This is a genomic window from Pseudomonas sp. CFII68, from assembly GCF_000416195.1.
Lineage (GTDB): Bacteria > Pseudomonadota > Gammaproteobacteria > Pseudomonadales > Pseudomonadaceae > Aquipseudomonas > Aquipseudomonas kilonensis.
Genome location: NZ_ATLN01000036.1, coordinates 1 through 47,564, shown reverse-complemented (window position 1 = coordinate 47,564; position 47,564 = coordinate 1). Strand labels below are relative to the sequence as shown.

Annotated in this window: 47 protein-coding genes; 22 read left to right on the top strand and 25 right to left on the bottom strand. The window is 62.8% G+C overall.

Features of this window, described 5'->3' with window-relative positions:
• The 17 genes from CFII68_RS0125825 to gspM form a co-directional block, all read left to right on the top strand.
• Nucleotides 1-369: SPOR domain-containing protein (locus tag CFII68_RS0125825; RefSeq protein ID WP_018603500.1), on the top strand; the 369-nt coding region annotated here is incomplete at its 5' end.
• Between the two features lie 350 nt (nucleotides 370-719).
• The gene (gene gltB, locus CFII68_RS20115) at nucleotides 720-5,168 is read left to right on the top strand and encodes a glutamate synthase large subunit (RefSeq protein ID WP_018603498.1); all 4,449 of its coding nucleotides are present in this window, start codon (nucleotides 720-722) and stop codon (nucleotides 5,166-5,168) included.
• Between the two features lie 33 nt (nucleotides 5,169-5,201).
• Entirely contained in the window at nucleotides 5,202-6,620 is a 1,419-nt protein-coding gene (locus tag CFII68_RS20120) for an FAD-dependent oxidoreductase (protein WP_003196992.1), read from the top strand.
• 265 nt (nucleotides 6,621-6,885) lie between these two features.
• Nucleotides 6,886-7,953 carry a uroporphyrinogen decarboxylase gene (gene hemE / locus CFII68_RS20125; protein WP_018603491.1) on the top strand — a complete coding sequence of 356 codons (1,068 nt, stop codon included), beginning with the start codon at nucleotides 6,886-6,888 and terminating at the stop codon, nucleotides 7,951-7,953.
• A 341-nt stretch (nucleotides 7,954-8,294) separates the two neighbouring features.
• On the top strand, nucleotides 8,295-9,761 hold the full coding sequence (gbpA, locus tag CFII68_RS20130; protein ID WP_033062493.1) for an N-acetylglucosamine-binding protein GbpA: 1,467 nt from the start codon (nucleotides 8,295-8,297) through the stop codon (nucleotides 9,759-9,761).
• Nucleotides 9,762-9,828: 67 nt separating this feature from the next.
• On the top strand, nucleotides 9,829-10,371 hold the full coding sequence (locus CFII68_RS20135; RefSeq protein WP_018603486.1) for a cytochrome b: 543 nt from the start codon (nucleotides 9,829-9,831) through the stop codon (nucleotides 10,369-10,371).
• A complete protein-coding gene (locus CFII68_RS20140; protein ID WP_018603484.1) occupies nucleotides 10,368-10,895 on the top strand; it encodes a type II secretion system protein N in 528 nt (175 codons plus the stop codon). The genes CFII68_RS20135 and CFII68_RS20140 overlap by 4 nt, the downstream gene beginning before the upstream one ends.
• Nucleotides 10,896-10,903: 8 nt before the next feature.
• Nucleotides 10,904-12,832 carry a type II secretion system secretin GspD gene (gspD, locus tag CFII68_RS20145; RefSeq protein WP_033062496.1) on the top strand — a complete coding sequence of 643 codons (1,929 nt, stop codon included), beginning with the start codon at nucleotides 10,904-10,906 and terminating at the stop codon, nucleotides 12,830-12,832.
• Complete coding sequence (gspE, locus tag CFII68_RS20150; RefSeq protein ID WP_018603480.1) at nucleotides 12,829-14,292, top strand: type II secretion system ATPase GspE; 1,464 nt, start codon at nucleotides 12,829-12,831, stop codon at nucleotides 14,290-14,292. Before gspD ends, gspE begins: the two co-directional genes overlap by 4 nt.
• Nucleotides 14,293-14,296: 4 nt before the next feature.
• Nucleotides 14,297-15,505: a type II secretion system inner membrane protein GspF gene (gene gspF / locus CFII68_RS20155; protein WP_018603478.1), complete on the top strand. Its 1,209-nt coding sequence runs from the start codon at nucleotides 14,297-14,299 to the stop codon at nucleotides 15,503-15,505.
• 3 nt (nucleotides 15,506-15,508) lie between these two features.
• A complete protein-coding gene (gene gspG / locus CFII68_RS20160) occupies nucleotides 15,509-15,964 on the top strand; it encodes a type II secretion system major pseudopilin GspG (RefSeq protein WP_018603477.1) in 456 nt (151 codons plus the stop codon).
• Nucleotides 15,965-15,966: 2 nt separating this feature from the next.
• Nucleotides 15,967-16,434: a type II secretion system minor pseudopilin GspH gene (gspH, locus tag CFII68_RS20165; RefSeq protein ID WP_018603475.1), complete on the top strand. Its 468-nt coding sequence runs from the start codon at nucleotides 15,967-15,969 to the stop codon at nucleotides 16,432-16,434.
• Nucleotides 16,427-16,813, top strand: a complete 387-nt coding sequence (gspI, locus tag CFII68_RS20170; RefSeq protein WP_018603473.1) for a type II secretion system minor pseudopilin GspI — start codon at nucleotides 16,427-16,429, stop codon at nucleotides 16,811-16,813. Before gspH ends, gspI begins: the two co-directional genes overlap by 8 nt.
• Complete coding sequence (locus CFII68_RS20175) at nucleotides 16,806-17,339, top strand: type II secretion system protein GspJ (RefSeq protein WP_018603471.1); 534 nt, start codon at nucleotides 16,806-16,808, stop codon at nucleotides 17,337-17,339. Before gspI ends, CFII68_RS20175 begins: the two co-directional genes overlap by 8 nt.
• The gene (locus CFII68_RS20180; protein WP_018603468.1) at nucleotides 17,336-18,181 is read left to right on the top strand and encodes a type II secretion system protein GspK; all 846 of its coding nucleotides are present in this window, start codon (nucleotides 17,336-17,338) and stop codon (nucleotides 18,179-18,181) included. Before CFII68_RS20175 ends, CFII68_RS20180 begins: the two co-directional genes overlap by 4 nt.
• Nucleotides 18,181-19,284: a type II secretion system protein GspL gene (gene gspL / locus CFII68_RS20185; RefSeq protein ID WP_018603466.1), complete on the top strand. Its 1,104-nt coding sequence runs from the start codon at nucleotides 18,181-18,183 to the stop codon at nucleotides 19,282-19,284. Before CFII68_RS20180 ends, gspL begins: the two co-directional genes overlap by 1 nt.
• On the top strand, nucleotides 19,284-19,739 hold the full coding sequence (gene gspM, locus CFII68_RS20190; RefSeq protein ID WP_018603464.1) for a type II secretion system protein GspM: 456 nt from the start codon (nucleotides 19,284-19,286) through the stop codon (nucleotides 19,737-19,739). Before gspL ends, gspM begins: the two co-directional genes overlap by 1 nt.
• Nucleotides 19,740-19,988: 249 nt before the next feature.
• On the opposite strand, the gene CFII68_RS20195 is transcribed toward gspM, so the two are convergent.
• Nucleotides 19,989-21,164 carry an MFS transporter gene (locus CFII68_RS20195; RefSeq protein ID WP_258691200.1) on the bottom strand — a complete coding sequence of 392 codons (1,176 nt, stop codon included), beginning with the start codon at nucleotides 21,162-21,164 and terminating at the stop codon, nucleotides 19,989-19,991.
• A gap of 221 nt (nucleotides 21,165-21,385) precedes the next feature.
• On the opposite strand from CFII68_RS20195, the gene CFII68_RS20200 reads away from it, so the two are divergent.
• Nucleotides 21,386-22,285: a LysR family transcriptional regulator gene (locus CFII68_RS20200; RefSeq protein WP_018603460.1), complete on the top strand. Its 900-nt coding sequence runs from the start codon at nucleotides 21,386-21,388 to the stop codon at nucleotides 22,283-22,285.
• 287 nt (nucleotides 22,286-22,572) lie between these two features.
• Here the strand turns inward: CFII68_RS20200 and CFII68_RS20205 are convergent, their stop codons facing one another.
• Nucleotides 22,573-23,559: an alpha/beta fold hydrolase gene (locus CFII68_RS20205; RefSeq protein ID WP_256211708.1), complete on the bottom strand. Its 987-nt coding sequence runs from the start codon at nucleotides 23,557-23,559 to the stop codon at nucleotides 22,573-22,575.
• Between the two features lie 394 nt (nucleotides 23,560-23,953).
• Between CFII68_RS20205 and CFII68_RS20210 the strand changes: the two genes are divergently transcribed.
• Together CFII68_RS20210 and CFII68_RS20215 are read left to right on the top strand one after the other, a co-directional pair.
• Nucleotides 23,954-24,490: a PAAR domain-containing protein gene (locus CFII68_RS20210; protein WP_018603457.1), complete on the top strand. Its 537-nt coding sequence runs from the start codon at nucleotides 23,954-23,956 to the stop codon at nucleotides 24,488-24,490.
• A complete protein-coding gene (locus CFII68_RS20215) occupies nucleotides 24,487-24,807 on the top strand; it encodes a PAAR domain-containing protein (RefSeq protein ID WP_018603455.1) in 321 nt (106 codons plus the stop codon). The genes CFII68_RS20210 and CFII68_RS20215 overlap by 4 nt, the downstream gene beginning before the upstream one ends.
• A 441-nt stretch (nucleotides 24,808-25,248) precedes the next feature.
• Here CFII68_RS20215 and CFII68_RS20220 read toward each other — a convergent pair whose 3' ends face one another.
• From CFII68_RS20220 to CFII68_RS20320, 21 genes are all read right to left on the bottom strand, one after another.
• Nucleotides 25,249-25,695, bottom strand: coding sequence for a hypothetical protein (locus CFII68_RS20220; RefSeq protein ID WP_018603453.1), 447 nt, complete (start codon nucleotides 25,693-25,695; stop codon nucleotides 25,249-25,251).
• Nucleotides 25,696-25,737: 42 nt separating this feature from the next.
• Nucleotides 25,738-26,964: a beta-ketoacyl-ACP synthase gene (locus CFII68_RS20225; RefSeq protein ID WP_018603452.1), complete on the bottom strand. Its 1,227-nt coding sequence runs from the start codon at nucleotides 26,962-26,964 to the stop codon at nucleotides 25,738-25,740.
• On the bottom strand, nucleotides 26,964-27,692 hold the full coding sequence (gene fabG / locus CFII68_RS20230; RefSeq protein WP_018603450.1) for a 3-oxoacyl-ACP reductase FabG: 729 nt from the start codon (nucleotides 27,690-27,692) through the stop codon (nucleotides 26,964-26,966). Before fabG ends, CFII68_RS20225 begins: the two co-directional genes overlap by 1 nt.
• Nucleotides 27,689-28,156, bottom strand: coding sequence for a hotdog family protein (locus tag CFII68_RS20235; protein ID WP_014336202.1), 468 nt, complete (start codon nucleotides 28,154-28,156; stop codon nucleotides 27,689-27,691). Before CFII68_RS20235 ends, fabG begins: the two co-directional genes overlap by 4 nt.
• A complete protein-coding gene (locus CFII68_RS20240) occupies nucleotides 28,153-29,349 on the bottom strand; it encodes a beta-ketoacyl-[acyl-carrier-protein] synthase family protein (protein WP_018603447.1) in 1,197 nt (398 codons plus the stop codon). Before CFII68_RS20240 ends, CFII68_RS20235 begins: the two co-directional genes overlap by 4 nt.
• Nucleotides 29,346-29,828, bottom strand: coding sequence for a DUF3261 domain-containing protein (locus CFII68_RS20245; RefSeq protein WP_018603445.1), 483 nt, complete (start codon nucleotides 29,826-29,828; stop codon nucleotides 29,346-29,348). Before CFII68_RS20245 ends, CFII68_RS20240 begins: the two co-directional genes overlap by 4 nt.
• Nucleotides 29,825-30,553, bottom strand: coding sequence for a class I SAM-dependent methyltransferase (locus CFII68_RS20250; RefSeq protein WP_018603443.1), 729 nt, complete (start codon nucleotides 30,551-30,553; stop codon nucleotides 29,825-29,827). Before CFII68_RS20250 ends, CFII68_RS20245 begins: the two co-directional genes overlap by 4 nt.
• Nucleotides 30,554-30,563: 10 nt before the next feature.
• Nucleotides 30,564-31,811, bottom strand: coding sequence for an NAD(P)/FAD-dependent oxidoreductase (locus tag CFII68_RS20255; protein ID WP_018603441.1), 1,248 nt, complete (start codon nucleotides 31,809-31,811; stop codon nucleotides 30,564-30,566).
• Nucleotides 31,798-32,955 (bottom strand): hypothetical protein, encoded by a 1,158-nt coding sequence (locus CFII68_RS20260; RefSeq protein WP_018603439.1) that lies wholly within the window; start codon nucleotides 32,953-32,955, stop codon nucleotides 31,798-31,800. The genes CFII68_RS20255 and CFII68_RS20260 overlap by 14 nt, the downstream gene beginning before the upstream one ends.
• Entirely contained in the window at nucleotides 32,952-35,291 is a 2,340-nt protein-coding gene (locus CFII68_RS20265) for an MMPL family transporter (RefSeq protein WP_018603437.1), read from the bottom strand. Before CFII68_RS20265 ends, CFII68_RS20260 begins: the two co-directional genes overlap by 4 nt.
• Complete coding sequence (locus CFII68_RS20270) at nucleotides 35,275-35,868, bottom strand: outer membrane lipoprotein carrier protein LolA (RefSeq protein ID WP_018603435.1); 594 nt, start codon at nucleotides 35,866-35,868, stop codon at nucleotides 35,275-35,277. Before CFII68_RS20270 ends, CFII68_RS20265 begins: the two co-directional genes overlap by 17 nt.
• Complete coding sequence (locus tag CFII68_RS20275; protein WP_018603433.1) at nucleotides 35,865-36,290, bottom strand: thioesterase family protein; 426 nt, start codon at nucleotides 36,288-36,290, stop codon at nucleotides 35,865-35,867. Before CFII68_RS20275 ends, CFII68_RS20270 begins: the two co-directional genes overlap by 4 nt.
• Nucleotides 36,283-37,827: a histidine ammonia-lyase gene (hutH, locus tag CFII68_RS20280; RefSeq protein WP_033062489.1), complete on the bottom strand. Its 1,545-nt coding sequence runs from the start codon at nucleotides 37,825-37,827 to the stop codon at nucleotides 36,283-36,285. Before hutH ends, CFII68_RS20275 begins: the two co-directional genes overlap by 8 nt.
• A complete protein-coding gene (locus CFII68_RS20285) occupies nucleotides 37,808-38,752 on the bottom strand; it encodes a hypothetical protein (protein ID WP_018603429.1) in 945 nt (314 codons plus the stop codon). Before CFII68_RS20285 ends, hutH begins: the two co-directional genes overlap by 20 nt.
• Complete coding sequence (locus CFII68_RS20290) at nucleotides 38,749-39,483, bottom strand: glycosyltransferase family 2 protein (protein WP_018603427.1); 735 nt, start codon at nucleotides 39,481-39,483, stop codon at nucleotides 38,749-38,751. The genes CFII68_RS20285 and CFII68_RS20290 overlap by 4 nt, the downstream gene beginning before the upstream one ends.
• A 185-nt stretch (nucleotides 39,484-39,668) precedes the next feature.
• The gene (locus CFII68_RS20295) at nucleotides 39,669-41,348 is read right to left on the bottom strand and encodes an AMP-binding protein (protein ID WP_033062488.1); all 1,680 of its coding nucleotides are present in this window, start codon (nucleotides 41,346-41,348) and stop codon (nucleotides 39,669-39,671) included.
• Entirely contained in the window at nucleotides 41,345-41,890 is a 546-nt protein-coding gene (locus tag CFII68_RS20300; protein WP_018603423.1) for a hypothetical protein, read from the bottom strand. The genes CFII68_RS20295 and CFII68_RS20300 overlap by 4 nt, the downstream gene beginning before the upstream one ends.
• Nucleotides 41,887-42,141: an acyl carrier protein gene (locus CFII68_RS20305; RefSeq protein WP_003197040.1), complete on the bottom strand. Its 255-nt coding sequence runs from the start codon at nucleotides 42,139-42,141 to the stop codon at nucleotides 41,887-41,889. The genes CFII68_RS20300 and CFII68_RS20305 overlap by 4 nt, the downstream gene beginning before the upstream one ends.
• 9 nt (nucleotides 42,142-42,150) lie before the next feature.
• Entirely contained in the window at nucleotides 42,151-42,408 is a 258-nt protein-coding gene (locus CFII68_RS20310) for a phosphopantetheine-binding protein (RefSeq protein ID WP_018603399.1), read from the bottom strand.
• Entirely contained in the window at nucleotides 42,389-43,198 is an 810-nt protein-coding gene (locus CFII68_RS20315) for a 1-acyl-sn-glycerol-3-phosphate acyltransferase (RefSeq protein ID WP_018603396.1), read from the bottom strand. Before CFII68_RS20315 ends, CFII68_RS20310 begins: the two co-directional genes overlap by 20 nt.
• Nucleotides 43,174-43,902 (bottom strand): beta-ketoacyl synthase chain length factor, encoded by a 729-nt coding sequence (locus CFII68_RS20320; RefSeq protein ID WP_033062487.1) that lies wholly within the window; start codon nucleotides 43,900-43,902, stop codon nucleotides 43,174-43,176. Before CFII68_RS20320 ends, CFII68_RS20315 begins: the two co-directional genes overlap by 25 nt.
• 350 nt (nucleotides 43,903-44,252) lie before the next feature.
• Between CFII68_RS20320 and CFII68_RS20325 the strand changes: the two genes are divergently transcribed.
• The gene (locus CFII68_RS20325; RefSeq protein ID WP_014336219.1) at nucleotides 44,253-45,023 is read left to right on the top strand and encodes a ParA family protein; all 771 of its coding nucleotides are present in this window, start codon (nucleotides 44,253-44,255) and stop codon (nucleotides 45,021-45,023) included.
• A 151-nt stretch (nucleotides 45,024-45,174) separates the two neighbouring features.
• On the opposite strand, the gene trxC is transcribed toward CFII68_RS20325, so the two are convergent.
• Nucleotides 45,175-45,597 (bottom strand): thioredoxin TrxC, encoded by a 423-nt coding sequence (trxC, locus tag CFII68_RS20330; RefSeq protein ID WP_018603388.1) that lies wholly within the window; start codon nucleotides 45,595-45,597, stop codon nucleotides 45,175-45,177.
• A 106-nt stretch (nucleotides 45,598-45,703) separates the two neighbouring features.
• Nucleotides 45,704-46,330, bottom strand: a complete 627-nt coding sequence (ycaC, locus tag CFII68_RS20335) for an isochorismate family cysteine hydrolase YcaC (RefSeq protein ID WP_018603387.1) — start codon at nucleotides 46,328-46,330, stop codon at nucleotides 45,704-45,706.
• Between the two features lie 207 nt (nucleotides 46,331-46,537).
• Between ycaC and CFII68_RS20340 the strand changes: the two genes are divergently transcribed.
• The gene (locus CFII68_RS20340; protein WP_216598570.1) at nucleotides 46,538-47,443 is read left to right on the top strand and encodes a LysR family transcriptional regulator; all 906 of its coding nucleotides are present in this window, start codon (nucleotides 46,538-46,540) and stop codon (nucleotides 47,441-47,443) included.
• Nucleotides 47,444-47,564: the final 121 nt, after the last annotated feature.

Here is a 47,564-nt window from a genome sequence, read left to right as displayed (position 1 = left end):
CCAGCCCCGGTTCCAGCGCCTGCCGCCAAGCCCGCGGCGCCAGCACCTGCCGCCAAGCCTGCTGCTCCGGCCAAGTCCGCGGGCGGTAGCTGGTACGCTGGCCAGGCACCGGGCAACTACGTAGTGCAGATCCTCGGCACCAGCTCCGAAGCCGCGGCACAGAGCTTCGTCAAGGAGCAGGGCGGCGAGTACCGCTATTTCAAGAAAGTCCTCAATGGCAAGCCGCTGTATGTCATCACCTACGGCAGCTTTGCCAACCGTGATGCAGCCGTTTCCGCCATCAAGGCCTTGCCAGCGAAGGTTCAGGCTGGTAAACCTTGGCCTCGCACTGTCGCCAGCGTCCAACAGGAACTGGCAGCAACTCGCTGAAGATTCGGCGGCCTTACCCAGGCCGCCTCTCCCGGCAACCTCAAAATTTCCGCAGGGGCGGGCGACCTTTCAGGCCGCGCGCCTTGTGGTGTCTGCGTCACAGTAGCGTTTGAGTCGTAGCGGTCGAACCCAAAAAAGTTTTGACTAGCACAGCATATAGCTTTAAACCTTTCACAAATGCGACATGGATTTACGACAGTTCGTCGTCAAATTTGTGAGCCTCTGTGTCGGTGTGTACAATGACCTCCCTTTTGCCCCCGCAAAGCTGGCGTACGTTCGGCGCGGTATGCAACTGGTTGAATTGAAAAGAAATTTGCCTCGATTAGAGGCAGCCTGGTGAGAAAGTGTCTATGAAAGCAGGTCTGTACCAACCAGATGAATTCAAGGATAACTGCGGTTTCGGCCTGATAGCTCATATGCAGGGCGAGCCCAGCCACACCCTTTTGCAAACGGCCATTGAGGCCCTGACCTGCATGACCCACCGTGGTGGGATCAACGCCGACGGCAAGACCGGCGACGGTTGTGGCTTGCTGATTCAAAAGCCCGACGAGTTCCTGCGTGCCGTAGCCCAGGAAACGTTTGGCGTGACCCTGCCCAAGCAGTACGCCGTGGGCATGGTGTTCTTCAATCAGGACCCGGTGAAGGCGCAAGCGGCTCGCGAAAACATGAATCGCGAAATCCTGGCTGCCGGCCTGCAACTGGTCGGCTGGCGCAAAGTGCCGATCGACACCAGTGTCCTCGGCCGCCTGGCGCTTGAGCGCCTGCCGCAGATCGAACAGGTGTTCATCGCCGGCGAAGGCTTGAGCGACCAGGACATGTCGATCAAGCTGTTCAGCTCCCGTCGTCGTTCGTCCGTGGCCAATGCCGCCGACACCGATCACTACATCTGCAGCTTTTCCCACAAGACCATTATCTACAAAGGCCTGATGATGCCGGCGGACCTCACCGCCTTCTATCCAGACCTGAGCGACGAGCGCCTGAAAACCGCGATCTGCGTGTTCCACCAGCGCTTCTCCACCAACACCCTGCCGAAATGGCCGCTGGCCCAGCCATTCCGCTTCCTCGCCCACAACGGCGAGATCAACACCATCACCGGCAACCGCAACTGGGCCGTGGCCCGACGCACCAAGTTCGCCAACGACCTGATGCCGGACCTCGAAGAGCTCGGCCCACTGGTCAACCGCGTGGGCTCGGACTCCTCGAGCATGGACAACATGCTGGAACTGATGGTGACCGGTGGCATCGACCTGTTCCGTGGCGTGCGCATGCTCGTGCCGCCGGCGTGGCAGAACGTCGAGACCATGGACCCGGACCTGCGCGCTTTCTACGAATACAACTCCATGCACATGGAGCCGTGGGACGGCCCGGCCGGTATCGTCATGACCGACGGTCGCTACGCTGTGTGCCTGCTGGACCGTAACGGTCTGCGTCCGGCGCGCTGGGTCACCACCACCAACGGGTTCATCACCCTGGCGTCGGAAATCGGCGTCTGGAACTATCAGCCCGAAGACGTCATCGCCAAGGGCCGCGTAGGCCCGGGCCAGATCTTTGCCGTGGACACCGAGACCGGCCAGATCCTCGACACCGACGCCATCGACAACCGCCTCAAGTCCCGTCATCCGTACAAGCAATGGCTGCGCAAGAATGCCCTGCGCATCCAGGCGACCATGGAAGACAACGACCATGGCTCGGCTTTCTATGATGTCGACCAGCTCAAGCAGTACATGAAGATGTACCAGGTGACGTTCGAAGAGCGTGACCAGGTGCTGCGTCCGCTGGGCGAGCAGGGCTACGAAGCGGTCGGCTCCATGGGTGACGACACGCCGATGGCCGTGCTGTCGCAGCGCGTGCGTACGCCGTACGACTATTTCCGCCAGCAGTTCGCCCAGGTGACCAACCCACCGATCGACCCGCTGCGCGAAGCGATCGTGATGTCCCTGGAAATCTGCCTCGGTGCCGAGCGCAACATTTTCCAGGAGTCGCCGGAACACGCCTCGCGGGTGATCCTCAGCTCGCCGGTCATTTCCCCGGCCAAGTGGCGCTCGTTGACCAACCTCGACCGCCCGGGCTTTGCGCGCCAGGTCATCGACCTGAACTACGACGAAAGCGTCGGCCTGGAAGCGGCGATCCGCAACGTTGCCGATCAGGCTGAAGAAGCCGCGCGCGCCGGTCGTACCCAGATCGTGCTCAGCGACCGTCATATCGCGCCGGGCAAGCTGCCGATCCATGCCTCGCTGGCCACCGGTGCGGTGCACCATCGCCTGACCGAAAAAGGCCTGCGCTGCGACTCCAACATCCTGGTAGAGACCGCCACCGCCCGCGATCCGCATCACTTCGCGGTGCTGATCGGTTTCGGTGCCTCGGCGGTGTATCCGTTCCTGGCCTATGAAGTGCTGGGCGACCTGATCCGTACCGGTGAAGTGCTGGGCGACCTCTATGAGGTGTTCAAGAACTACCGCAAGGGCATCACCAAGGGCCTGCTCAAGATCCTGTCGAAGATGGGTATCTCGACCATCGCCTCGTACCGCGGCGCGCAACTGTTCGAGGCCATCGGCCTGTCCGAAGAAGTCTGCGAGCTGAGCTTCCGTGGTGTGCCGAGCCGCATCAAAGGTGCGCGTTTCGTCGACATCGAAGCCGAACAGAAAGCCCTGGCCGCCGAAGCCTGGAGCCCGCGCAAGCCGATCCAGCAGGGCGGTTTGCTGAAGTTCGTCCATGGTGGCGAATACCACGCCTACAACCCGGACGTGGTCAGCACCTTGCAAGCCGCCGTGCAGCAGGGCGACTACAGCAAGTTCAAGGAATACACCTCGTTGGTGGACAACCGTCCGGTGTCGATGATTCGCGACCTGCTCAAGGTCAAGACCCTCGACACGCCGCTGGACATCAGTGAAATAGAGCCGCTGGAATCGGTGCTCAAGCGCTTCGATTCGGCCGGTATTTCCCTGGGCGCCTTGTCCCCGGAAGCCCACGAAGCCCTGGCCGAAGCCATGAACCGCCTCGGTGCGCGTTCCAACTCCGGTGAAGGCGGCGAAGACCCGGCGCGCTACGGCACCATCAAGAGTTCGAAAATCAAGCAGGTGGCGACCGGCCGCTTCGGTGTGACGCCGGAATACCTGGTCAACGCTGAAGTGCTGCAGATCAAGGTTGCCCAGGGCGCCAAGCCCGGCGAAGGCGGCCAGCTGCCCGGCGGCAAGGTCAACGGCCTGATCGCCAAGCTGCGCTACGCGGTACCCGGCGTGACCCTGATCTCGCCGCCGCCGCATCACGACATCTACTCGATCGAAGACTTGTCGCAACTGATCTTCGACCTCAAGCAGGTGAACCCGAAGGCGCTGGTCTCGGTGAAACTGGTGGCGGAAGCCGGCGTTGGCACCATCGCGGCCGGCGTGGCCAAGGCTTATGCCGACCTGATCACCATCTCCGGCTACGACGGCGGCACCGGCGCATCGCCGCTGACTTCGATCAAGTACGCTGGCGCACCGTGGGAACTGGGCCTGGCCGAAACTCACCAGACCCTGCGCGGCAACGATTTGCGCGGCAAGGTCCGGGTGCAGACCGACGGTGGCCTGAAAACCGGCCTGGACGTGATCAAGGCCGCCATCCTCGGCGCCGAGAGCTTCGGCTTCGGCACCGCGCCGATGATCGCCCTGGGCTGCAAATACCTGCGCATCTGCCATCTGAACAACTGCGCCACTGGCGTGGCGACCCAGAACGACAAGCTGCGCAAGGACCACTACATTGGTACCGTCGACATGGTGGTGAATTTCTTCACCTACGTGGCCGAAGAGACCCGTGAGTGGCTGGCGAAGCTGGGCGTGCGCTCGCTTGAAGAGCTGATCGGCCGTACCGATCTGCTGGAAGTGATCGAAGGCCAGACCGCCAAGCAGCATCACCTGGACCTGACCCCATTGCTGGGCAGCGATTACATTCCGGCAGACAAGCCACAGTTCTGCCAGGTTGATCGCAACCCGCCATTCGACAAGGGTGAGCTGGCCGAGAAGATGGTCGACATGGCCGCTGCGGCGATCAACGACCTGAGCGGTGCCGAGTTCGACCTGGATATCTGCAACTGCGACCGTTCCATCGGCGCACGGATCTCCGGCGAAATCGCGCGCAAGCACGGCAACCAGGGCATGGCCAAGGCGCCGGTGACCTTCCGCTTCAAGGGCACCGCAGGCCAGAGCTTCGGCGTCTGGAACGCCGGTGGCCTGAACATGTACCTGGAAGGCGATGCCAACGACTACGTGGGCAAGGGCATGACCGGCGGCAAGCTGGTCATCGTTCCGCCCAAGGGCAGCGTCTACAAGACTCAGGACAGTGCCATCATCGGCAACACCTGCCTCTACGGCGCCACGGGCGGCAAGCTGTTCGCCGCCGGCACCGCAGGCGAGCGTTTTGCCGTGCGTAACTCCGGGGCCCACACTGTGGTGGAAGGCACCGGCGATCACTGCTGCGAGTACATGACCGGTGGTTTTGTCTGCGTGCTGGGCAAGACCGGTTATAACTTCGGCTCAGGCATGACCGGCGGTTTCGCCTACGTGCTCGACCAGGACAACACCTTCGTTGACCGGGTCAACCACGAACTGGTGGAAATCCAGCGGATCAGCGGCGAGGCGATGGAAGCCTATCGCAGCCACCTGCAAAACGTGCTGAACGAGTACGTCACGGAAACCGACAGCGAGTGGGGTCGTGAACTCGCCGAGAACCTCGATGACTACTTGCGCCGTTTCTGGCTGGTCAAGCCCAAGGCTGCCAACCTGAAGTCGTTGCTTTCCAGCACTCGTGCCAACCCGCAGTGATATGCGCCTGAAGAGTTTGATGAGGTTTTAACAATGGCTGAACGTCTGAATAACGACTTCCAGTTCATCGATGTCGGGCGCAAGGATCCGAAGAAGAAACTGTTGCGTCAACGCAAGAAAGAGTTCGTGGAAATCTACGAGCCTTTCAAACCCCAGCAGTCGGCCGACCAGGCCCACCGCTGCCTGGGTTGTGGTAACCCGTATTGCGAATGGAAGTGCCCGGTGCACAACTTCATTCCCAACTGGTTGAAACTGGTGGCCGAGGGCAACATCCTCCAGGCCGCCGAGCTGTCCCACCAGACCAACACCCTGCCGGAAGTCTGTGGCCGGGTGTGCCCGCAGGATCGCCTGTGCGAAGGTGCGTGCACCCTCAACGACGGTTTTGGCGCGGTGACCATTGGTTCGGTGGAGAAGTACATCACCGACACCGCGTTCGCCATGGGCTGGCGTCCGGACATGTCCAAGGTCAAGCCGACCGGCAAGCGCGTGGCGATCATCGGTGCCGGCCCGGCGGGCCTGGGCTGTGCCGATGTGCTGGTGCGTGGTGGCGTGACCCCGGTGGTGTTCGACAAGAACCCGGAAATCGGCGGTCTGCTGACCTTCGGCATCCCCGAGTTCAAGCTGGAAAAGACCGTGCTGAGCAATCGTCGCGAAGTCTTCACCGGCATGGGCATCGAGTTCCGCCTGAACACCGAGGTGGGCAAGGACGTGACCATGGAGCAACTGCTCGAAGAATACGATGCGGTATTCATGGGCATGGGCACCTACACCTACATGAAGGGCGGCTTTGCCGGTGAGGATCTGCCAGGCGTCTACGACGCACTCGACTTCCTGATCGCCAACGTCAACCGCAACCTGGGCTTTGAAAAGTCGCCGGAAGATTTCGTCGACATGAAAGGCAAGAAGGTCGTGGTGCTCGGCGGTGGCGACACGGCGATGGACTGCAACCGTACGTCGATTCGCCAGGGCGCCAAGTCGGTGACCTGTGCCTACCGTCGTGACGAAGCCAACATGCCCGGCTCGCGCAAAGAGGTGAAGAACGCCAAGGAAGAAGGCGTGAAGTTCCTCTATAACCGCCAGCCGATCGCCATTGTCGGTGAAGACAAGGTCGAAGGCGTGAAAGTGGTCGAGACCCGTCTCGGCGAACCGGACGCCCGTGGCCGCCGCAGCCCCGAGCCGATTCCCGGTTCCGAAGAGATCATCCCGGCCGACGCCGTGGTCATCGCCTTCGGTTTCCGTCCAAGCCCGGCGCCGTGGTTCGAGCAGTTCAGCATCCAGACCGACAGCCAGGGCCGCGTCGTGGCGCCGGAGCAGGGTCAGTACAAGCACCAGACCAGCAACCCGAAGATCTTCGCCGGTGGCGACATGGTCCGCGGTTCCGACCTGGTGGTGACGGCGATCTTCGAAGGCCGCAATGCGGCGGAAGGGATCCTGGATTACCTGCAAGTCTGACCGAACGACACCAAACCCTGTGTGTGAGCTTTGTGGGAGCAAAGCTTGCTCGCGATCCAGGCGCCTCGGTACTCAAGAGACCGCGGTGTTTTCATCGCGGGCAAGCCTTGCTCCCACAAAAAAAGCTCCCACAGGTGTTTTGTGGGGTTGCGCAAGTTGTGCTGCCCCGCGACAAATTGCCCCGATAGATAAAAGGCACGGCTCTTGCCGTGCCTTTTGCGTCGCGCTCTGAGAAAATGCCCGCACTTTTTTTCCGGATGCCGACATGACTGCCCTGAAGAACGACCGTTTCCTTCGCGCCCTGCTCAAGCAACCCGTAGACGTCACCCCGGTGTGGATGATGCGCCAGGCCGGTCGCTACCTGCCGGAATACCGCGCCAGCCGCGCCAAGGCCGGTGACTTCATGAGCCTGTGCATGAACCCCCAGTTCGCTTGCGAAGTGACGATGCAGCCGCTGGATCGGTATCCGCAGCTGGACGCGGCCATCCTGTTCTCCGACATCCTGACCATTCCCGATGCCATGGGCCAAGGCCTGTACTTCGAGACCGGCGAAGGTCCGCGCTTCAAGAAAGTCATCAGCACCCTGGCCGACATCGAGGCCCTGCCGATTCCCGATCCACAGAAAGACCTGGGCTACGTCATGGACGCGGTCAGCACCATCCGCCGCGAGCTCAATGGTCGTGTGCCGCTGATCGGTTTCTCTGGCAGCCCATGGACCCTGGCCACCTACATGGTCGAAGGCGGCTCGTCGAAGGACTTCCGCAAGACCAAGGCAATGCTCTACGACAACCCGCAAGCCATGCACCTGTTGCTGGACAAGCTGGCCCAGTCGGTCACGTCCTACCTCAACGGCCAGATCCTGGCCGGTGCGCAAGCGGTACAGATCTTCGACACCTGGGGCGGCAACCTGTCGGCGGCGGCGTACCAGGAATTCTCCCTGGCCTACATGCGCAAGATCGTCAGCGGCCTGATCCGCGAGCACGAGGGTCGCAAAGTCCCGGTGATCCTGTTCACCAAGAACGGCGGCCTGTGGCTGGAAAGCATCGCCGATGTCGGCGCCGACGCCCTGGGCCTGGATTGGACCTGCGACATTGGCAACGCTCGTGAGCGCGTCGGTCACAAGGTCGCCCTGCAAGGCAACATGGACCCGACCGTGCTCTACGCCAAGCCTGAAGCCATTCGTGCTGAAGTCGGGCGCATCCTGGCCAGCTACGGCAGTGGCAGCGGCCATGTGTTCAACCTCGGCCATGGCATCACCCCGGAAGTCGACCCCGAACACGCTGGCGCCTTCCTACGGGCGGTGCATGAATTGTCGGCGCAATATCACGTCTGATTGCGGTCCCTGTCACCCAGCCTGTCCGGACCTGCGCCGGACAGGCTTTTTTATGCGCGCTTGTTTAACGATCCGACCTAAAGCAGCCAATGGCTTCTTTTGGGTGTGTTTGTTTGTCTTTGGTTGAGAGTTATTTCTGTTCGTAAGATGTTTCTCTAGTTATGTAGGGGAAATCGATTCAGAGATCATTCCTTCTATGTTGAGAGATTTTTCCTACATAGGGAGTGTTCGACTTTCTATAAGGTTCCGGTCACTTGCAAGGGTGTGCGCTGAGCGGTCTGGCGCACCTTTCAAGAGGACGGTGATCCGTCTTTCATTTTGATGACTAGTCTGGAACTTATATGAAGAATAACTTCAACAAGAGCAATCTATTAACGGGGTGTGCGTCCTCATTAGTTCTGTTGTCGGCCATGGCGGCATCCCAAAGTGTACTGGCCCATGGTTACCTCGACGTGCCACCTTCGCGTGCATTGCTGTGCCAGAAAGGCGAAAACAAAAATTGCGGGCAAGCGCAATACGAGCCACAAAGTACCGGTGAAACCTTTAAAGGTTTCCCCAATGGAGTGGGCGGTGCCCCGCTGCAAGGTCCCATTGACGGTAAAATCGCCAGCGGCGGCCACGCCATGTTTTCCGCCCTCGATGCCCAGTCGGCCACGCGCTGGCACCTGACTGAAATCAATGACCGCAATATTGCCTTTAAATGGCACTACACCGCGGCGCACCCAGCGACCAAGCACGAATACTTCATCACTCGCGACGGTTGGAATCCCAACGAAGCGCTCAAACGAGCCTCGTTCGACAGCACGCCGTTCTGTACGGTGGATGGCGGTAATCAACTCCCGGTAGCAGGTGCCCCGCATAACTGCGTCATTCCCGACAGCAAGACGGGTCATCACGTCATCCTGGCGGTCTGGACGGTTGGTGACACCGCCAATGCGTTCTATGATCCGGCGGATGTGAACATTCTCGCCGAAGCCGCATTGCCGGGCGGCTGGCAGCCGGTGGGCAGCATTGCGCCATCGACCTCATTGCTGGTGGGTGACAAGGTCAAGGCCCGGGCGTTCTCCGCGACCGGCGAAAGTGCCGAATACAGCGTAGAAATCAGCATCGACAACGCCGAGGAAGGCAAGCCTGAGAACTGGTCGTTCAAACTGGCCGAAGCCATCAACAACGCTCACCCCCTGATTCGTGCCGGTATTCGTGACGAAGACGGCAACATCACGCCGATCAAGGGCGCCAACAGCCTGTACGCCCAGGACGAAAGTGGCGTTAAGCGCTATGAAGTGCAACTGGACATGAAGGAAGACGCTGGCGCCAGCATGGAAATTTCTTCCCTGCAGCCAGAGTACGTACTCGACAAAGGTCGGGTCAGCATGGCCTTCACCGCGCAGACGAACCGCAGGATGAACCTTGAAGCCACGCTGTTCGATGAGAAGAACAAGCAGGTCGGTGTCGTTAGTCAGACCGTGGGTGAAGGCAGCACCGGCCTGAACCTGGACGTGCGCAGCGCGCCTGGCGCTCACACCCTGACACTGGTGGGGACCACCGAAGACGGGCGCACCAATCGCCAGGACACCCAGGCGGTCACCTTGACCGGCGAGGGCGCAGGCATCGAGTACGACTTCGTGTTCCCTGAAGGCCTCAGCGACTACACCGCCGGCACGAAAGTGCTGCAGCCCAAGACTGACGAAGTCTTCGAGTGCAAGCCGTTCCCGGCGTCCGGCTACTGCAAGCAGTACAGCCCGACGTCGAACGGTTTCGAGCCGGGAGTCGGTGCGTCCTGGCAGAGCGCCTGGGACAAGCTGTAAGTCCTGACAGGCATGGCCCCAGGCGATCCGCACGGGTTGCCTGGGGCCTTCATACGAGCGCGCAGTGATGTCTATCAATTACTCCAGGCGACGGGTGCTGCTGCACTGGGTGTCGGCGGCCATTATCTTATGGGCGTTGGTGTCCGGTTTTTATGTGGCGTTCAACCCGGTGTCAGCTTCGACCGAACAGTGGATCGGCTCACTCAATGTGTCGCTGACCACGCTGTTCATTCCATTTTTCGTGTGGCGGGCCTGCCTGTTTTTCGGCGCGCTGGAAGCCCGTGGAACCGCGTCTTCATTTACACAGTGGCTAGCCCTGGCGGTACACACGCTGATCTACCTGGTCATTGGCATCGTGCTGGTGACTGGTGTGCTGATGATGAAAAGCGCCATCAGTGTCTTCGGCATTGTTCACATCCCCCAGCCACTGGGCGATCCGGCACTGATCGAACTGGCCAACACCGTCCACACCCTGTCTTGCGTGGTGCTTGCGATGCTGGTCGCGCTGCATCTGTGCGCTGTGCTCTGGCATGAGTTTTCCGGACGCCGGGTGGTGCGGCGAATGTCCTTCGCCAAGCCCGCGGGCACGATCCAGAGCGCACAACGGTGAGCCTGTCTTTTCGGGTCGGCAGCCGTCTGCCGAAGCTGCTGCTGGTGCTCCTGCCGCTGCTGTACGGGATCTTCCTGGCCGGGCAAGAGTGGCGCTTTCGCCAGGTATTGGGCCGTGATGTACCGGTGCTGACCAACCCGCCGGTGGCTCCTGTCCGCGACCTGCCCAACGTCCAGGCCGTGGCCACGGTGCTTGGCCTGGCGCCTGAAGGTGCCCACGCCCCGAGCGCCGAACCGATTACGTTGCAAGCCAGTTTTGTCACCGACCAAGGCTTGTCCCGGGCATTGCTCGCGGACGCTGCCGGCCCGCGCATTTATCAGGTGGGTGAGCGCTTGCCCGGTGGCAGCGTGCTGCGCCGGGTCGAGGCCAGCCATGTGACGTTGTGGCGCAACGGACGTGAAGAACGGTTGGCCCTGCAACACGCGGTCAAGCCCTTGCTACGCCGGTTGGAGCTCGAAGACGGGCGCCATGCCGCGCTGCATTCCTCGCAATACCTACGCCCGGTGGCCGGGCAATCAGAGTGATCGAATTCATGAACAGCTTTATCCGGGGCCGTGTTTCGCGGGTCCTGCTCTGCCTCGCCACGTCGTGCCTACTGACGCCCGCCGGTTTGCTACAGGCCGAAGAGACCCAGTGGCAACTGGCGATGAACAACGCGGAACTGCGCGATGTGGTCGAGGAGTTCTCCGCGATCCTGGGCAAGACCGTGGTGCTCGATCCCCGGGTGTCGGGGCGCATCACCGTCATGTCCCGTGAGGCGCTGGACCGCGAAGGCGTGCGGCGGTTGTTCTATTCGGTACTCGATGCGCATAACTTCACCGTGATCGACGAAGGCGAGCGGATCCTGATCACCCCGGTCAGCGAGGCCAAGACGCGCGCCGGAATCACTGATGCGAAAAGCGCCACGCCGTCGCAGTTCGTCACCCGGGTCATCGACCTGCAATCGAGCATTGCCGCCGACGTCGCCGGGCTGGTTCGGCCCTTGGTGTCGGCCAATGGTTACGTCGGCCCTTCGGTATCGTCCAACGCGCTGGTGGTCACCGATACGGCTGCCAATGCCCAGCGCATTGCCGACGTGGTTCGGCAGTTGGACTCAGGGCGCAACCGCAATCATGTGGTGGTGCGGTTGCGGCATGCCCAGGCCGGCGATATCGCACCGCTGATGGAAGCCGCCGGTGGCAAGCGCGAGGGCGATATGGCGGGCCTGGTGATCGCCGATGCCCGCAGCAATCGTCTGGTGATCATCGGCGCACCGGCGGTGCGTCAGCGCTTGGTCGACCTGGCTCGGACCCTCGATGTCCCTGCCGTCGTCTCCCAGGACAACGCCCGGGTCATCCGTCTGCGCCATAGCGATGCCAAGCAATTGGCCGAGGTGCTGGAAGGCGTCGGGCAGGATAAAAAAACCACGCCGACCCTGGCCGGCCAGCGGGACATTGCCGCCACCCGCCCGTTCATGATCAAGGCCGATGAAAGCCAGAATGCCCTGGTGCTGATCGCCGATCCGGCCCAGGTCCGCATCATCGAAAACATCGTCCGTGAACTGGATCAACCTCGGGCCCAGGTGCTTATCCACGCGGCCATCGTGGAGGTTTCCGGGGACATTACCGAAGCCTTGGGCGTGCAGTGGGGCCTCGACAGAGGCAGCGCGACCGGATTCATCAACTTCCCGGGAACCGACATCCCGATCATCGGCAACCTGAACCTCAGCGAACTGGATAAAGGACCGGAAGGCGCGATCCTGCGGCTGGGCGGCGACCGCTTCAGTGCGCTGATCTCGGCGCTGGCGAGCAATACCCACAGCAACCTGCTGTCCACACCCAGCCTGCTGACCCTGGATAATCAGGAAGCGGAAATCATCGTGGGCCAGAACGTCCCGTTCAAGACCGGCTCCTACGCCACCAGCGGTAACGGTGCGGACAATCCGTTCACCACCGTCGAACGCAAGGACGTCGGCATCAGCCTCAAGGTCAAGCCGTACATCAACGAAGGCTCGACCTTGCGCCTTGAGGTCGAGCAGGAAGTCTCGGACATCGCGCCGTCGGTCTCCGGTGTGGACTCCTCGGACCTGATCACCAACAAGCGGGCCTTGAAGAGCACGATCCTGGCGGACGATGGCGAGATCATCGTGATCGGCGGCTTGATCCGCGACAGTGTTCGCACCCAGCAAAGCGGTGTGCCGTTGCTGCGCAGTATTCCGTACCTGGGCGCGCTGTTTCGCTGGAACCGCGACACCCAGACCAAAAGCAACCTGATGGTATTCCTGCGCCCGACCATCGTGCGCAGCAACGAAGACCTCGCCGAGGTGAGCCGCCAGCGCTATGACGCGCTCCGGGACCTGAGCAAGCCGGGCTCGCGGAAAAACAATTCGCTGTTGCTGCCGCGGGACGCTCGCCAGTTGTTCGAATCCTCCCCGCAAGCGCCGTCGGCCGACCCGCGCCCACAGCGCTCCGGTGACCTGTGAGCGAGCCGTTGCCCTTTGGTTTCGCCAGGCGCCTGGGCGTGTTGCTGGAAGGCGAGGGGCCGACCTTGAGCTTGGTCATGCGCCGCGATACGCCCTTGACCGCCGTGGCCGAAGTGCAACGTCTGTGCGGTCGAGATTTGCCTATCCTGGTGCTGGAGCCGGCGCCGTTCGCCGCGCGCCTGGCCAGCGTCTATCGCCAGGGCCAGAGCGCCGCCGAACAGGTCGCCCAAGGTCTGGACGAGGAACTGGACCTGCTCAGCCTGGCCGACCAGATGCCGCAGACCACCGACCTGCTGGAGCAGCAGGGCGATGCGCCGATCATCCGGTTGATCAATGCCTTGCTCAGCGAGGCCGTCCGCGAACACGCGTCGGACGTGCACCTGGAAACGTTCGAACAGTACCTGTCGGTGCGCATGCGCATCGACGGTCAGTTGCAGGAAATGCTCCGTCCGCGTCGGGAACTGGCGAGTCTGCTGGTGTCGCGAATCAAGGTCATGGCGCGCCTGGACATCGCCGAGAAACGCGTGCCCCAGGACGGTCGAATGGCCTTGCGCCTGGCCGGGCACGAAGTCGATGTGCGGGTCTCGACGCTGCCTTCGGCCCATGGCGAGCGCGTGGTGCTGCGCCTGCTCGACAAGCAGGCCGGGCGCCTGGAGCTGCAGCGCCTGGGCCTGCCCGACGACACCCTGGCGAGTTTGCGTCAGTTGCTCGGCAAGCCCCACGGCATCGTGTTGGTCACCGGACCCACGGGGTCGGGGAAAACCACCAGCCTGTACGCGGCGCTGAGCAGCATCAACGACCAGAGCCGCAACATCCTCACCGTCGAAGACCCGATCGAATATCACCTGCCGGGCATCGGCCAGATGCCGGTCAACCCGAAAGTCGACATGACCTTCGCCCGTGGTTTGCGGGCCATTTTGCGCCAGGACCCGGACGTGGTGATGGTCGGCGAAATACGCGACCGCGAAACCGCCGAAATCGCCGTCCAGGCGTCGCTGACCGGGCACCTGGTGCTCTCGACCCTGCACACCAACACCGCCGTCGGCGCGGTCACGCGGCTGGTGGACATGGGCGTGGATGCCTATCTGCTGGCGTCGTCCCTGGCCGGCATCGTCGCCCAGCGCTTGTTGCGCAGCTTGTGCCCGTCCTGCAAGACGCCTTATGTGGCCGACGCCGCTACGAGTCGGCGTCTGGGCCTCGACGCCGATGCCGCGCCCCGATTGTTCAAGGCCCAGGGCTGCGAGCACTGCCAGAAGGGTTATCGCGGGCGCTTCGGTATTTATGAACTGGTGAATGTCAGCGCCGCCCTGTCGCAACTGATTCATCAGGGCGCCACCGAGCAGGCGCTGGCCGTCGAGGCGCGCAAGACCTCCCGCAGCCTGTTTCAGGACGGTCGCCAGCGGGTGCTGGAAGGCCTGACCAGCGTCGACGAACTGCTGCGCATCACCCAGGAGGATTAGCACCGTGCCGACCTTCGACTATCGGGCCGAAGACGCCCAGGGCCGCCGCTGCAAGGGCCGTGTGGAAGCCGACAGCCCGCGCCATGCTCGCCAGTTGCTGCGCGAGCGCGGCTTGCTGCCCAGCGAACTGGCTGAAGCCAAGGAACCGCGAACCCTGGGCGGGCGACATGCCGGGGCGCGTTTGAGCCCGGCAGATCTGGCGTTGCTGACATTGCAGCTGTCCACCTTGATCCAGGCCGGCCTGCCCCTCGAAGAGTCCCTGGGAGCGGTGGCGCAACAGAGCCAGAAGCGCCGCGTCGCCCACCTGCTGGCGGCGGTGCGCAGCCGGGTGATGGAAGGCCATGCGTTGGCGACGGCACTGAGGGCCTTTCCCCAGGCGTTCCCCGAGCTGTTCTGCGCCACGGTCGCGGCGGGCGAGCAATCCGGGCACCTGGGGCAAGTCTTGGAGCAACTGGCGAGCTACACCCAGGCGCGCCAGGCGTCACGCCAGCGCATTCAACTGGCGTTGGTGTACCCGCTGATCCTGATGCTGGCCTGTGTCGCGATTGTTGGTTTCCTGCTGGGTTACGTGGTGCCGGATGTGGTGAAGATTTTCATCGACAGCGGCCAGCCGTTGCCCTGGCTGACCCAGGCGCTGATCGCCGTGAGCGATGGCTTGCGCCGCTATGGCCTGCTGCTGCTCGGTGCGCTGGCCGGGCTGCTCGGGTTGTGGCGTTGGAGCCTGCGCCAACCGGCGTGGCGCCTGCGCTGGCACCGTGTGTTGCTGCGGCTGCCGGTGTTGAGCGAAGTGCTGCGGGCGATGGAGGCGGCCCGATTCGCCAGCACCCTGGCGATCCTGAGCAAAAGCGCCGTGCCTCTAGTGGATGCCTTGCACATCGCCGCGCAGGTGATCGGCAACCTGACGATTCGCGCCCGCATGGCCGACGTCGCTCGTTCGGTCCGCGAAGGCGGGACCCTGACCCGTGGCCTGGAGCAGGGCGGTGATATCCCGCCGCTGATGTTGCACATGATCGCCAGCGGCGAACGGGCCGGCGAGCTCGACAACATGCTCGCTCGGGCCGCCGAACAACAGGAGGCCAGCCTTGCGGCGCGTATCGCGCTGGTGGTGAGCCTTTTTGAACCGGCCATGTTGGTGTTGATGGGCGGCGTCGTGCTGCTGATCGTCATGGCCATCCTCCTACCGATCCTGAGCCTCAACCAATTGGTGAATTGACCGATGAAATTTCAAAGCAAGCGACCTGCACGCCCTCAACGCGGCTTCACCCTGATCGAAATCATGGTGGTGGTGGTCATCATTGGCGTGCTGGGCGCCATCGTGGTGCCGCAGTTCATGAGCCGACCCGACCAGGCCAAGGTCACGGCCGCCCGCACCGACATCCAGGCGATCACCACGGCCCTGGAAATGTACCGCCTCGACAACCTCCAGTACCCCTCGACCCAACAAGGTCTGGAGGCCTTGAGCAAACGCCCGTCCGGCACGCCCGCGGCCAGGAACTGGAACCCCCAGGGCTATCTGAAAAGCCTGCCGATCGACCCTTGGGGCACGCCCTACCAGTACCTCAATCCGGGGCACAAATCCGTCGATGGCAGCTATGACCTGTACTCGCTGGGCGCCGATGGCGTGTCGGGCGGCGAAGGCATGGCGGCTGACATCGGCAATTGGGTCGAGTGAATATGGGGCGTCATTGTCGGGGCTTCACCTTGCTGGAACTGATGGTCGTCATCGTGCTGATCGGGGTACTGGCGGGCATGGTCAGCTTCGCCACGGGATCGAGCCCGGCACGTGAGGCCCGGCAACAAGCCCAAGACTTCGTCCGTGTGGTCCAGCAGTTGCGCGAGCGGGCGGTACTGGACGGGCAGGAATACGGTGTGCGCGTGCAGCCTCTTAGTTACCAGGCGTTGCGCCTTGAAGCCCAGGGCTGGACGGCGGTGTCGGCGTTGCATCGATTGCCTGAGGGGCTGACGCTCGGGTTGGAGCAGGACGGTCATGTCCTCAGGCTCGATGATGTTCAAGGTCCACCGCAGTTGTTGATGCTCAGCAGTGACGAGATCAGCCCCTTCAGGCTGCTCATCAAAGTCGCCGGGCAGACGATTTCCCGGGTGTCGAGCGATGGATTGGCGGAGCCGCTGATCGATGACTGACCCTCGCAGGCCGGCTGCCGGTTGCCGCGGCTTCACGCTGTTGGAAGTCGTGATCGCCCTGGCGATTTTCGCGACGCTGGCGGCTGCCGTGCTCTCGGCCAGTCAGTTCGTGCTCAAGCAAAGCGCTGGCCTGGAGGACCGTCTGTTCGGCGCCTGGCTGGCGGACAATCAGTTGAGCGAACTGCGCCTGCAAGCCGATACGCCACCGGGGCAACAGCGGCTGAGCCGGCACCTGGATCGTCGCGACTGGGTCTTGCAACAACGTATCGCCCCAGCCGCTGATGCGCGCCTGCTGCTGGTCGAGATTCAGGTCAGCCGTGTCGACAGCGCGACGGTCGTGCACCGCACCACCGGATGGATCCGCAGCCGTGATGAATAAGCAGTCGGGCTTCACCTTGTTGGAACTGGTCATCGCCATCGGCATTTTTGCCCTGCTCGGCCTGGCCAGTTGGCGGCTGTTCGACGGCGTTGTGCGCACCCAGCAGGGGACCGGTCAGCATGAGCGCGACATCCGGGCCTTGCAGCGTGCCGTCGGCGTGATCGAGCGGGATGTGTGGCAGGCGGTTGCCGGCTCGGTCGTGCTCGCGCCGGGGCGTTTGCAACTGCAGCGCAGCCATTGGCGCAATCCACTGGACCAGCCACGCAGCGAACGGCAGACGGTGAGCTATCGGCTCGAGGGTGCCGCGTTGTGGCGCGACGGTGTCGGCGAAGGCACGTCCCTTGTGCAGCAGCAGAAGCTGCTCGACGACGTACACGGCCTGAGCTGGCGTGTGTTCGACCCACAACGGGGCTGGCACAGCGAAACCGCGGGCGACATTGCGCCGCTGGCGTTGGAGTTGATCGTGTCGGCGGGGCGTTTCGAACAGGTCCGTCGGGTGTTGCTGTTGCCGGGGGCGTTGCCATGAGCCGACAACGCGGTGTGGCGCTGATCAGCGTGCTGCTGGTGCTGAGCCTGGCCTTGCTGCTGGTCGGTGGCCTGTTGCGCAGTCATCGCCTGTTGTTGCACAGCAGTGCGCAGCAGCTGCAGCAGGTCCAGTTACGGCAATTGGGATTGGCAGGGGAAGACTGGGCGCGGGTGGTGTTGGAAAACAGTGGGATAACGCCGTCCGGGCCCGTTGACCTGAGCCAGGATTGGGCTCGGCTTGAGTCTGTCTTCGAAATGGAAGACGCCAAGCTTCACATCGATATCGAGGATTTGTCCGGGCGCCTGAATCTCAACGCGCTGCTGGCCCTGGGGCAAATCGATCAGGTCACCCTCGGCCGCTGGACTCGCTTGCTGGCCTTGCTGGATTTACCGCCGCTGTCGTTGCCCCAGGTCGGGCCGGTGCAGGAGCTGAGTCAACTGCGCCTGCTGCCGGGCATCGACGGCCAGACACTGCGGCGCCTGGAGCCTTGGGTGGTGTTGCTGCCCAAAGACGCGCGGCTGAATATCAATACCGCACCGTGGCAATTACTGATGACCCTGGACGGCATGGAGGACGGGCCGGCCAACGCGTTGGTCAACCAGCGTCGCCACGCGCCCTACGCCAGCGTGCAGGCGTTTACCAACGACCCGGTGTTGTCCGGGCTGGGCCTCAACAGCCACGGTCTGGGGGTGGGCAGTCGCTGGTTCCGGATCACCGTGAGTGTGACCCACGCCGGCAGCCGTCTGCGCCTGGCCTCGGATGTTGAGCGCGATTCCGTTAGCGGGCGCTGGACTGTTCGTCAGCGTCGTTTCCTACCCTTGAGCACCAGCGAGCTTCCCTGATGAAAACCTGGCTTTACCTGACGGCCGAAGGCCTGGGCGCGCCTTGCGCCAACTGGCCATGCTGCGTGTGGTCGCCCACCGGCGAGCGTCGTCGCCTGCCTCTGCATGAGGCGGCCGGCGAGTTGAACGGACGGCTCGTCGATGTGCTGTTGCCGATGGAAATGTGCAGCTGGTTGCGCAGCGATCCGTGGCCCTCTCGACGCCAGCCCCGGCCTCAGGCCCTGGCATTCGCCGTCGAAGAGCAACTGAGTGAAAACCTGGAGGCGCTGCACATCAGCATCGGCCCGCGCGACCGTCAGCACCGCTATCCGCTGATGGTGACGGAGCGGACCCGGTTCCGGGCGCTGCTGGCGTTGCTGACGGCACAAGGCATTGAGGTGCGTGCGGTGCATGTCGATGCCGATCTGCTTGCCGATGAGCGGGCGTTTGGCGTGCGCTGGTTCGGGCGTTGGCTCTTGGGCGCAGGACTGTCGGCGCGGCTGTCGTTGTCGGCCCGAGGCTTGGCGACGCTCAAGCCTGGCCTGCCTGAAGACATCCACTGGCTGGACGAGGAACGTGATCGCCAGGGCATCGATGAGTGGTTGTTGAGCGCTGGCGGACAGCCCATCGACCTGTTGCAGGGCGAGTTTCGTCGGCGCCGCCAACCGCTGCCATGGCGCGGCGCTTCGGCGGCTGTGCTGGGCGCGTTGGTGCTCACCTGGGCCTTCAGTGAAGCCCGCCTACGTTTTCTTGAAAGCGAAACCCGGCTTCTCTATGCCCAAAGCGAACAGCGCTTCAGGTCGTTGTATCCCGGGCAGGAGCGGATCGTCGACCTGGCGGCGCAGTTCCAGGCATTGCAGAGTCGTCGCGGACAGAGTCAGGACACCCAGGTCGCGCGTCTGGCGCGTCTGACCGAGCAGGTCATTGGCGCCAGCAGCGTCGAGGTGCAGCGCATTGATTTTCGTGAAGGCGAGGGTTGGAAGATCCAACTGACGGCCAACAGCTTCGTCGAACTTGAACAACTGCGTGAACGCGGGCAGCAGAACGGATTGCCCGTCACCCTGGGCAGCGCGAGCAAACAGAACAATCGCGTGCAGGCCATTCTCACGCTGGAGAACCGTTGATGAACGTCAAGGGATGGCTGGCTTTGAAACAGGCCTGGGAGAGAACATCGCGCCGTGAGCAAGGACTGTTGCTGGGACTTGCCGGGCTGGTGCTGGTGGCGCTGGCCTATACCGCGATCTGGCAACCGACCCGGCAACGGCTGGAGGTTGCCGAACGACAGCATCGCCAACAGGCCGAACTGATGGCCCGGATCCAGCGCGCCGAGCCCACCCGGGATGCGACTGCTGCCACGCGGCCCTTGTCGGTGCGCGTCAACGAGGATGCGACAGCGGCGGGCTTGGACATAGCGGAAATGGAGGTCGACGGCGATTCGTTGCGACTCGCCGTCAGTGGCGAGGCCAATTCGTTGCTTCGTTGGCTGGATCAACAAGAGCGGGAGGGGGCGGTGCTGCAATCGCTGACTCTGGAAGCTGAGAATGGTGTGCTGGGTGCGCGGGTGGTGTTGCGTCAATGACCGACTGCAACAATCTTGACCAGGAGTATGGGCTCTTGCTCCCGCTCGGCTGCGCCCTGTAGGAGCTGCCGAAGGCTGCGATCTTTTGATTTTGACCCTTTCGCTCCAGACTCAATTGTCTGGGACAAGATCGCAGCCTCGTTGCACTCGACAGCTCCTACACCGCTCCTACACCACCCAGCGGGAGCAAGCTCCCTCGCCACAAAGTGTCCACACTGTCCCTGGTTTGGGTCGTGAAGTCGTGAGGGCTTAAACCTGCACATTCCCCGGCAGCAACGGCAATTTCGCGAGCTTCACCGCCACCCACAATGCGACCACCAGCAAGCCACCGATGAACAAGCCGACACCATTCCACCCGCCCAGGTGCCAGGCCACGCCGCCGGCCGTACCCGCAACGCTGGATCCGGCGTAATAGCTGAACAGATAAAGTGACGAAGCCTGGCCCTTGGCCTTGAGGGCGCGGCGGCCGATCCAGCTGCTGGCGACCGAGTGGGCGCCGAAGAAACCGAAGGTGAACACCAGCATGCCCAGCACGACCAGCCACAGCGGCGTGGCCATGGTCAACGCGAGGCCGGCCAGCATCAGCGCAATGGTTGCCCAGAGCATTTTGCGCCGGCCGAGTCTGTCCGCCAGTGCACCGATTTTTGCCGAGCTGTAGATGCCCGACAGGTACACCACCGACAGCAACCCGACAAAGGCCTGGTCCAAGTGATAAGGCTCGGCCAGCAGGCGGTAGCCGATGTAGTTGAACAGCGTCACGAACGCGCCCATCAACACGAAGGCTTCGAGAAACAGCAGCGGCAACCCGGCGTCGCGAAAGTGCATGGTAAAGCCGTCCAGCAAACTGCGCGGGTGCAGCGAACGGGGACGGAAGTTGCGTGACTCGGGGAGGATTCTCCAGAACACCGCCGCCGCGATCAGCGCCAGACCGCCAATCACCAGCATCGCGGTGTGCCAGCTGACAAAATCGATCAAGACCCCGGTGATCAGGCGTCCGCACATGCCGCCGATAGCGTTGCCGGCGATGTACAGCCCCATCGCCAGGCCGATGTGTTTGGGATGAATTTCCTCGCTCAAATACGTCATCGCGACCGCTGCCAACCCGCTCAACGACAGCCCCACCAAGGCGCGCAGCAGCAATACACCCTGCCAGGTCGGCATCATGGCGCTGGCAATCGTGCACACCGAGGCGGCGAACAGCGCCGCGACCATCACCGGCTTGCGGCCGATGCGGTCGGAAATCGGGCCGGTGATCAACAGGCCGATGGCGAGCAGGCCGGTCGCCACCGACAGGATCAGGCTGCTCTGCGCCGCGTTGATGGAAAATTCCTTGGACAACAGCGGCATCATCGGTTGCACGCAATACAGCAGGGCAAAGGTCGCAAAGCCACCACTGAACAGCGCCAGCACCGTGCGCATGAACATCGGCGTGCCTTTCTCGATGTAGATGTCCTTGAGTTCGGCGACGACATCATCCTGCACACGCGGTGGGATTTCATGGGCCAGTGGAGCGACAGCAGTTTTCACGGTGGACCTCGCAAGGGCACGATCAGGCAGGCAATGAAAAAAGCATATAGCCGGCTAATGTTTCTATCCAATATATTGTTCGACCTGTTTAAGACGTTTTGCGACCTATTGGATTGCCCATGGAATTGCGTCACCTGCGTTACTTCATCGCCGTTGCCGAAGAACTGCATTTCGGCCGTGCCGCGCTGGCCCTGGGCATCTCCCAGCCGCCCTTGAGCCAGCAGATCCAGGCGCTGGAGCAGGAGATTGGCGCGCGGCTGTTCGAGCGTACCAATCGTCGGGTCGAATTGAGCGAGGCCGGACGGTTGTTCCTTGAAGAGGCGCGACGGGTATTGGTCCAGGTCGACAAAGCCGCCGACGTCGCCCGCCGCGCCCAACTGGGGGAATTGGGCGAACTGAAGATCGGCTTCACCTCCTCGGCGCCGTTCAATTCCACCATCCCCCAGGCGATTTTTTCATTTCGGCAACGCTTCCCGGCGGTGCACCTGAACCTGCGGGAAATGAGCAGTACCCAAGTGGCCGACGCACTGGTGGACGAAGAGATCGAGGTGGGCATCATGCGACCGTTGCCGTTGCCTGACTCCCTGGCGGAAATCGAGCTCAGCCGCGAACCGCTGGTAGCCGTGCTCAGTGCCAAGCACCCCCTGGCCCAAGGCAATGAAGACGGCCTGTTCCTCTCGGCCTTGGCCCAGGAGCCGTTCGTGTTCTTCCCCCGCAGCTACGGCAGCGGCCTCTACGCCCAACTCCTGAACCTGGCTCGCGACGCCGGCTTCAGCCCGCACTTCGCCCAGGAAGCCGGCGAAGCCATGACCATCATCGGCTTGGTGGCGGCGGGGCTGGGTGTTTCGGTATTACCGGCGTCTTACCAGCGCATGCGTATCGATGGGGTGGTCTATCGACCGCTGCTCGATCCAGCGGCGGTGTCGGCGGTGTGGCTGGTACAGCGCAAGGACCAGCGTTCGCCGATGGCGAAGGCGTTTGTGGCGTTGTTGACCGATGGTGATCAAGGCGTTGCCTGAGCTTCCCAGGACCACCGAAGAAGGAGGGCAACATGAAAAGCGACCAGCCGACTCGATTAAGAAGGGCGCCCAAAGGGGTAAGGTCAGTCAGTTAAGCAGCAAACCTGTGGGAGCAAAGCTTGCTCGCGAGGCGGCGGCACATCCAGCGCTGATGCAAGCTGCTCCACCGCTATCGCGAGCAAGCTTTGCTCCCACAGGACTTATGCCGTTTGCGCCTAACTGATAGGCATTAGCCCAAAGGAGGCGTCCTTCTTCGTTCATACCCCACCATCAGATCTGATGATGGCCTATTGCCCGACATTTTTTATCGTCAGAAATGCCAGGATTGCATCGCGGGTAGCCTGAGTTTGTTCCTCAAGCACCCAATGGCCGGTATTGATCAATATCAATGAATGCGGTTGCGTTGCGATGTGCAGAGCCTGTTCGGCCAGGTTTTTTCCTCTCGAATGGTCCCCGCCGATGGTGAGCAGCGGAATAGTCAGTTTATTCTTGGCAAACTCCAGGTTGTCATTCGCGTCATTTTCTACCCAGGCTGCATAAAGCTTGAATGCCGCTTCCATGCGATCGGGTCGAGAGTAGTCTTCTATCAATGCCTGTCGCACCATATCTGGCACTTTGTCGTTGCCCTCGAATACAAAGTCATCAAAAAACATATCCAGGTAGGTTTTTTCATGCCCTCTGATCATGCCAATGGCCGTTTTGCCAAAGAAGCGAAAATGCCATTTGCTGGTAGTGCCCACAGCGGGGTTTCCGTTATAAGCGGTTTCCCACCCGGGGATGCCTGGAATGAATCCATCCATCAATACGATGTGTTTGGTTTCATCCGGATAAAGTGCCGCGTAGGCGTAGGCAATGATCAAGCCGATGTCATGGCCAATGATATCGACCTGCTTGATGTTCAAGAGGGTGACCAGTTCGTGCAGATCATGGGCCATGCTTTTTTTGTCGTAGCCACCGACTGAAATATCCGTTTCGCCAGCGCCGCGGTAATCAGGAACGATGGGTGTATAACCGGCACGCACCAATGCGCCCATCAACGGCTCCCAGCTACGCCAACTGCCCGGAAACCCATGCACCAGCAAAATTGGGCGTTCACCATCACCGCCCATAAGGTAGTGAAGGCGAATACCGTTCACGCATGCGTAGCCATGGGTAAATGTCGCGCCGTCGACAACGACGCTGTCTTGTTCCGTAGAAGGTGATGTGGCGGGGTGTTTGCGAGATATGGCTGTGCGGCCCGACCAGGCTATTGTGCTCATCAATTTTTTATCCATGTTTGGACCAGATTAATTTTCTTGAGATGCGAGTTGCAGCTCATAAGGTCGAACAGTTTTATCGAGCGTCGACCTGGATAACGGCTAAAGCCTGAAGCTATTGCGAAGCCCATCGAACTGTCAGAGTTGACAGTTCCGACAGGCGGCAAAGAGCGCTGCTTCGATCGTCATCAGCAGGACAGGGGGGACGAAAAGTTGTGTCAAATACCCTTCGACTGTAGGAAAACGCGCATTTCTAGTTACGACACTTCCGATTCGTTGCACAGACCACTTCGCAGGGGTTGCGACTCGCCCGCGCTGCAACGTCTTATTCATCATTCCGAAGCCGCCGGCTCAGCGCTCCTTCCCAGTTGCAAGGGATGCAGCCTGAAGCCCATGAATGAGGTCCCTGGAAATGCACTCATCTTTGGATGCCCCCTACACCAACGAAATCTCCCATGAAGCTCTTCGTCATTTGGATGACTTGTACTTGGAGCCCCGGCAACTGGAGGGTTACGGCGAAGAAGTCGCGGCGTTCATGAGTCGACAAAAAGCCTTCGTCGAAGCTCATCCGCCAATTGCCATCTACCGAGTGGCCACCGAGGGCAGCCAGACGCGTAACGGCGGAACGATCCAGCAAGTAGTGTCATCGTCGTTGACGTTCACCTTGGACAATGGCTGGAAGGTACGCGCCGCGCAGAAAGGCGATGAGGTGGTGTATGCCGATGGCAGCACGGCACGGATCATCACTGGCGCAGGGAAAAACAATAGCAACATTGCATTGGTCGGCAGTCGCCTGAGCAATGGCGACGAGATCATCAATACGCTTCAGAGGCGTTTCATGATCATCGTGCGGGAGGGTGTGCCGATGGCGGAGGATTTTTTGCCTGGGCTTAGGTTGGCGGAGGTTCATCGCCTGCACTCGAATGCGGTGAAGGAGAACATCCAATGAACGAGGGTTACTTCATTGGTCAGGGTGACAAGACCACGTGCGGTGGGAAAGTGCTGGATGGCGACGGCAAGGTGAACATGTTTGGCCTGCAGCATGCCCGCGAAGGTGACCGCGTCTCTTGTGGAAAGGACGGGAACACCTATCAGATCAGGGGCGGTATCGGGCACATGGTCAGCCATGGCAGGCATATGGCCGGCACCCTGGATAGCCACAGTACCTGCCCCTGCAAAGCGCGACTGATCCCCTCGGTATTCTGGGTCACCTACAAAAAAGCAGACCCCGCACCGCAAGCCAGCCGAGCCGCTCAACTGGCTTAATGACCCTGTGGGAGCGAGCTTGCTCGCGATGACGGCGGCACAGCCAACATCACCGGCGCTGACCCACCGCTATCGCGAGCAAGCCCGCTCCCACAGTGGATCTGGGGTGTCCGGAATATCTGGGTACACCACCCAACCCTGTGGGAGCCGAGCTTGCTCGCGATGACGGTGGCACAGCCAACATCACCGGCGCTGACCCACCGCTATCGCGAGCAGGCTCGCTCCCACAGTGGATCTTTGGTGTTCGCAATATCTGGGTACACCACCCAACCCTGTGGGAGCCGAGCTTGCTCGCGATGGCATCGCCTGGGTCTATCTGCTAGACCGAGGTGTTTGCATCGCGGGCAAGCCTTGCTCCCACAGGCTCAGCTCCCACATGAGGGTGTTTGATGGCCTGGCATTAGTCGTCAGGCTTCTCTAATGGCTCAACAGGCGCTTTTTTTATTGCACCTTCGCCAAATCCCCTTTCAACGCAACACCCGCCATGATCGCGCCGGCGTGGCATTCGTAGGTGGTGGAGTCCTTGCGTTCGTTGCGCTTGTAGAAGCTGACGATGTTGGTGACGGCATTGGCGCCGGCGTTCTTGGCGGCCTGGTGCAGGCTGATCAGGGCCGATTGCAGGACCCATTCGCAGGCTACTTCATCGGATTTGTTGAAAGCGTTGGTTTTCTTGTTGGTCACCGCACCTGGGCTGACCACGGTGACGTTGCCGGCCGGTTTGTTGCCGGCCAGGTAGAACTTCACGCTGCCGTCGATCTTGCCGGTGCGGATGGCTTCGGCGACGACTTTGTCGAACGGCAGGAACAGCGCGGTATCACGGGCCTGGCTGAGGCTTGGCAGGGTGCTGAGCAACAGGGCGGCGGTCACGGCGATTTTCTTCAACGACATCATGGTCTCCTTGACGAGGGGCAACAGGGTTTTGAATCCGATTCAGTGCCAGCGGCGGAAAATCAGCGAGGTGTTGACCCCACCAAAGGCGAAGTTGTTGTTCATCACGTATTCGTTGCTCATCGACCTGAACTCGTTACGCAGGTAATCGAGCTTGCCGCATTGGGGATCAACCTCATCGAGGTTGAAGGTGTGCACGTAGAGGTCGCGGTTCATCATTTCGATGCTGAACCAGGACTCCAGCGCCCCGCAGGCACCCAGGGTGTGGCCGAGGAAACTCTTCTGTGAGCTGATGGGCATGTGTTCGCCGAACAGGCTGCTGGTGGCCAGGGTTTCGGCAATGTCGCCCTGTTCGGTGGCGGTGCCGTGGCCGTTGACGTAGCCGATGGCCGAGGGTTCGAGGCCGGCATCCTCCAGGGCCAGTTCCATGGCCCGGCGCATGGTGAGCAGTTCGGGGCGGGTGGCGTGCTGGCCGTCGGCGTTGCTGCCAAAGCCGACGATCTCGGCATGGATCCGTGCGCCACGGGCCAGGGCGTGTTCCAGTTCTTCAAGCACGAGCATGCCGGCGCCTTCACCGATCACCAAACCGTCGCGATCCTTGTCGTAGGGGCGCGGGCTGGTTTGCGGTGCTTCGTTTTTCAGGCTGGTGGCGTAGAGCGCATCGAAGACCATCGCTTCGGTCGGGCACAGTTCTTCAGCGCCACCGGCAAGCATCAACGGCAGGCGCCCGAACTTGATCGCCTCGTAGGCATAGCCGATGCCATGGCTGCCGCTGGTGCAGGCGCTGGAGGTGGGGATCAGGCGTCCGGTCAGGCCGAAGAAGATGCTGATGTTGGCCGCCGTGGTGTGGGGCATCATCCGCACGTAGGAGTTGGCGTTCAGCCCTTCGGCCACGCTGTTGAGCAGCATGTTGCCAAAGGCCTTGATCTCGTCGGTGCTGCCGGTGGACGAACCGCAGGACACGCCCATGCGCCCGTCCTTGATCGACTCGTCGCCCAGCAGGCCGGCGTCGGCCAGGGCCTGTTCCGCCGCGCCCACCGCCAGGCGCGAAACGCGGCCCATGCTGCGCAGTTGCTTGCGGGTCCAGTGGGCCGGGACCTGGAAGTCGTCGATGGGGCCGGCCAGGCGGGTGTTCAGTTCGGTGAAACGGTCCCACTCATCCATGCGCCGGATGCCGCTGCGGTTGGCGGCGAAGTTGGCGGCGATGGTCTCCCAGTCGCTGCCTATGGAGGTGATACCGGCCATGCCGGTGACGACGACGCGCTTCATCAGCACAAGCCTCCGTTGACGGCCAGGACCTGCCGGGTGATGTAGCCGGCTTCGGCGGACATCAGGAAATTCACCGCACCCGCCACTTCTTCCGGGGTGCCCATGCGTTGGGCGGGGATCATTTTCATCAGTTCTTCCACGGGTACGTTTTCATCGAGCATGGCGGTGTCGATCAGGCCTGGCGCGACGCAATTGACGGTGATCTTGCGCTTGCCCAGCTCGATTGCCAACGCCTTGGCCGCGCCGATCAAACCGGCCTTCGAGGCGCTGTAGTTGACCTGGCCGCGATTGCCGATCAGTCCGGAAACCGAGGTGATGCAGACGATTCGCCCGGCGGCGCGACGACGGATCATCGGCATCATCACCGGATGCAGCACGTTGTAGAAACCGTCGAGGTTGGTGCGCATTACCGCATCCCAGTCGTCTTCGCTCAGGGCCGGGAAGGCACCGTCGCGGGTCAGGCCGGCGTTGAGCACCACGCCGTAATAGGCACCGTGGGTGTCGACGTCGGCTTCGAGGATGGCCTTGCACGCGGCACGGTCGGCCACGTCGAATTGCAGCACCCGGGCGTTGCGGCCCAGAGCCTGGATTTGCGCCTGGACCGTCTCGGCCTCGGCGCGGCCGCTGCGGCAGTGCAGCACGATGTCGTGCCCGGCCTGGGCCAGGCGCAGGGCGATGGCGCGACCGATGCCACGGCTGGAGCCGGTGACCAGTACGGATTCAGTCATGACGGGTTTCCTGTTGCGGACGGTTCATGAAGGTAATGGGCGGCCTGGGGCGGACGGAATACGTTGAGCCGGGCCGTGGCGTGGATGCCGGGGGCGTGGATGTGGCATTCGAACACGCCCATGCCGTTGTCGTCTTCCAGGGAGCGCACGCCGTGGATGGTCAGCTCGACGCCGGCTGGAAAACACTCGACGTTGCATTCGAACTTGCGGGTGCCGAGCAAAAAGCCCAGGGCCACGGCATCACCCCGTTGGCGTGCATGGCAACCGGCAAAGGCGGCGACGCTTTGGGCCATCAGCTCGATGCCGACCCAGGCCGGCAGCGCGCCATCGTCGCGGCTGAACAAACCGCCGGGCTTGACGGTGGCGTGGGTATGGATCTGTTCGTCATCGAACGACAGGATCCGGTCGATGAGGATCATGTCGCCGGCATGGGGCAGCAGTTCGGCGAGCGGCCAGTCAATCATGGGGCGTCTCCGATAATCAGGCTGACGTTGTTGCCGCCGAATGCAAATGAATTGCTCATCAGGCGGCGCGGGGTGGCCGGGTTCAGGTGGGTGCCGGCGGTGACCCAGTCCAGCGCCGGCAGGGCCGGATCGGCCTGGCCGTCCCAGACATGCGGCGGCAGGGCCAGGGCGGTGTTCTCTGCGCTCAGGGCCAGCCAGCAGAACGCCGCTTCCAGTGCCCCGGCCGCGCCGAGGGTATGGCCCGTCATGGGCTTGGTGGACGAGCAGGGCACGCCCGCCGGAAACAGCCCGGCCACCGCCTGGCTTTCCATGGCGTCGTTGTGTTGCGTGGCGGTGCCGTGCAGGTTCAGGTAGTCGATCTGGCTGGCCTCGAGGCCGGCGCAACGCAGGGCTTTTTCCATGGCCTGGCGGGCGCCGCGACCACTGGGTTCAGGTGCGGAAATATGGTGGGCATCGGAACTGGCGCCGTCGCCGAGCAAGGCAATCGGTGCTCCTTCGCCTGGCGTCTTGCTCATGAGGAACAGCACGGCTGCTTCGCCAATGTTGATGCCGCTGCGGTTCACCGAAAACGGATTGCAGCGTTCGTTCGACACCGCTTCCAGTGCGGAAAAACCGTTGAGGGTCAGTTTGCACAGGCTGTCCACGCCACCGCACAGCACCGCATCGCACAGGCCCAGGTCGAGCAGGCGCCGGGCGCTCATCAAGGCGCGGGCGCTGGAGGTGCAGGCCGTGGAAATCACGTAGGAGGGGCCGCTCAGGCCGAGCCAGTCGGAAAGAAAGTTGGCCGGCGCGCTGAGTTCCTGTTGCTGGTAGTCGTAGCCGTCGGGGAAGTGTTGTTCGCGCAGGTAATGGGCAATGCCCTGGCTGGCCTCATCGATCCCCGAAGTGCTGGTGCCCAACACGATGCCGATGCGGGCGCGACCGTAGGCCTGGATGGCCTGGTCGATCTCGGCGCGAATCTGCAGCCCGGCTTCCAGCAGCAGTTGATTGTTGCGGCTGCGGTGCGCCAACAGGGTTGGGGGAATGGGGGCGAGTTCCCCCGGCACCGCGGCAACCGGCAACGCACGTTCGGCGACCCAGCCGTCCTTGATACGTACGCCCGAGCAGTCGCCGGCAAACAGGTTGCGCGCGACGCTGTGCTTGTCGCGGCCCAGGGCACAGATCACCCCGAGGGCATTCAAATAGGCGGTCATGGGGTGTTCTCGGTCAACGGTGTGATGCGGTAGCGGGGGCCTTGGGGCAGGCTCATTTCAAAATCCAGTGGCTGCGTGTAGCGCACCTGCCAGCGACTATCGAGGGTCCGTTTCGACGCCTGTTGCCGGGCGGCCGGGTAGTTGCCGGGCAGTTCGGCTTCGGGGGTCAGGGCGAACAACAGCGCGGCGAACAACTCCCGGGCCTCGGCATTGGGCGGCAGCAGGCCGTCGGCCTGCCACCGGCCCGCGACCAGGCGCTGGCGGGCCACGGGAATGCCCAGCGGGTCCATCATCGACCAACGAATGCCGGCGTCTTCGCGCTGGATCACCAGCAGCCAATCCTGGCGTTGGCCGGCCATTGTCCGCTCGATGTGCAGTTGCATCGGCAAGGCCAGGGTTGGCGTGCGCTCGGGCAGCGGCGCATGGCTGGCGCAGGCACTGAGCAGCAACAGGCCGCCGATAAGCAGGGCACGAATCATCCGATGGCCCCTTCGACGGGCTTGCGAGCCACCACATTGACCAGGGTTTCCTCTCGCTCGCCGAACGGTTTGGCCCGGCGCAGGCCAAAACGCTCCAGCAAGCCGAAGTCCTTGGCGCGGCTCCACCACAGGTACGGGTAGGACACGTTGCAGGTTTCGAACTGGAAACCCTGCCCACGGATCATCTCCAGGTACTGCGCGGCACTTTTCTGCACGTGCATGGGATGACGGAACAGCCAGCGAATCACCCAGGTGTCGATGTAGGCTTCGGTGGATTCGGCGAACATCAAATAGCCGCCGGGCTTGAGTACGCGGTAGAACTCGGCGAGGGCGTTTTCCTGTTCCACCAAGTGATGGAACGTCTGGTGGCAGAACAGCAGATCGACGCTGGCATCGGGCACTGCCAATGTCGCGCAGTCGCTGCCAATCAGCTCCACGGTCATGCCCTGGCGCGCGGCCTCCTCCCGGCTCAGGTCCAGGCTGTGGGGGTCGGCATCCACGCCGATCAGGTGGTGTGGCGCGAACACCTGGCGCAGGTACTGGAATGATTTGCCCTGGCCGCAGCCGGCGTCCAGCAGCACCGGGTTGCTCGGCAGCGGGGTGCTGAACAGGCTGCGCAGGTCGTTGATCGCCACGCGCAATACATGGTGCTGCCAGGTGTGGCTGCGCAGGAACCAGAAACCGAAGCGGGTTTCTTCGACGTAGTTGTCGCTCAGGTAGCTCATGGTTGCTGACTCATGGCGTCGGGCTCGCGCAGATTTCCGAGAGCATGCGCAGGCGCCGCTTGGGTTCGCTGACAAACGGATTGCGCTGATCCCAGGCGTAGCCGGCCAGGATCGAGCTGATCATGCGGCGGATGTCGTCCGAGCCTTCGGTGTAGAAAATCACGTCCTGGAAGGTGCCGGCGTACCAGCCCTCGACATAGCAGCGGAAGGTGTCGACGCCGCGCTTGAGCGGCACGGCAAACTCGCTTTGCCAATCCACGGGTTCACCTTGCAACTGACGGTGGAGCACGTCGGCGGCCATGCTCGCCGAGCGCATGGCAATGGTCACGCCGGAGGAGAACACCGGGTCGAGGAATTCCGCAGCGTTGCCCAGCAGGGCGAAGCCTCGGCCGTGCAGGGTCTTGACGTTGGCCGAGTAGCCGCCGATGGTCCGCGCCGGGGTGTCCCACACGGCGTTCTGCAGCACGCCGGCCAGGCTTGGGGTTTCATCGATGAAACCGCGCAGGCAGGCATCGAGGTCGTCGGTGCGGCCGGCGAAATGTTCCGCCGCTGCAACCACACCCACCGAACAGCGCCCGTCGCTGAATGGAATGGTCCAGAACCACACGTCGCGTTTGCTCGGGTGGGTGGTGATGAGGATCTTGTCCCGATCAAAAGCCGGGGCGTCGATGCGATCTTCGATGTGCGTGAACACCGCCTGGCGCACCGGGAAATTCGACGGCGCCTCAAGGTCCAGCAGGCGCGGCAGGACTCGGCCATAGCCGCTGGCATCGAGCACGAAATCGGCTTCGACGCAGTACTCGCTGCCGTCTTCGCGCTGCACGCCCAGTTGTGGTTTGGCGAGAGTGAAATCGGCGCTGGTGATTGCTTGGCCGTAGCGGATCTCCACGCCTTGCAGGGCGGCCTGGTCGGCCAGCAACTTGTCGAAATCGGCGCGTTGCACCTGGAAGGTCGTGGGCTTGCCGTTGCTGAAGGTGTCGCCGAAATCGAAGGCACTGTAGCGCTCGCCCCAGGCAAACGCGGCGCCGTTCTTGCGCTGGAACCCGGCGGCATTCACCGCGTCGAGCATGCCGGCTTCTTCGACGAAATCCAGGCAATGGGACAACAGGCTCTCACCGATGGAGAACCGGGGGAAATGCTGGCGCTCGATGACCAGCACATCGTGGCCCTTGCGCTTGAGCAGCGCGGCGGCGATGGCGCCGGAAGGGCCTGCGCCGATGATGACGACCTGTCGACGTTCCGTTTCAACTGTTGGCACGGGAGCTCCTGGCCGGGACGGCAAGCGAGGGGATACGGTGGAAACCGGCCACGGCCGGCAGCAATGTGGCGATCAGCCCCATCAGCATCAGCGTGAAATACAACGCCGGGCTGATGAGTTGTTGTTGCAAGAGCAGGTTGAGGAAGACGATTTCACTCAAGCCGCGAATGTTCAGCAGGATACTTTCGCGCCAGCGACTGGCGCCGGCGAATGATGCGGTGGCCCAACCCAGGCCCAGCCAGTTGCCCAGCAGTTTGCTGGCAATGGGCAACAGCAGCAACGCCGTCAATTGCACCCCGTCGAGGCTGCTCATGGCGCTGTGGACGTCGATCTGCACAATGCCGAACGTGAGAATCAGCGGGATCGCCAGGTACGTCTGCAAACCCTGCATCCAGGCGATATTGAGCGGCAGCCTCAAGGGCACTTTGAGCGCGGCCATGCACAGCAGATAGCCGATGCCGACGATCAGGGCATTGAGCCGGTAGTGCTCGGCCACCACCAGCAGCGCAAAAAACACACCGCTGTACAGCAACGGCTGGCGCAGGCCAACCAGGCGCAACAGCAGCGGCACACAGGCGCCGGCCAACGGCAACAGCAGGCTGCCCAGGTGAAGACTGCCCTGGGCCAGGCCGAACAAGCTCCAGCAGGCCAGGTCGATCAGGATCGCCGTTTGCACCAGTCGCCGTGTGGCGGCGGGTGGGTAATCGATGTGATGCAGGTACAGGTACAGCACCGGGATCGCCGTGATCGCAAACAGCAGTCCCACCGCCAGGGAGCTGATCCAGGGCTGGGGCGGCAGCAGCCAGAACGCTGTCGTCAGACCGCAGGCGAACGGAACGACGAAGCTTGGCAGGGCGATTTTCACGCTCTGGCGGTCCAGGCGCAGGTCGATCACGTCGCTGAGGATGTGCCCCAGCAACAGCGCAAACGCGAGGCTGTAAAGGTTCTTCAGCCACACCGGCGACACCAGTTGCGCGCCGCTGAGCTGCCAGCCCGGCTCGATCCAGAAATACATCAGCAGCGGCAGGCCGAACGTCGCCAGCAACAACTGGCTGACAATCGGGATCAACCCGAAGCGACGGCCTATGTGGGTCGCGACTGCGAATAGCCCCAGGGCCATGAGCCAGAACAGTAGGATCATCATGGGGCGGGCTCCGCGACCGCTGCCGCGTGGGTCTGGTGTCCGACCCACGGCGCCAGCATGAAACTGAAGGCCAGTCCCAGGCTCACTGCCAGGCCGAAGTTACTCACCGCCGGAGTGCTGGACAGCGCCAGCAGGCCGAACGACAGCCAGGTGGTGACCGCCGCCAGCAACGTGCCCAGCAGGCTCACGGCGGCACCGCCGATCTGTTCGCGCATCAGGATCGCGTAATCGACGCCGATGGCCGTGACCAGCAACAGGCCGAACAGGCTGAACAAGGTCAGTGGCTGCCCCAGCCAGCCGAGGCTCGCCAAACTGCACAGCGCGGCCAGCAATGGCAGGGCGACGATGCGCAAGGCCGCGCCGACACCGAACGGCCAGATCAGCACCAGCACAATCAACACGCAGGAGGCCAGTTTCAATTCGGCGGCGCTGACCTGCGTGGCGGCGAAGACCCGGTTCAGGTCGCCCAGGCGATCCACCAGTTGTACGCCCGGCAAATCCACCGCCTGCACCCGCAGCAATGCGGCATCGTTCAAGCCTTGGAGGCTGATCATGGCGGCCACGCCTTGCCCTGTCGGTCCGAGCCAGAGTGTGCGATAGGGCTCCGCCAGGGGCCCGGTCAACGCGGCATCGATGTCTTCCACCGGCAAGGCTTGCAGTTGCGCCAGCTCCGCTTGCAGCGCGGCGACCGGCACGCCCAGGTCCAGCAGCGGTTGCCAGAAGGCTGGCAAGCGGGCCAGGGCCTCACGCACGTTCTGCTGTTCGGCGGGGGGGCTGACCAGTTGGTTCAGCGACAGGTAGCCCTGGAGTTTTTCCAGGCCGATCAACTGATCCAGCCGCTCGTTGAGGGCGGTCTGGCGCTCCAGCAGTTGGGACTGATCGTCGGCGCGGATCAGGAAGAACTGGCTGGTGGGCTGGAAACCGGTGATGCGCGCGATGTCGCGGGCTTCGTCGGTGAGGTGCTGGGGCGTGCCGATCCACTGGCGAATGTCGTTTTTGGTGGTCAGGTGCCAGAGGCCGCCTGCGCAAAAGCTCAGCAGCAACACCAGCAGCACTGGCGTGGGCACCCGCGCCAACAGCGCTTGGCGGGCCTGGAGCAGGCATTCGCACAGCCGCAGCGGCCACTGGGCCGGACGCAAGTCGGCCCCCTTGAGCAGTGCCGGCAGCAGGCAGACGGCGCTCAGGTAGGCGCCCACCAGCCCGGCGGCGGAAAAGATCGCGATCTGGGTCAGGGCCGGGAAGGGCGTCCAGGCCAGGGCCAGGTAGCCGATGCAGGTGGTCACCAGGCTCAGGCTCAGCCCCGGCAGGGTCAGGCGCAAGGCCGGCCAGCTGCGCCATGGCTTCAGGCTCCAGCTCTTGGACAGGTAGTGCAACGGGTAATCCACGGCCACGCCAATCAGGCTGGAACCCAGGACGAGGGTCATGACATGCATGCGGCCAAACAAGGCCACGCACGCCACCGCGCCGAACAGCATGCCCACCAGCACCGGCACGAACGCCAGCCACACGCGCAGGCGCCGGAAGGCCAGCAACAGCAGCAGCAAGATGCCGACCGTCGCGCCACCGCCGACCCAGGTGATTTCCCGCGACGCCTGTTGCTGGCCGCTGGCGGCGTACAGCAGGCCGCTGGCCGCCAGCAGTTGCCCTTGGGCCTGGGACGCCTGGTCGCGGCTGCGTTGCAGCAGCTCGGCCACTTGCAGCGGCAGGTTCATGTCGAAGGCGTTGCCCTGGGCGCGGGCCCGCAGCATCACCCAGCTTTTACCGTCGGCATCGGCGACCAACGCTCCGCTGCCGATGTCGAATTTTATCGCGCCGCGTTGTGGCTGGCTGTTCTGGATGCGCCCGGTCAGGCCCAGCCAGTCGTCCTGGTTCGGCACCAGGCTGAAGCCGCTGAATGGGTCGAACAGGGCCTGCACCCGCTGTTGGATGAACGCCTCGGGCTGCTCGATCAATTGCTGCCGGTCCGCCGCCGAGAGCATCGCCAGCCGCCCGTCGAGCAATTGCCTGCGCAGCGCCGGCAAGTCGGCCTGCAACGTCCACTGCACCTTGTCGAACAGGCCGCTGGCCTGCCATTGCTCGCCGAGGGTCTGCGCCAGGGCGATGGCTTGCTGGCGATCGGTGTGACCGACCAGCACCAGCACCTCGCGATTGAGCGGCTCCTGCATGCGTTGTTCGGCGATCAGCTCCAGGGCATCGGGTGACGTACCCGGCACCAGCTCCATGAGATTGGCCGACAGCGGCGCGCCGTTACGCCATTGCCAACCGGCGAGCGCGAGCACCGCCAGCAGCAGGATCAGGAACAGCCGGGGCAGCATCCGTTCACTCGGCAAAATCATGTTGCTCCGCTTCGCTCAACGGTTGCGCAGGGGTAGCGTCCTGCATGCGCAGCACGGTGCTGTCGCCCTGGGTTTCCAGCAGTTCGATGCGCTGTACCAGTTCGCCGCCGTCAATGTTGATCTGGTTGAAAACCTGTTTGAGCAGCACCGAGCGCGGGGTCAGGGTGAGCTTCCATTGTTGCGGCTCGCCCGACAGGCTCAGTTCGAAATCCCGCTGCAGGCCTGTGCTGTCACCCTGCAATACCGCCAGGAACAAGCGGTTCTGCTCGGCGCCGGCGCTCTTGTTCGGCAACATCTGCCAGGTGCTGCCGTCTCGTCGGGCGATGCCCTGGGTGGTGATGCGGTAGTCCTGTTGCAGCGGGGTTTGCAGCAGCCACAGCAGGCCGTGGTTTTTCGCCAGCACGAAGCGCCCCTTGCTGGTGAGGGGCTGGGGCAGGGCGCGCAGGTGTTTTTCCTGGATGAACTGCCCGTGGATCACCTCCGGGCGGGCCAGTTGGTCGCTCAGTTGTTGCAAGTCGAACGCTTGGGCAGCGGGCGCCAGGCAGCACAGCAACAGCCAGATAACCAGGCGCTTCATGGCAGTTTCCTTTCCACGGCTTGAACAAAGACCCGGGGCGAGGCCAGCAGCATTTCGCGACTGGCGAGGTCCACGGCCACTTGCACCGAACTGGCACGGGTCAAGCGGTCGCCGGTGGCTGCGTCGCTGATCAGGTAATTGATCTTCAGCCGGTTTTCCCACTCCACCAGACTGGCACGCACGGTCAGGGCCTGGCCGAACACGGCGCTGCGCACGTAGCGCAATTGCAGGTCGATGATCGGCCACGCATGGCCGGATTCGAGCATGTCGTTGTAGTTGTGGCCGATCAGGTCGAGCAAGGCACAGCGGGCCACTTCCAGGTATTTGACGTAGTGGCCGTGCCAGACCACGTTCATCGAATCGACATCGAAGAACGGCACCACGATGTGTGTGTCAACGTGCAAAACGCCTTGGTTACGCATGCAGCCTCCAGTGTTGCTCGGCGATGCGTTGCAGGCACAGGCGCAGCTCGCCTTCCAGGGCGCGGTCTTCGATCACCGGAGGGAAATCCTCGGCCAGTTGCTGGTGCATGGCGGCCAGCGCCGGCGGCAGTGGGCGCGCGTCTTCGGCACGGCTGCGCAGCCAGACGCCCTGGTTGGCCGCCAGCAAGGTGGCGGCGGCGACTTGTTCGGTCAGCTCCAGTACGCGGATCGCGTCCCGGGCGGCGATGGTGCCCATGCTTACCTTGTCCTGGTTGTGGCACTCGGTGGAGCGCGAGAACACGCTGGCCGGCATGGTGTTTTTCAGGGCTTCGGCGGTCCAGGCACTGGTGCCGATCTGCACGGCCTTGAAGCCATGGTTGAGCATCGCCCGCTCGGCGCTGGCGCCGGACAGGTTGCTGGGCAGGCCATGGTTGTAGCGCTCGTCCACCAGCAGTGCGAGCTGGCGATCCAGCAAGTCGGCGACGTTGGCCACCAGGTTCTTCAGGCTGTCCATGGCAAAGGCGATGTGCCCACCGTAGAAATGTCCACCGTGCAGCACGCGCTCGGCTTCGGCGTCGATGATCGGGTTGTCGTTGGCGCTGTTGAGTTCGGTTTCGATGAACGCGCGCAGCCAGCCCAGGCTGTCGGCCAATACCCCAAGCACATGGGGCGCGCAGCGCAGGGAATAGCGATCCTGCAGGCGATGCAGCGGCGCGGTGGGGGCGTCGATCGCCAGGTCCTTGCGCAGCCACGCGGCGACTTGCATCTGCCCCGGGTGTGGCTTGGCGGCGAACAGGCGTTCGTCGAAGTGTTCCGGGTTGCCTTGCAGGGCGACGACGTTCAGCGCGGTGATGCGGGTCGCCAGTTGCAGCAGGTAGTCGGCGCGGGCGAAGGCCAGGCAGGCCAGGCCGGTCATCACGGCGGTGCCGTTCATCAGCGCCAGGGCTTCCTTGGGCCGCAGCACCAATGGGGTCCAGCCCAGTTCACGGTGCACATCAGCGGCCAATCGTTGTTCGCCACGGAACATCACTTCCCGTTCGCCGGACAGCGTGGCGGCGACGTAGGACAGCGGCGTCAGGTCGCCGCTGGCGCCCACCGAGCCTTCTTCCGGAATCAGCGGCAGGATGTCGTGTTCGAGAAAGGCCTGCAGGCGTTCCAGCAGTTCCACCCGCACCCCCGACACGCCGTGGCACAGCGACTGCAGACGCGCCGCCAGCACCGCACGGGTGGCCTGGGCGTCGAGCAGTTTGCCCAGGCCGCAGCCGTGGAACGTGTACAGGTGACGCGGCAGGGCCTCGACGTGGTGCAACGGCACGGCCACCACGCAGGAGTCGCCGTAACCGGTGGTCACGCCGTAGATCACGCCTTCCTTGTCCAGCAGGGAATCGAGGAATTGCGCACCCTTGGCGATGCGCTGGCGGAACGCCAGGTCATCCTGCAACTGCGTTGGTGCCTGACGGTTGGCCAGGGCCAGCACATCTTCGATGCGCAAGGGGCGTTCGCCGAAGGTTACCGGCTCAAGAGTGGGCATCGTCATCGGTCTTCCAGAAAGGGTAAAAGTTGAACCACTGTTGGGGCCCCTGGAGGCAGTATTGCGCCAGGCGCTCGGCGTAGCGGCCAGCCCAGTAGGCGATCACTTGCTCGCGGTCGTTGCGTTTCCACACCACGGCATCGGCGAAGGGTTCGAGGGTGACGCGATAGCGTCCCTCGTGCTTGAGGCACATCAGCAGGTTGACCGGGCATTTCAGCAGGCCGGCCAACAGCCAGGGGCCCTGGGGGAATGCGGCCGCAAGCCCCATGAAGTCCACGGTCACGCTGCGCCCGCCGTGCAGCGGTACGCGGTCGCCGGCAATCGCCAGCCACTCGCCGCGCTCCAGGCGCTCGCTCAACTGCAACATGATCACCGGGTTCAGCTCGCTGACCTGGATCAGCCGCAAGTGCGTGGCACCGGCTTCGCCCAGCAAACGGTTGAACTGCTCGGCGTGCTTGGTGTGCACCAGCACGTTCATGGTGACTTTCTCGCCCAGCTCGGCCAGGGCCCGGCACATCTCCAGATTGCCCAGGTGCGCGCCCACCAGCATTTGCCCGCGGGCATCGCGCAGATGATTGCGCAGCAGCGCCGGGTCGACGATTTCGATCTGGTCGATGCTCAGCTTGCCGTTCCAGACGTCGAGCTTGTCCAGCAGGGAGTCGGCAAAGGCCATGAACTGCCCGAACACCCGCCAGCGGGTCGGGCGCAGCTCGGAACGTGCGCTCCAGTCGGCCAGGCGCTGCTGATATTGCCAGGCGGCCTGGCGAGCGCTGCGGCCGAAAATGAAGAAGTACAGGACGATGCCGTACAGCACCGGGGTCAGCAAACGCCGACCGAGCACCTTGGCGGCGAGCGCGGTGAGTTTCATCAGCCAGAAACTGCCGCGCTCCTGGCGGTCGGCCCAATGCTGCTTGTCTTCCTGAACGCTCATGCCCGCCACCGTCGCCAGAGAATCAGGGGGAAACGCACCAGCATGCCGAAGAACAACCGGGTGTGCATGCTGGAAATCAGTACGTTGTCGTGGAACAGGCGAAAGTGCGAGACCCCGTCCTGAGGGTAATGGACCCGCGTGTGCAGCCAGTGCATCGGCTGATTGCGCCAGGCCAGGCGCACGAGGATGTCCGAATCGAAATCCATCCGCTTGCCGATATTGGCCGAGTCGATCAGCGCCAGGGTCGGTGCCAAGGGGTAGACCCGAAAGCCGCACATGGAGTCGCGGATTTGCAGGGACAGGCTGTTGATCCAGACCATCACGTGGGTCAGGTAGCGCGCGTACAGACGACCTTTCGGCACGCTGGCGTCGTAGCGCGGATAACCACAGATCACCGCGTCCGGGTGGGCACGGGATTGCTCGATGAACGTCTTCACGTCGCCAAGATCGTGCTGCCCGTCGGCGTCCACCTGCAAGGCGTGGCTGAAGCCCAGGCGCGCCGCCTCGCGCAGGCCGGTCATCACCGCGCCGCCCTTGCCCTGGTTGACGGCCAGCCTGACCAGGTGAACCCGCTCGCCCTCTGCCAGCCGATCGAGCACGGCGGCACACGCCGGGCTGCTGGCGTCATCCACCAGCACGCAGGGCAGGCCGTTGGCGAGCAACGCCTGGACCACGGCCGAGATGGCGGTTTCGTGGTTGTAGACCGGGATGACGGCGCAGGGGTTATGCATATTCTGCTCCCTCCACGGTTTCCCTGTGCACAACCTTCCTGTGGCGAGGGGATTTAGCGAACCGTCGCACCGCCCCGCTCGAGTGCGAAGCGCTCGCCATCAGTCTGTGTCGTTGCGAAGAATTTGGGGTTGCTGCGCAACCCAGCGGGGATAAATCCCCTCGCCACAGGAGCACCGCGGTGCAATCAGTCATCGGCCACCCCCAACACAATCCGTCCACTGGAGCACGCCGCCGTGTCATTGCGGTAGGCAAAGTACAACTTGCAGCGCTCGCGGTCGAAGCGCAGGTGCAGCTGGATTTCATCGCCGGGGCGAACCAGTTGCTGGAATTTCAGCACTTCCATGCCGACGAAGCGGGGCGGCAGGTCCAGCAATTGCCGGCCCAGGCTCAAGGCCCAATCGACCTGCACCACGCCCGGCAGTACCGGCGCGGTGGGGAAGTGGCCGCTGAAGTACGCCAGGTCTGGCGGCACGACCAGTTGCAGGTTCCACTCACCGTCGGTTTCGACGTGTTCCAACACTTCGGGAGCCTTGGGGCGTGGCGCCATCAGCAGCGCCTCGACTTCGGCCTGGGGCAGCTTGCCCTGGGCGTTGAGCGGCAACTGCCGCAGCCAGCGCCAACGCCGCGGCAGGGCGAGGGTTTCGCAATGTTCGCTCAGGTGCCGGCGCAGGCCCTCGGTGACGGCGCGCCGGCCCTGGTTGCGCAAGGCTCGCAGGCCAGCGTCGCTCAGCACCAGCAGCGCGCCGAGGGAGGCGCGATTTTCCTGCACCACCCCCAGCCGCGCTTCGCTGACCCAGTCGTGGGTTACCAGCGCTTGTTCGAGCATCGGCAGGGAGATGCGTTTTTCTTCGAGCTTGACGATACGGTCCAGTCGCCCGAGGAGCTCAAAGCGCCCATCTTCGGCGATTCGTGCCGCGTCGGCGGTGTGTTCCACATGCCCGGCCGGCAGATAGGGCGAGGCGATCAGCAAGGCGCCGTCGCTGTCCTGGCTCAGCTCGACGTCGGCAAAGGGTTGCCACAATCCGTCACCCTGGCGCCAGGCGATGCCGCCGGTTTCCGAACTGCCGAAAATTTCCGTCGGCCATTGCCCCAGGCGCTGCTGCAGGCTTTGCGCAGCCTCGGGGGGCAAGGCGCCGCCAGAGGAGAACACCCGGCGCACGCAGCTCAAGGCCGGCCAATCGAGGTTGTCGCCCATGCGCTTGAGCAGCGCCGGGCTGGCGACCCAGGCGAAGGCCGGTTGCTCACGGCTGGCACGTTGCAGGTCTTCCGGGAAGGCCAATTGCCGACGCACGAACGCACGCCCGGCGCACAGCGGCCACAGCACCCGGAACAGCAGCCCGTAGATGTGTTGTGCGGCAACGCTGCCGATCATGCAGGCCGGGCCCAGGTCGGCGCCCCACAGGTGTTCCAGGGCCAGGACCTCGTTACTCAACTGGCGCAGGGTTTTCTCGATGCGCTTGGGCTCGCCGCTGGAGCCGGAGGTGCACAGGCTCAGCCAGCAGTGATCGAGGTCCAGTTCGGCGGCGTCCATCGGCGCCTGTTGCACGTCGTTGGGATGGGTGTCGCCGGGCTGGTCGGTCAGCCACAGATCCACGTCCGCCGCCCAGCGCTGGCGTGTCTGCGTTTGCAGGTCGGCGGGAAGCAGGACCCGCACCCCGGCGCGCCAGGCACCGAGCAGGGTGATGGCCAGGTCGGCGGCATCTTCCAGGTGCACCGCCACATGCCGCACGCCCCGGGCGTGCAGGCCGGCCGCCAGGCGCAACGCCGCGTCCCGCAGTTGCGAGTGATTCAGCGCCGGATCGACCGCAACGGTGCGTTCCGGCTGAGCCTTGAGCAGCATCTGCTCAAGTGTTATCCAATTCATGGGCGGCCTCTTACCCGTTGTCGTATGAGCCATTCAATGGCAAACAGCAGCCCCATCAATCCGTAGGAAATCAGGCCGGTGTACAACATCCACCAGCTCAGCGGCGCCCAGAGGGTCAGGGCGGCGGCGAGCAAGCCGTTACACAGGAAAAACACACTCCAGGCCACCGTGACCTGACGGGTATACACCACCGCCTTGGCCGGCAGCTGCGGTTCGCGCAGGCGGGCCAGGCGTTCGATCATCGGCGGGCCGTATTTCAGGCTCAGCACGAACAGCCCGAGCATGAACGCGCTGATCAGCACCGGGTACCAGCGCAGCAGGAGCGGGCTGTCGAACAGCGCGAGCAATACACAAAACACGATCGCCGTGGCCGCCATCCAGCGGCTGCCGGCCCCGCCCTTGCCAAGCAACGCCCGGGCCAGCCACAGGCTGCCCAGCAGCAGCCCGAACTGCCACGGGGCGAAGTGCTCCATGCCGAAATACACCGCAAAGGGGTAGAGCAGGCCCGCCAGCAGCAGGCCGAGGCCAATCAGCCGGGTCATGCGGCCGGTTGGACCAGTCGATAAACCGCCTCGACCACGTCATTGACGGTGCGCACCGACTTGAATTCTTCGGCGGCGATTTTCTTGCCGGTCTGGCGCTTGATATGGTCGATCAGGTCGACTGCATCGATGCTGTCGATTTCCAGGTCCTGGTACAGGTTCGATTCCAGCGTCACACGCTCAGGGTCCAGCTCGAAAAGCTCGACCAGAGCATCGCGCAGGGTGTGGAAAATGTCGTCACGAGTTTGCATGGTCCGGTCTCAGGGGCGTTTTGCAGTGACGAAGGCCGCAAGGCTTGCCACATTGCTGAAATGGTTACGGGTGTCCTTGGCGTCGGCATCGATCTTGATGCCGTACTCCCTCTGGATCGCCAGGCCGAGCTCCAGGGCATCCACCGAGTCCAGGCCCAGGCCTTCGCCGAACAGGGTCTGGTGGTCGCCGATGTCGTCGATGCCGATGTCTTCCAGGCCGAGGGCGTCGATGATCAGCTGTTTGATGTCACGGTGCAGATCGCTCATCTTCGGCGAGCTCCTTGATGTAATAGTGATGCAGAAAATCGTTGAGCCTGCGCGAAGCCTGGGGAGGCGGGCCGAGCGCGGCGAACGCCTGTGGGTCTATATCGGCCCCGACGCGGAAACTGAAGTGCACGCGGCGCTGGGGGATGCGATACCAGGGTTCAGCCTTGGTCAGGGTCGTGGGGCAGACCTTGATCGTGACGGGTGTGAGGATTTTCGCACCCCGCAGGGCGATGGCCGCCGCCCCCCGATGAAAGGCCGGCACCTGGCCTGGCTGGGTGCGCGTCCCTTCGGGGAAGACGATCAGCGTCTGGCCCTCTTGCAGGGCGTCGCTGGCGGCATCGAGCATGTCCATGCTGCCGTCGTTGCTGATGTATTGGGTCGAACGCAGTGGGCCACGGGTAAAGGGGTTGTCCCAGAGGCTTTGCTTGACCACGCAGTTGGCATCGCGCACCAGCCCGATCAGGAACACCACGTCGATCAGCGACGGATGGTTGGCAATGATCATCTGCCCGGGGCGCCCGAGCCGTTCGGCGCCATCGATCTGGTAGGTGAGCACGCCGGTGCGGGCCATGAACCGAATAAAGAACCAGAACAACCGCCCGACCGTGCGGCGCGCCCTTTGACGGTGAGCCTGGGCGTCGCCGGGCCACCAGGCCAGCAACGGGAATACCAGCAAACGCAGGCACAGCCCGCCCAGCCCGAACAGGGCGAAGCTTGCTGCGGTCGCGACCAGGCGCCAGTAATAGGCGTCGCGATGTTTACCGGTCACCGGTTGCGTTGCCAGGTCCATACACGATTCTTCCAGGCATGTTGGCAGGTGGTTTCGTTGTTCAGCAGGGTACGCAACAGATCCAGGGCATGGGGCCAGTCGCTACCAGACGATTGGCCGGCCTGCGCGCACAGGTCCAGTTGCCAGTCATCGCCCGGGGTCAGCAGCAGGCCCATGGCATAGGGAAACGGCACGTCATCGACCCACGGAGCATAGACTTGCGGAGGTTGTTCTTCGGTGATCACCAGCAGCACCGCAGGCGATCCTTCGTTCAATAGCGCGACGGCCTCCAGCACACCGTGCTCCAACCCGTCGCCGGTCGCGGCCAGGGCGGTCATTTCGCTGGTTTCGCCGCGCATGATCGACCACAGGCCAATCACCGCGTTGTGCACCGACAGGCTGAATTGGGTCGGCGACAATGGCTGATCGGCTGCCAGGTCCTTGAGAATCTCAAAAGTGCGCGGGGTTTCACCGTGGCGGGAAATAAAGACCAACGGTAGGTCCGGCCGACCCTCGGCCAACGGCCAGCCAACACTGAAGGCCATCCGCGCCAGGCGACTGAGGCGCCGGCGCTGCATGGCCGGCAGGAACGATACGTCAGGGGCGGCATCGCTGGGCGGCAATACGACCGGCTGTCGGCTCCATGCCTGCCAATCGTCCACGCTTTCGAGCCCAGGGGCCCATGCGCGCCATTGGGCGATATTGAAATTGATCACAAACTTCATCCCACCCCTGCGGGCTTTTATTGTCACGGTTCAGTGGTTTGACCCGCGTCCAACCCTGCATGGCCTTGCGACCCAAGTGGCGCGCATTATCCCGGTGCGGTTGGCTTGTAGCAAATACTGGTTACATTTTGCCCAGCGAAATGTACGAGTTGGTCCGCTCAAGGCCAGACCCGGACCATGGTCGCGATCAGCACGAGCCGGTCTGTCGGTTGTTTCTGTCACGGTCTGGGCGAATTGACGTCCGAATCGTTGGAAAAGCCACTGTTGCTGTAGTCCTTCTACGCAGAAGGTAGCTAAGCAGTGTCGCTGCCTACTACACTCGGGAATCTTTGATACACGGAGGTTTTGACATGCGGCGTGTGGTGTTCAATCAGAAAGGTGGCGTGGGCAAGTCCAGCATCGCCTGCAATCTGGCGGCAGTCAGCGCCAGCGAAGGCTATCGCACGCTGTTGGTAGACCTGGATGCCCAGGCCAACTCCACTCAATACCTGACTGGCTTGACCGGCGATGACATTCCCATGGGCATTGCCGATTTCTTCAAGCAAACCCTGTCGTCCGGGCCGTTCTCGAAAAAGAACAAGGTGGATATCTACGAAACGCCGTTCGACAACCTGCACGTGATCACCGCCACGGCGGAACTGACGGATCTGCAGCCCAAGCTTGAGGCCAAGCACAAGATCAACAAGCTGCGCAAACTGCTTGAAGAGCTGGAGGAGGATTACGACCGGATTTACCTGGATACCCCGCCTGCACTGAATTTCTATGCGGTTTCAGCATTGATCGCCGCCGATCGGGTGCTGATCCCCTTCGACTGCGACAGCTTCTCCAGGCAGGCCCTGTACGGCCTGCTGGCGGAAATCGAAGAGCTCAAGGACGACCATAACGAAGGCCTGGAAGTCGAAGGCATCGTGGTCAACCAGTTCCAGGCCCGGGCCAGCCTGCCGCAACAGATTCTTGACGAGCTGATCGCCGAAGGCCTGCCCGTATTGCCGGTGTACCTGAGCAGTTCGGTGCGTATGCGCGAGTCCCACCAGGCCAGCCTGCCGCTGATCCACCTTGACCCGCGGCACAAGCTGACCCAGCAGTTCATGGAGTTGCATAGCCTGCTGGAAAGCGCCTGAATCTGACCTGTGCAAAACCCATGTGGGAGCAACTGTGTGGGAGCAAGGCTTGCCCGCGATGAAAACGCCGCGGTCTCTTGAGGACCGCAGCGCCTGGATCGCGAGCAAGCTTTGCTCCCACAAAGCCCGCTCCCACAGTTATCTCATGGCTTCAAATCCCCTGGCTGCGCAACCAAGCCATCAACTGCGGCAACGGCAGCGCCCCACTCTGGCGCGCTACTTCCCGGCCGTCCTTGAACAGAATCAGGCTGGGAATCGAGCGGATCCCCAACTGCGCCGATAATTGCTGGTTGGCCTCGCTGTCGAGCTTGGTCAACCGGCATTTGCCCGCCAGTTGCGCGGCGGCTTGTTCGAACACGGGCGCGAAGGACTTGCACGGCCCACACCAATCGGCCCATACATCCACCAGCAACGGCAGGTCACCCTTGATCTGGCTGGCGTAGTCGCCTTGTTTGAGTTCGAACGGTTTGCTCAATAACACCTGGGCCTTGCAGCGCCCGCACTTGGGCTGGTCGCCCAGGCGTTCGGCGGGTATGCGATTGAGCCCGTTGCAATGGGGGCAGGGGATCAGCATCAGGTCAGTCTCCAGAAAATCTTTGGCACAGATTGAACACTATATAGAAACCACCACAAAAACCCCTGTGGGAGCAAGCTCCCACAGGGGTAAATCGGTGTGGCTGTTATTTAGCGTTGGTCAGCGTGTTGTAGCTGGTCATCAGGTTGCGGTAGTCCGGGATGTGGTTGGAGAACAAGGTCGCCAGCCCTTCCACGTCGTTGCGCCAGTCGCGGTGCAGTTCACAAGCCAGGCCGAACCAGGTCATCAGTTGCGCACCGGAGGATGACATGCGGTCCCAGGCCGATTGACGGGTCAGCTCGTTGAACGTGCCGGACGCATCGGTGACCACGAACACTTCGAAACCTTCGGCCAGGGCCGACAGTGCCGGGAAGGCTACGCAGACTTCAGTCACCACGCCGGCGATGATCAGTTGTTTCTTGCCGGTGGCCTTGATCGCCTTGACGAAATCTTCGTTGTCCCAGGCATTGATCTGGCCAGGACGAGCGATGTACGGCGCATCCGGGAACAGCGTCTTGAGTTCTGGCATCAACGGGCCGTTGGGGCCTGTTTCGAAGCTGGTGGTGAGGATGGTCGGCAGTTGGAAGTACTTCGCCAGGTCAGCCAGGGCCAGCACGTTGTTCTTGAAGCGGTCCGGGTCGATGTCGCGTACCAGGGACAGCAGGCCGGCTTGGTGATCGACCAGCAGAACGGCGGCGTTATCTTTGTCGAGACGGTTGTAGGAAGTGGTCATGGCGTAGCCCTCATTAAGTTTTGGTTGCCGAAGGTTTCGGCGTGGTTAAGGTTTTTAATGGCGGTGTTGCGATTGATCAGTGACTCATCCGATCGAAGCGCCCCGGCTTCAATCCGTGTTGCGTTTCGATGGGTGTAGATTAAAACTGGCACCTTTGATGCGCTAGACTGCAAAAATTCGCCTTAGCGTTCTATTTGGAGAACGATCATCGAAGACCTCAACACGCTTTACTACTTCACCCAGGTGGTCGAGCACCGCGGTTTCGCCGCCGCGGGCCGGGCGCTGGACATGCCAAAGTCAAAGCTCAGCCGGCGTATCGCCCAGTTGGAGGAGCGGCTCGGGGTGCGGTTGCTCCATCGCACCAGCCGCCACTGCACGTTGACGGAGATCGGCCAGGCCTATTACCAGCGCTGCCTGGCGATGCGGGTCGAAGCCGAGAGCGCGGCGGAAGTGATCGAACGCAACCGCTCCGAACCCCAGGGGCTGGTGCGCATCAGTTGCCCGACGGCGCTGCTCAACAGCTGGGTCGGGCCGATGCTGACTCGCTACATGCTCAAGTACCCACGGGTGGAGTTGTTCATCGAGAGCACCAACCGCCGGGTCGACCTGATCCATGAAGGGTTCGATATCGCCTTGCGGGTGCGCTTTCCGCCGCTGGAAAACACCGACATGGTCATGAAAGTGCTGAGCAACAGCACCCAGTGCCTGGTGGGCAGTCCGGCGTTCCTGGAGCGTTTGTCTTCACCGGCTTCCCCGGCAGACCTCAACGGCTTGCCCAGCGTGCACTGGGGCGCGGCGCAGCGGGAATACCAGTGGGAGTTGTTCGGCCCGGACGGCACCCGCGCGCTGATCCGCCATGAACCGCGCATGGTCACCGACGACCTGCTGGCCCTGCGTCACGCCGTGTTGGCCGGCATCGGCGTCGCCCACCTGCCCGCCGTGGTGGTGCGCGAAGACATAGCGGCCGGCCGATTGGTGGAACTGGTGCCGGGCTGGACGCCCAAGTGCGGGATCGTCCATGCGATCTTTGCCTCGCGACGCGGGTTGCTGCCGTCGGTGCGTGCGCTGATTGACTTTCTGGCCGAGGAATTCAGCCAGAGTGATATGGCGTAGCGTGGAGGCAGCCATGCCAGTGTATTTCCCTTGTGTGGGTTTGCTTGGGATGGTGGCCTGATAGTTGGTCGGGGTTTTTGACTGAGTACATATCCATTGTTGCGGTAATGGCTACTTAGGG

What these genes read in the sequence shown, in the direction of transcription:
- gltB (WP_018603498.1), top strand. Translation starts at nt 720, where the DNA reads ATGAAAGCAGGTCTGTACCAACCAGATGAATTCAAGGATAACTGCGGT.
- CFII68_RS20120 (WP_003196992.1), top strand. Translation starts at nt 5,202, where the DNA reads ATGGCTGAACGTCTGAATAACGACTTCCAGTTCATCGATGTCGGGCGC.
- hemE (WP_018603491.1), top strand. Translation starts at nt 6,886, where the DNA reads ATGACTGCCCTGAAGAACGACCGTTTCCTTCGCGCCCTGCTCAAGCAA.
- gbpA (WP_033062493.1), top strand. Translation starts at nt 8,295, where the DNA reads ATGAAGAATAACTTCAACAAGAGCAATCTATTAACGGGGTGTGCGTCC.
- CFII68_RS20135 (WP_018603486.1), top strand. Translation starts at nt 9,829, where the DNA reads ATGTCTATCAATTACTCCAGGCGACGGGTGCTGCTGCACTGGGTGTCG.
- gspD (WP_033062496.1), top strand. Translation starts at nt 10,904, where the DNA reads ATGAACAGCTTTATCCGGGGCCGTGTTTCGCGGGTCCTGCTCTGCCTC.
- gspG (WP_018603477.1), top strand. Translation starts at nt 15,509, where the DNA reads ATGAAATTTCAAAGCAAGCGACCTGCACGCCCTCAACGCGGCTTCACC.
- gspH (WP_018603475.1), top strand. Translation starts at nt 15,967, where the DNA reads ATGGGGCGTCATTGTCGGGGCTTCACCTTGCTGGAACTGATGGTCGTC.
- gspI (WP_018603473.1), top strand. Translation starts at nt 16,427, where the DNA reads ATGACTGACCCTCGCAGGCCGGCTGCCGGTTGCCGCGGCTTCACGCTG.
- CFII68_RS20175 (WP_018603471.1), top strand. Translation starts at nt 16,806, where the DNA reads ATGAATAAGCAGTCGGGCTTCACCTTGTTGGAACTGGTCATCGCCATC.
- CFII68_RS20180 (WP_018603468.1), top strand. Translation starts at nt 17,336, where the DNA reads ATGAGCCGACAACGCGGTGTGGCGCTGATCAGCGTGCTGCTGGTGCTG.
- gspL (WP_018603466.1), top strand. Translation starts at nt 18,181, where the DNA reads ATGAAAACCTGGCTTTACCTGACGGCCGAAGGCCTGGGCGCGCCTTGC.
- gspM (WP_018603464.1), top strand. Translation starts at nt 19,284, where the DNA reads ATGAACGTCAAGGGATGGCTGGCTTTGAAACAGGCCTGGGAGAGAACA.
- CFII68_RS20195 (WP_258691200.1), bottom strand. Translation starts at nt 21,164, where the DNA reads ATGTTCATGCGCACGGTGCTGGCGCTGTTCAGTGGTGGCTTTGCGACC.
- CFII68_RS20200 (WP_018603460.1), top strand. Translation starts at nt 21,386, where the DNA reads ATGGAATTGCGTCACCTGCGTTACTTCATCGCCGTTGCCGAAGAACTG.
- CFII68_RS20205 (WP_256211708.1), bottom strand. Translation starts at nt 23,559, where the DNA reads ATGGATAAAAAATTGATGAGCACAATAGCCTGGTCGGGCCGCACAGCC.
- CFII68_RS20210 (WP_018603457.1), top strand. Translation starts at nt 23,954, where the DNA reads ATGCACTCATCTTTGGATGCCCCCTACACCAACGAAATCTCCCATGAA.
- CFII68_RS20215 (WP_018603455.1), top strand. Translation starts at nt 24,487, where the DNA reads ATGAACGAGGGTTACTTCATTGGTCAGGGTGACAAGACCACGTGCGGT.
- CFII68_RS20220 (WP_018603453.1), bottom strand. Translation starts at nt 25,695, where the DNA reads ATGTCGTTGAAGAAAATCGCCGTGACCGCCGCCCTGTTGCTCAGCACC.
- CFII68_RS20225 (WP_018603452.1), bottom strand. Translation starts at nt 26,964, where the DNA reads ATGAAGCGCGTCGTCGTCACCGGCATGGCCGGTATCACCTCCATAGGC.
- fabG (WP_018603450.1), bottom strand. Translation starts at nt 27,692, where the DNA reads ATGACTGAATCCGTACTGGTCACCGGCTCCAGCCGTGGCATCGGTCGC.
- CFII68_RS20235 (WP_014336202.1), bottom strand. Translation starts at nt 28,156, where the DNA reads ATGATTGACTGGCCGCTCGCCGAACTGCTGCCCCATGCCGGCGACATG.
- CFII68_RS20240 (WP_018603447.1), bottom strand. Translation starts at nt 29,349, where the DNA reads ATGACCGCCTATTTGAATGCCCTCGGGGTGATCTGTGCCCTGGGCCGC.
- CFII68_RS20245 (WP_018603445.1), bottom strand. Translation starts at nt 29,828, where the DNA reads ATGATTCGTGCCCTGCTTATCGGCGGCCTGTTGCTGCTCAGTGCCTGC.
- CFII68_RS20250 (WP_018603443.1), bottom strand. Translation starts at nt 30,553, where the DNA reads ATGAGCTACCTGAGCGACAACTACGTCGAAGAAACCCGCTTCGGTTTC.
- CFII68_RS20260 (WP_018603439.1), bottom strand. Translation starts at nt 32,955, where the DNA reads ATGATGATCCTACTGTTCTGGCTCATGGCCCTGGGGCTATTCGCAGTC.
- CFII68_RS20265 (WP_018603437.1), bottom strand. Translation starts at nt 35,291, where the DNA reads ATGATTTTGCCGAGTGAACGGATGCTGCCCCGGCTGTTCCTGATCCTG.
- CFII68_RS20270 (WP_018603435.1), bottom strand. Translation starts at nt 35,868, where the DNA reads ATGAAGCGCCTGGTTATCTGGCTGTTGCTGTGCTGCCTGGCGCCCGCT.
- CFII68_RS20275 (WP_018603433.1), bottom strand. Translation starts at nt 36,290, where the DNA reads ATGCGTAACCAAGGCGTTTTGCACGTTGACACACACATCGTGGTGCCG.
- hutH (WP_033062489.1), bottom strand. Translation starts at nt 37,827, where the DNA reads ATGACGATGCCCACTCTTGAGCCGGTAACCTTCGGCGAACGCCCCTTG.
- CFII68_RS20285 (WP_018603429.1), bottom strand. Translation starts at nt 38,752, where the DNA reads ATGAGCGTTCAGGAAGACAAGCAGCATTGGGCCGACCGCCAGGAGCGC.
- CFII68_RS20290 (WP_018603427.1), bottom strand. Translation starts at nt 39,483, where the DNA reads ATGCATAACCCCTGCGCCGTCATCCCGGTCTACAACCACGAAACCGCC.
- CFII68_RS20295 (WP_033062488.1), bottom strand. Translation starts at nt 41,348, where the DNA reads ATGAATTGGATAACACTTGAGCAGATGCTGCTCAAGGCTCAGCCGGAA.
- CFII68_RS20300 (WP_018603423.1), bottom strand. Translation starts at nt 41,890, where the DNA reads ATGACCCGGCTGATTGGCCTCGGCCTGCTGCTGGCGGGCCTGCTCTAC.
- CFII68_RS20305 (WP_003197040.1), bottom strand. Translation starts at nt 42,141, where the DNA reads ATGCAAACTCGTGACGACATTTTCCACACCCTGCGCGATGCTCTGGTC.
- CFII68_RS20310 (WP_018603399.1), bottom strand. Translation starts at nt 42,408, where the DNA reads ATGAGCGATCTGCACCGTGACATCAAACAGCTGATCATCGACGCCCTC.
- CFII68_RS20315 (WP_018603396.1), bottom strand. Translation starts at nt 43,198, where the DNA reads ATGGACCTGGCAACGCAACCGGTGACCGGTAAACATCGCGACGCCTAT.
- CFII68_RS20320 (WP_033062487.1), bottom strand. Translation starts at nt 43,902, where the DNA reads ATGAAGTTTGTGATCAATTTCAATATCGCCCAATGGCGCGCATGGGCC.
- CFII68_RS20325 (WP_014336219.1), top strand. Translation starts at nt 44,253, where the DNA reads ATGCGGCGTGTGGTGTTCAATCAGAAAGGTGGCGTGGGCAAGTCCAGC.
- trxC (WP_018603388.1), bottom strand. Translation starts at nt 45,597, where the DNA reads ATGCTGATCCCCTGCCCCCATTGCAACGGGCTCAATCGCATACCCGCC.
- ycaC (WP_018603387.1), bottom strand. Translation starts at nt 46,330, where the DNA reads ATGACCACTTCCTACAACCGTCTCGACAAAGATAACGCCGCCGTTCTG.